The following is a 57,671-nucleotide window of genomic DNA, read 5'->3' as shown; positions in this document are numbered from 1 at the left end:
CCGGCCCAACTTAAGCGCGTTTATGTCGTAAACGTGGAAGAGGGACAGGACGAACGGGCAAAATCCGGCACGGTCGCATTCGACAATATCAAATTCACGATGCCGTCCCTTTCCAGCGATGCCGGCTTGCCGACCGGAAAAGTCGTGATGGCGATCGGCCAGAAGTCCTTTACCGCGAACGGACAGAGCAAAACGATGGAAGTTGCCCCCGTCATGAAGGGAGCAAGTACCTATATTCCTATCAAATACGTGCTGGATACGTTCGGAGGCCGCGCGGTATGGGATGCCGCCAATCAACGAATCACGGTGACGCGTGGTGGAAAAGTCATGGATTTGACGGTAGGAGATACGGACTTTATCCTAAACGGAAAGCGTAAAGGCGCAAATGTTGCTCCATATATTAGTAATGGTCGGACTTTAGTCCCACTTCGTCTCGTATCCGAGCAATTAGGATTAAATGTAAAATGGGAACAAAAAACGAAGACCGTCACTATCGAATCATGATATGGTATGATATGTATAGAAATGAACTAATGACCATGGATCACGGGAGTCAGTCCGGTAGAGTTCTATTTTGCGTGCGATATACAAGTTACTGTGTTCGTTCGGACCGACTCGTAGCTCATTCTATATAGAACTGTAATGGTAAGAAATGGAGTAGAACGTACGTGGATTTTCAAGCCGATGCGATAGACCGCGTCATTAAGAACGCCATTCAGGTGATGGAAAACAGCAAGTATCAGATGTTCGAGATTCTTGAGGCGGCCCGGGACGAGCTGGCCTCATTGAATCAGGAGCTGCAATACGTGATGAAGGAAACGATCGAAACGCTGCAAAAGGTGGATCAGCTGGAGCTGAACTACAAGCGTTCGCGCATCCGGCTGACGGAAGTCAGCCGGGACTTCGTCCGCTACAAAGAGGATGACATCAGGCAGGCGTATGAGAAAGCGACGCAGCTGCAGCTCGATGTTATGATTTATCGCGAGAAGGAAATGTACCTGAAGGCAAGACGCGATGAATTGCAAAAAAGGGTCCGAAATGTTGAAAACTCTGTTGAACGTGCTGAATCCATCGGATCACAAATGGGTGTGGTACTGGAGTACTTGTCAGGCGAACTGGGACAGGTGACTCGGATTATCGAAACGGCGAAAAACCGTCAGTTGATCGGTCTGAAAATCATACTGGCTCAGGAAGAGGAACGCAAACGCATTGCCCGCGAAATCCATGATGGTCCCGCACAGCTGCTGGCCAATCTCGTTCTCCGCACGGAAATTGTGGAAAGAATGCTGATGAAGCAGGAATTTAAGATGGTGCAGGACGAAATATTAGATTTGAAGGGACAAGTGCGCTCCAGCCTGGAAGAAATGCGGAAGGTCATCTTTAACCTCAGGCCGATGGCTCTTGATGATTTGGGGCTGATCCCGACGCTCCGGAAATACGTGCATGATTACGAGGAGAAAACGAAAATCCGTACGATTTTCGAAACGCGGGGTAAAGAGCACCGTCTCTCTTCCGCCATGGAGGCAGCCATTTACCGCTTGGTGCAGGAAGCGCTTAGCAACGCAGCCAAACATGCCTATCCTACTTATGTTTTAGTCGAGATTACATACCAGGCCCAGATGGTGAAAATTGTTGTTCAGGATAACGGACTCGGTTTTAAGGTGGAACTCCTGGAACAGAAATCGAAGGATCATTTTGGGTTGATCGGGATGCGCGAGAGAGTGGAGCTGCTCGAAGGAAGAATGGAACTTGAATCCGCAGAGAACCAGGGTACAAAGATCGTAATCCATATCCCAACGAACGTGGAGAAGGGAAAGGAGTAACAGGATGGAAAACAGGGATTCTGACAAAACAACCATTAAAGTCCTTTTGGCTGACGATCATCAATTGTTTCGCGAGGGTCTGAAGCGCATTTTGAACATGGAGGATGACATTGAAGTCATCGGCGAATGCGGGGACGGCATTCAAGTATTGGAATTTTGCAACGAAGAAAAACCGGACATCGTGCTCATGGACATCAATATGCCGGTCGAAAACGGCGTGGAGGCGACCGAGAAGCTGCGCGAGCTGTTTCCGGACGTGAAGGTCATCATTCTGTCTATTCACGACGACGAAAGTTATGTATTTGAAACGCTCCGCAAAGGCGCTAACGGTTACCTGCTGAAGGACATGGAGGCGGAGTCGCTGATCAATGCAATTCGTTCGGTGCAGGAAGGATACGCTTTTATTCATCCGAAAGTTACCGGTAAATTGATCCAGCAGCTGCGCCGCATGACGTTCCTGAACGAAACGGGAGCCATGGCGGAAAGCGGCGTCAGGGAAGCCGGAGTTAAATTCGTTGCCGGGGAAAATAATCCGTTGACCCGCCGCGAAGCCGAAGTGCTGCGCCTGATGGCTGAGGGCAAGAGCAATAAAATGATCGGGGAATACCTCTTCATTAGCGAAAAAACGGTGAAAAACCATGTCAGCAGCATTTTGCAGAAGATGGAAGTCGACGACCGTACGCAAGCCGTCATCAACTCGATCAAATACGGTTGGGTAACGCTATGACGCCGTGCAGCTTTGGAACTTCTGGTTCCGGCTGCCATTGTTTGTGAAATTTCCCACGGGGTATAGGCGATGGACGTGACCGCCCAAAAGGGTGTGGGCTTCTGATGCGCTTTCATTCACCGACCTGTTGTGGCCAGCATATATTGTTGGTAACAGGGAGGTGAGTCAGCATGTTGACCCCGTTATTGTCCATCCTTCTGGTGTATGCTGCAGCGATTGCAGCGGTTCATGTCTTTCATGCCTGGCACAAACGCCGGGAAGGGCGTGAAGTCCATTATATTCTCGTCACGTCGAATCATGAACGGCAGATCGAATGGTATGTCCGCGCTTTAGGCTTATATGCCTGGGTAACCGGCAAAAGAATCCGGCTTACGGTGCTGGATCTCCATTCGGATGATGCCACGCTTGGCATTTTGAGGCGGCTTCAGGGGTTGGCCGGCATGGAGCTGTCCGTGACGACCGATGAATCAGTCTTAAGCCGTGCTGGCGGTTCCGAAGATTCGGATGTAACGATGATCGATTTGCGAAATCCGCATGAAGCGAGGCAGATTCCGTATGTTTAGGACGAAGCCCGCAAACAGCGGCATAGGGAGTATTCCGATGTGAAGCACACTTCTTAACGGGAAACCGGGGAGGTGTGCTTTTTTGCTTGGTTCAACGATATTGACGGTCATCATCGGCGAAATGTTGCGGATCGGATGGATTTGGACAAGCCCGATTGGAACGCGGCGATACATTTAGGCCGAGAATGTTTCTAAGGAGGGATTCGCGTGCGGGTGGCGGTTTATGCCATTGAGCATGAAGGGAAATGGAGGATAAGACGTTCGCTGGATTTGCGGGTGGATGTCCTGTGGTGGTGGCAGCGGTTTTGCGCGAAGCCAGGTTCCGCCAGGATGGTATTGTTGTCCGCGGCAACCGCGTTCAGTTCGGCCGTCCGGTTGGAGCAGCGTTTTGAGCCGCGGACGGATATGAACGGATGGGATCTGCGGAAGTGGGGGCTTTGGTTTCGCGAGCAGATGGAAGAGGAAGCGGGCGGGAGAATGAATGGGGATGCACCCGTTGATGGGCAAACGCTTTTCGGCGATCCCGGGGAAAGTTTGCATAGCGGCACCGGGGGATGGATGTGGGATTTTCGCCAGGCGATGCCCGAGCAGGTTTGGCGCCTGCTGGAGCGTCCCGCCGGACCGGGACAGGCTGCCGGCGCTTTGGCCGAGCTTGGCGGAATGTCCGATGCACTGGTCGCGCAGGTCAGCGGCAGATCGCTGCTCGCAGCGGAGGTCGACGCGCTGCTGCAGGAGATGGCGCCGGGCCTTGCAGGCGCTTGGCACAGCGCCGCCCAGCTGGCCAGCCTGCAGGGCCGGCTGGCGCTGGACGCGGGCCTTGCGGATGCCGGCCCGCGTCGGGGAGGCGGCCTGCTGCGCATGGGCCGCCCGAGGCTCCCCCGCTGCCGGCGCTGCGGCAGCGAGGCCACGGGCCGCACGGCATGCGCCGCGTGCGGCCGCGCGGACTGCGCCTACTGCGAGGCGTGCCTCGCTCTGGGGCGCAGTCGCGCCTGTTCGCTGCTGCTCCGCTCAGCAGCGAGGGACCCGGCCGTGCGCGCAGCGGCCGGGCCGTCCACCGCCGCGGTGCGCGGGCGGTGGGGATTGAGCGCGGCGCAGGGCGATGCCGCCTGCGCCGCGCTGGGGTTCCTGGCGGAGCCGCCCCGCAGGGGCTCCGCGGCCCCAGGCGGCCGAGCGGAGCGGCCGCCCAGCCGCCATGCCCGCTTCCTCCTATGGGCCGTCACCGGCGCGGGCAAAACGGAGATGATCTTTCCGCTGCTCGGCGCGATCTTGGAGAGGGGCGGCCGCGTGCTGGTGGCCACGCCCCGCCGGGACGTCGTGCTGGAGCTTGCGCCCCGGCTGGCCAAAGCCTTTCCAGACACGCGGATCGTCACCTTGTATGGAGGCAGCGACGAACGTTGGCGGGAAGGCGATCTGACACTGGCGACAACCCATCAGCTGATGCGTTTTTATCAAGCTTTTGACCTGGTCGTCATCGACGAACTTGACGCTTTTCCTTACCACAACGACCCGATGCTGGCTTATGCAGCCGAGCATGCTTGCAAACCGGACGGAAAGTTCATTTATCTGTCCGCGACGCCTCCGCGCCCTTTGCAAAAGGAAGCGGCCCGCGGCCGTCTGCCGCATGCGAAAGTGCCCGTCCGGTTTCATGGGCATCCCCTGCCGGTTCCCAAGCGGATCGCGCTCAAAAGCATAGAGCAATGTTTGCGCCGGCCGATGCTTTTAAAGCGGTTGTCGAGCCATCTGAGTCTGTCGTTGGAGCGGGGGGCGCAGATTTTTTTGTTCGTTTCCCGCATTCGGCATATCGATCCTCTCGTCGCCATCCTGCGTAGGATGTTTGGCGAGGTTTGCATCGAAGGCACTTCATCGGAGGATCCCTTCCGCGCGGAGAAGGTGACGCGGTTTCGCCGGCGGGAAATCCGGCTGTTGGTGACGACGACGATTTTGGAACGCGGGGTGACGGTTCCGCGGAGCGACGTTTTTATCGCGGACGCCGACAGCAGCCTTTTTGACGACGCTTCGCTTGTGCAAATGGCCGGCCGGGCAGGCCGCTCCGCCGAGGACCCGGCAGGCCGGGTCGTGTTTGCCTCGCCGCAGTGGACGATTTCGCAGAAAAGAGCCGTCAACCAAATCAAAAGCATGAATCGCATTGCGCGGAAAAACGGGTATCTGTGAAGGACTGCAACATCAACCATTAGGAGGGGTAAAGCGAGATGAATTCGTTAAGTTCATCCATTTCCCGATTTATTCGCGAGCTTCTGGCTCCGCCGGGAGACGTTTGCCTGACATGCGGCAGCAGGACGAAACTCGTTCGGGAATGGCCGGGGATATGCCGGCGATGCGCCGGGGCGATCCCGTGGATTTTTCGGCCCCGTTGCGCGTATTGCGGGAGAGCCATCGGCTGTCCGGATTGCCTGCGGCCCGATGCCCGGCTGCGGTCTTTTGTCATGAACCGAAGCGCGGTCAGATACAACGAGATGATGCGGGAATGGCTCGCCCAGTATAAATACCGGGGACATGAGAGATACGCGGCGTTAATCGTAAAAATGCTCAGCCATGCTTTTGTGAGGATGCAGCACGAGATCTCTTCCTTGCAGCAGCAACCGAGCCTGTCCCGAAAAGGCCAGCTTTGGCGGCCGGATCTCGTAACGTACGTTCCAGTGAGCGATGAAAGACTGCTCGAGCGCGGATTCAACCAAGCTGAAATTTTGGCAAGGGGGATCGGGAAAATACATCGCATTCCGGTCGCACCGCTGCTTGTTCGGACGGTGAGTACGGGGAAGCAAAGTTTTAAAACCCGACAGGAGCGGATTAAATCCATGGAGAACGCTTTTGAATGGAACCAAGAAATGTCCAGCAAGATAAGAGGCTGTATATCCTCGCCCGCAGCGTTCCGTATTCTATTGATTGATGATATTTATACGACTGGGAGCACAATTAATGCTTGTTCCGAGGTAATGCAACGAACCTTCAAACATGAAACGGGTATATATGCACACATTTATAGTCTTACATGGGCAAGGTCCTGATTAGTGACTTCAATTTGGATCTGCAGGAACTGCATTGTGGCTTTTGATCGATTCAATTTAGTTGAAGCGCTTGTAATTGCAGCTATGAATGGTGGGTTTGAAAGATATGCCATTGGTAAGAGTGGATGGGGTACTCAAGTCATAATAGTTGAAAGCAATAATCCAATTGTTTATAATTGCCCTAAACATGGCATAGATAACTGTCATAATGTAATAATAGATCTACTGTTAATGCTGGTGTGTGGGAATGCGACAATGGGAAATTCTGTGAGTGTAAGGTTTTGTCTGAGAGGATAGGATGTAAAGAAAATAAATACATGCTTACTCTAAAAGGTGAACTGGAACTGCGGATGAGAACCGAACAGACCTTCAGATCAAAGAGTCAGGATTAGATCGCGTATTTCGTCCACTAGGGACTAGGAGTTTCAAGAAGCTGTTAACTGCTTGAGTGATTCTGGAAAACATTCTAACATTGACGTCATAAGTTCGTCTATAATGTTTGGATTTGAAAGGGGGCGTCATCGTGAACCTGGCAAACTGTCCTCGCTGCGGAAGATTGTTTGCAGCTAATTTTAAAGACATGTGCCCGAACTGCATCAAGGAAATCGAGCATGAGTATGAAAAATGCGTCCAATACCTGCGCGAAGAAAAGGGGGCGACGATTCAGGAGCTTTCTGATGCGACCGAGGTTTCTGTCAAACAAATTACCCGCTTTATCCGGGAAGGCCGGATCTCCGTGATGAATGCGCCGAATTTGATGTACCCTTGCGAGGTATGCGGAACGCTGATTCGCGAGGGTCATATGTGCGACTCCTGCCGCACGCGCTTGACGAAGGAACTGACTCAGGCTGCCAAAGAGGGTGCAAACAAGGAACATGGAACTAGACTACAGGGCGAAGGAGCCTATCGGGTTATCGACAAATTTCACAATTAGCAGACCACCGGACTAAAAACATAAAATCTATTAATAAAGTTACAATGACGACCGATAAACTTAGTAAAGATTTATCGGTTATTTACGTTGGTGCGCCGGATACGCGCCGGATGACTCTTTTAAAGACTGATACGCAAGCCGCCCTGAAGGCGTCCCATATATACTTTGAAAGAAGGTGGACGATATGAAAATTAACGATACCGGACGAATTGGTGGAGTTAACCCTTACCAGCGGAATATGGAGGCCCAGAGACAGGAAGCCAAAAAAATGGAGCGTCGCAAGGATGAAGTGTCCATTTCGTCGGAAGCGATTGAAATGCTTGAGGCCCAAGAGCGCAATTCGGATCCGGAGCGGGCCAAGCGCATTCAAGACCTCAAGCAACAGGTTTCTTCGGGCACTTATCATGTGGAGGCAGGTAAAATAGCAGAGAAGCTCATGCCTTATTTCAAAAAGTTTCCTGAGAGCTAGGTGATTTTATTGACAATCGAAGACATCATTGGCATCCTTGAAAATCTTGAAACTGTACATCAAACAATGCTTGAAATTGCCGGGTGCAAAAAGAAAGCTATCATTAAAAACGATTTGGAAAGCTTGATTCAGATGATGAATCAGGAGACGAAAGTGTTAAAGCAGATCGAACTCTTGGAGTCGCAAAGAGTTGAAGCCGTTCATCAATTTTTGCAAGAGAAAGGGATAAAATCCAAGTTAAACCTTAATGTATCGGAACTATCCCGCCTCGTTTTCGACGTCGAGGAAAAAAACAGGCTGCAAAGCATACAAAGCAGGCTCTCGGATACGTTGTCCCTGCTGAAGCAGACGAATGAGCTGAACCAGAAATTAATTGCCCAGGCCCTTGAATTTATAGACTATTCATTGGATGTTCTCGTCGAGAAACCGTATCAGGAAGTTACTTACCAGCATCCGCTAACGGAACGGAACGGCGGGAAGCTTCAATCGGGTTATTTTGATTCGAGAGCCTGAAATTCATGGGTGTGTAGGTTTTAATCATAGTCATTACGAAGGGGGAACCACATGACGTCCACATTTCATTCAATAGAAACGGCCCGAAGAAGCCTCGCAGCCCAAACGACGGCTTTAAATACGACCGGCCATAATATTGCGAATGCGAATACGGAAGGCTACAGCCGACAGACGGTCAAGATGCAAGCCTCCCGTCCGATTGAAGCATACGGAATGAATCGATCCAATGCTCCGGGACAGCTTGGTACAGGGGTGGAAGTCACCTCCATAAATCGTATTCGCGAGCAATTTTTAGACAGCCAGTATCGTAACGAGAACAGCGCGAACGGAGGCTGGAGCATTCGCTCCAACACGCTCGAAAAGTTGCAGGCGATCATTAACGAACCTTCGGAGACGGGCATACGGACCGTTTTAGATAACTTTTGGAAGTCCTGGTCCGATCTAAGCAAAAACCCCGAAGATCCTACCGGGCGTAAAATCGTGGTGCAGACCGCGCAAGCTTTGACCGACGGCCTGAACCATATGAGCCGGCAAATTGACAGCCTTGAGAACGATCTTGCGACCAGCGTCGGCTTGAAAGCCCAGGAAATCAACGGATATTTGTCGTCGATCTCCGACCTGAACAAATCGATCACGCGCATCGAGGGGCTCGGCGATAATGCAAACGACCTGCGGGATCAGCGGGATCTGCTTGTAGACAAACTCTCGAAGATCATTAATATCAATGTGGTTGAAACCGACCAGGGATATAATATTTCAATGGGCGCGAATCAAACGTTGCTGGTCGGGGCCGAACCGGTCGCCGTCAATGTCGATAGCGAGTTTTTGAATGCGGCTTTTGACAGCGGCAGCTTGAACTCCGGGGAAGTCTACGGAATGATTTATTCCGGCAGAAATTATATTACCGACTATCGAAATCAGTTGAATCAACTCGCAAATACGATTGCGAACGGCGAAACGGAAGTGACCATTCCTAAAGGGTCGAACCTTCCGCAAGGCGTAACTTTTTTGGAAGATGTCGAAATTATGCTGAATGGAACGGTCAGCACGCTGCCTGCGGGCCAGCCGTTCCCGGACGGAGCCGCACTGAATCAAGACGCGAAAATGATCGTAAACGGCTTTAACGGGCTGCATCAATTGGGCTACACGATGGACGGAACCGCCAATCCGGGCAAACCGTTTTTTGTTTCGGATTCGTCTGCAGGGACGATCCGGCTCAACCCTGAAATTGCCGCCAATCCTTCCCTGATCGCAACCTCTTTGAGAGTCGATGGTACCGGTACCGGTAAACATGTGATCTCAGGAAACAACTCCTTGACCATTCTTCTGGCCGGAATGAAAGACAGCATTGTAAAATCGACGCAAAGCGGACAGCAAGGAACCATCGGGTCGTTGTTTAATTCGATGGTCGGGCAGCTTGGCGTAGAGGCGCAGGACGTCATGCGCCAAGTGGATAATTCGACGACATTGGTGGAGCAGGTGGATAATTTCCGTCAATCCGTCAGCGGCGTGTCTTTGGACGAGGAGATGTCGAATATGATTATGTTCCAGCACGCATATGGAGCTTCCGCCAGATTCATGACCACTTTTGACCAGCTTTTGGACAAGCTCATTAACTCCACCGGAGTTGTAGGCAGATAGATTAGGGAGGTGTGACATATGATGCGAGTAACTTCTAACATGATGAATTCGCAGCTGATGCTGAATCTGAACCGCAATGCTTATAAAATGAGCCAGACTCAAAATCAGCTTGCGACAGGACGGAAAATTAACAAACCTTCGGATGACCCGGTAGGGATCACCTATTCCCTGCGTTACCGCGCCGAGCTTTCTTCGAACGAACAATATCAAAAAAACGTGGACAGTGCTTTGTCCTGGTTGGATTATAACGATACGGTGCTGAATCAAGCGGGGGATGTCCTTCACAAGATCAGGGAATTAACGGTGCAGGCCGCGAACGGGACCAACCCGCAATCGGCGTTGAACAGCATCAAGGAGGAAATCGGCCAACTGAAAGAACAGTTGGTGGATCTCGGGAACAGCAAATTGAACGGCAAATATATTTTCAATGGCCAGACCTACGATAAGAAGCCTTACGATCTTCCCAAAAATCCGGATGGAACGACGGATATCACGAATGCCGATCAAGTGAAGACGGATGCGGGAAGCGTCGAATATATCGTTGGCGAGTCCATTAAGCTTTCGATCAATGTGACAGGGAATGACGTGTTTGGAACGGATCAGGATCCGGACAACCTGTTTACGATCATTAATAATATTACGAAAGCCCTGGAAAATGCCAATTATTCGGAACTGTCGCAACAGCTGACGAATATCGATACCCGGATGGATAAAATCCTTACGGCAAGGGCTGACGTTGGTGCAAAAACCAATCGGGTGGAGCTCATACAGGGCCGCCTCAGCGATATGGAAGTTAACTTGACCGATCTTCAATCCAAGATGGAAGACGCCGATTATGCCGAAGTGATCATGAACTCCAAAATCCAGGAAAACATTTATAACGCTTCCTTGTCTTCCGGAGCAAAAATTATCCAGCCTTCTCTTGTCGACTTTTTGAGATAAACGAGGTGCAGACATGCAGCCTATGATCCAAATCAGGCAAAGCCCTGCGCTGATCGGGATGGAGTCGGGGTTGGGCGAATATTCGATCCGTCAGCCGAGAGCGGATTTGACGATTGCGACGGAACGAAGCGAGCTCGATATCCAACATGAGAACCCCCGGGTGACGATCGATCAATCCAAGGCATGGGCTGCTTATACGGGCGGTTCCGTTATTGAAATGAACAATCGAATATACTCCGGCGTGCGTGAGATTTTTTTGCGGGGAATCGCGAATCGGGTCGAGCAGGGCAACCGGGTTGCCTCCATTCACCAGCCAGGGTCCATGATAGCGGATGTTTACGGGACGGACACGGAGGCCGGTGTTTTACCGGAGTTTCGGGGGCCTGCCTCCTTTGATAACGTTGATATTGATGTGCAGGTATCGCCGCTGCAAGTTTCCTATAGAGAGGGAAAGCTCGACATACAGGCCCGGGTAAATCCTCCTGAGGTCAGTTATCAGAGGGGCAAGCTTAACATTTATATGAGGCAATACCCCTCGATCGAGATCATCCCGCCTGCGCTTGATGCCATGATTTAGTTACAAGAAACGGATAAAGTCTTTTTACAAAGGCCTAACCCGTTTCTTTTCTTGTTAAGAGCCAAATATGCATTGAAGGAGTGAAATCATTTGAAGATAGAGACAAGTTGGGGACCACTGGAAGTGGATGAAGAGCAAATATATCATTTTCCGAAAGGAATACCGGGGTTTGAGGAGGAAAAACGGTTCGCGCTCATTTCAAACCAGGACGAACCTTTCCAATACCTCCAATCCCTTCAGGAAAAATACCTCTCCTTTCTGATCGCAGACCCGTTCCTGTTTTACCCTGATTATGAGTTCGAATTGCCCGAACCCGATTCCAAAGAATTGAAGATCGAAGATGAAATGCTGATTCGTTGCATGATTACGCTTAGGGATCCGGTAGAGACATCGACGATGAATTTGCTCGCTCCGCTGGTCCTGAACCCGAAACTGCAGCTCGGCAAACAAATCGTTCTCCATGCATCGGCATACAGCACGAAGCAGAAACTGTGGGATTCGTCCGGGAATACGAAAGGGGAGGAAAAAGAGGATGCTGGTACTTTCACGCAAAAAGGGTGAGGCGATCGTCATTCAGGATCAGATTGAAATTACAGTGTTACAGGTGGAAGGCGATACCATAAAAATCGGGATTTCCGCCCCTTCGGATATCGATATTTTCCGGAAGGAAATTTATGCTTCAATCAAAGAAGCGAATCGGGAATCGGCCGTTTCTGCATCGGCGGACGTAAACGCACTTTTGAAGCAAATAAAAGGGATAAAATAAAAAATATTTTGCATCAACTATAAACAGACGCGAAGATTCCGTCGATATAAATAGTACAAGCTGTTCTGCGGGTGCGGCCGACTTGCGGAACAGCCGAAGTATATCCACATGGATGTGGAATGAACGAATTTCAAGGAGGAAATGAACATGATTATCAACCACAATATTGCCGCTCTGAACACGCATCGTCAATTGGGCGCAAACACATCTGCTTCTTCGAAAAACCTGGAAAAACTGTCTTCCGGTCTTCGCATCAACCGTGCTGGCGATGACGCTGCAGGCTTGGCGATTTCCGAAAAAATGCGCGGCCAAATCCGCGGTCTGGACATGGCTCAAAAGAACGCGCAAGACGGAATTTCCTTGATCCAAACAGCTGAAGGCGCTTTGACTGAAACCCACAGCATCCTGCAACGTATGCGCGAGCTCGCAGTTCAATCCGCTTCCGACACGAACACGGACAAAGACCGCGTTGAACTTCAAAAAGAAGTTGACCAATTGTCCCAAGAATTGACTCGCATCGGTAAAGACACCGAGTTCAACACCAAGAAATTGCTCGACGGTACTTTCAGCGGCACGTTCCATATCGGTGCTAACGAAGGACAAAACATCTCTCTGTCCGTAGGCGACCTGCGCGGTTTGAGCCTTGGCGTCGTTGGAGATATCAAGTTTGAGCAGACTAAAGCTATTACTAACGCCGATAATAAAGTAGACATCAAAGACGGTACTTATACCGTTAACGGTACTGATCTGAAAGATGCAGAAGGTAACGTTGTTGCAACTACAGCAGATAGCGGAAAAACATGGAAATCCAAAACTGGCGATGATGAGTTTACTTTCGATGAGGCAGTAACTTCTGGCAAAATCACGATCGCTAATGGTAAGGCTACCGGTACTTCGAAATTCACAAATGGTTCCCTTCAAGCCGGCGAGTATACCGTTACCGATAAAGAAATTAAAGATGCAAACGGTAATGTTTATGCTACATCTACTGATGGAAAAGAGTTCAAAAACGCTGCCGGTGAGGCTGTGCTGACTTTGGACACTGCAGCAACCTCAGCTGGTCTTAAAATTAGCGTAGGCGGAACTGATATTTCTTCCGCAGCTACAGCCAACAAAGCCATCACTACCATCAACAACGCTTTGGAAACCGTATCTTCCGAACGTTCCAAGCTCGGTGCTTACCAAAACCGTCTTGAGCACACGGTTAACAACCTGGGTGCTTCTTCCGAAAACCTGTCTGCAGCCGAATCCCGTATTCGCGACGTAGACATGGCTAAGGAAATGGTTCAGTTCACGAAGAACAACATTCTAACGCAAGCAGCTCAAGCGATGTTGGCTCAAGCGAACCAACAGCCTCAAGGCGTTCTGCAATTGCTTCGTTAAGATTTTTCATTTAAAAGGAGACCTTAGTCTTACTAGGGTCTCTTTTTTTGAAGTTGAAGGAGCTTGATTTTTGTGGAGCATAGCATGGAAGTTATGAGAAAGACCTTGGAGTTAATGGATACATGTATTGATGGCGTTGAATATATCACTTGGAGATTGCATGAGGGAAAGATGGAGGCATGCCTTTATCTTTTGGAGGATATTGTTTGCGGCTTTTACAAGATGAAAGATTCTATGGATTTGCTGAATAACTATTTTTCCAGGCGTTATGATCATTACAAAGAATATGAAGTTGAAAACGAGCTTGATGCCATCATTACGGCTTACAAACTTCATCAAATTAATCAGGCAATCCTCCACGCAGGTCGCCTTCTACCTAGGTTTAAGGTTTGGAAAGGAGAGCTTGAGGGACACTTCCGTTCGTTTATCTTATCCTAAAGGGAATTTTTACGGTTTGGAGGAACATAATGACAAAGCAGAAAGTGATGCTGGTACCGAGCTATATGAATCAATTTTCGTGCATCGGTTCGGCTTGTGAGGATACATGCTGTTCGGGATGGCAGGTTTCCATAGATCAAGAAACGTATAAAAAATACAATAAAGTCCGATCCGATCTCAGACCGATGTTGGATAAACATGTAAAGCGCAATCGCGCAGGCAAATCTGCCGAGAACTATGCCAAAATTATTTTAAATGAAGACCGTTCTTGTCCGATGTTAAATGAGGAAAGGCTTTGTTCGATTCAATTAAAATTGGGGGAGGAACATCTGTCAAACACTTGCAGCACCTATCCTCGTATCGCCAACAGGGTCAACGGCGTTCTTGAGAAGTCTGCGACATTGTCGTGCCCGGAAGCGGCCCGCTTGGCCTTGCTTAATCCGAACGGGATGGAGTTTGATGAAACTTTGGAAGAAACCAATGCCCGAAACATCATTACTGCGGAAATAAAAGCAGCATCAGGACAAAAAGTTTCGGAATTGTCGGCGTATTTTTGGGAGCTTCGTATTTTTACGATTCAGGTTTTGCAAACGAGAACCTATTCCTTGGCGGATCGTTTGATCATATTAGGTTTGTTTTATCAAAAAGTGGAGCAATATATCGAAGCAGAAGATATCAACGATATTCCTCAATTGATCGCATCCTATACCAACATGATTACAAAAGGAGACCTTGAAAACATATTATCAGGGATTCCTGCGTTATCTACCATACAAATGGAACTTCTAAAGCAGTTAGCTGATGTCCGTGCAATCAGGGGAATAGCCAGCCAGAGATATTTAGATTGTTTCAAACAATTTTTAGCCGGAATTCAATACGATAAAGAATCCAAGATTGAGGAAATTTCGGAGCGCTACCAATACGCATATCAAACATTCTATCAGCCGTTTATGGCGCAGCATGAATATATACTGGAGAACTACTTGGTCAACTACGTATTTAATCGCCTCTTCCCGCTCGCTAGAGGTAAAGAGGTATTTGAAGAATATATTATGCTCGTCATCCATTACTCCATGATTAAAATGCATCTGATTGGAATGGCTGGGTTTCATAAGGGAAATTTTGCATTGGAACATGTCATTCAACTCATTCAGTCTTTTTCCAAAACAATAGAACATAACTCCCAATATGTGAAAGATGTTAGAGAGCTGCTCAGAAAAAATGGATTCACGACCATGGCTTATATGTCTATATTAATTAAAAATAATTGAGTTTTGAACGAGGCTGCCGTGGTCCTTCCAGGCAGTTTTTCTTTATTATATTCAATAAAACAAGCAGGTCTTTTTTGATCCGGTGTAAAGACCGGGAAGGAAATGACCGATATATACTACTAAGAACAATATTAAATCGGAGGGTTATTTAATGAGTGATGTCTCACTTTCGGGTAGAACGCCATCCATGAATAACGCATCTCAGACGTATTCCCCTGCCAAAAAAGCGGAGCTGCAGCAACAAGCCGTTTTCGTTACCAGCGAGAAGCAAATGAATACCCTGGAAAGACAAGGGGCCGACGTATCGATCGGGGAAGCGCAGCTTATCAAGGCGATTGATCGGGCTATGAGGGCCCTGGAGGGTCCTTCCACCACGTTTGAAGTGAGCGTACATAAGCAGACCCATTCCATTATGGTCAAGGTTTTAAATAAAGATACCGGCGAGCTCATCCGGGAAATCCCGCCGGAAAAAACGTTGGATTTGGTAGCCAAAATGATGGAATTTGCCGGCATACTCATCGACGAACGCGTTTAGCGTTTAATACAAGGGAGGTTTTATAATGAGAATATCGGGATTGGCATCGGGGATGGATATCGACACTCTCGTGCAGCAAATGATGAAGGCCAAGCGGGTCCCTTTGGACAAGCTCAACCAGCAAAAGCAGGTGTTGGAGTGGAAACGGGACAATTATCGCGCGATCAACAGCCAGTTGGTGGATTTCCGCAACAACAAGCTTTTTAATTATAAAAAAAGCGAATCGATGAATGCCTTCAAATCCGAGGTTACCGGCGATACGGATGCCATTAGCGCAAAAGCAACGACAAACGCCAACAGGGTCACGATGGAGATCAAAAATGTAGAAATGGCAACCCAATTTACCTATCAGGGAACTGAAGCGGTCGCTTCTGGTGCCACTACAAAGACGACTTTGGGGAGCCTTAAGCCTTCCAGCCCGGATAAGTACACCCTGACCGTTAGCCGCGGTGCAAATGATCCGAAGGTTACATTCGAATTCTCGAAAAATGATACCATCGATTCAATTATCCGCAAAATTAACGGGGACGTGAAGGCAAATGTGACGGCAACGTTTGACGAAGTTACAGGGAAGTTTTCGATTACCTCCAATGAGTACGGAAGCGATGCGCTGAAAATTGAGGGCGGCGATTTCATGAGCGCAATGAAGCTCCCTTCAACAGGGACTGGCGGCAAAAAGGCAACTGCTTACATTAACGATAAAAAAATGGTGTTTGATACCAACAAAAATATCATCAATGGCGTAGAAATCACTTTTTTGGCAAACACCACACCAGAAGAAATAACCAAAGTCACCACCAAAACGGACTCCGCCAAAATCATGGACACCATCCAATCGTTTATCAAAGATTACAACAGCGTACTCGAAGCGATGAACAAAAAACTCGACGAGGAACGTTATCGCGACTACCCGCCGCTTTCGGAGGAGCAGAAAAAGGAAATGAAGGAAAATGACGTCAAGCTGTGGACGGAGAAAGCGCAAAGCGGTCTGCTTAAAAACGATGAGATTTTAAGATCGGCCGTAAACAGCATGCGTCAGTCGATCGTGACGGCTTCCGTTGACGGCTCCTCGATGAAGCTGAGCACCATCGGCATCTCGACCGGGGAATGGTATGAAGGAGGCAAACTGAGCATTGCTGACCCTGACAAGCTTCAAAAAGCGATCGAGGAGCATCCGGATGAGGTCATCGAGCTGTTTATCGGGTCAGGAGATCCGAACAAGCCTAAGGGTTATTTTAACGAGCTATACGACAATTTGGAGAACCCTCTCAGGGCGATTTCCGAACGGGCCGGGACGTCGAAATATTCATCCGACATCAATGCCAAGTACAACGAACAAAGCGTCATGGGGAAGGAACTCACCGATTTGAAGAGCCGGATATCCGATTTGACCAGAAGATTGACGGATATGGAAACGCGCTATTATAAGCAATTCAGTGCCATGGAAAATGCCCTGAACAAGATGAATTCGCAATCCGCAAGCTTAGCCAGCTTCGGGATGAATTAAGAAATTTAGGAGGGAATCACCATGATCACATCTCCCTACGAAAAATACAGACAATCCTCTGTTCAAACCTCTAACCCCGCTCAGCTGCTCATCATGCTTTATGACGGTGCCGTCAGGTTTGTCCGGGCGGGTATTGAGGGGATTAACGAGGGCAACCACCAAAAGACGAACGATTTTCTCAAAAAAGCGCAGGCGATCATTGATGAACTCACGGTTACCCTGGACCATTCGTTTGACGTGTCTAAAGGACTGGCATCGATTTACGAGTATATGAAATATTTGTTGATTGAGGCTAACGTGAGAAAGGAAGCAAAATATGCGGAGGAAGCGCTCGGATATTTGCTTGATTTGCGGGAGACCTGGGTCCAGGCATCCAAGTTGGCCTTAACAGAAGGCAAGACACCGAAAGAGGTGTAAAGCCATGGACTACACAATTGAGCAACTGGTTTCCAAGCTGGAAGACATGACCAATGGCATGGTAGCCCGTCTGAATATCGTTTCTTTTGAGGAGTTGGCCGTTTTTGCAGACGATCGTCAGGGGCTGATTGATCAATTAGAAATGGATTTCAAAACAAGCCCTCCAAGTGAATCAGTAAAAACAAGATTGAGAGCTATCGTTCAATCCGATTTTTTGATTAAAAATCAAATGGAAGCACTAAAAAATGAAGCAGCCAATTGGCTCCGGCAGAAAGAAAAAATAAAAGTCCAAAGAAATGCGTATGAATCGGTTTATAATTACTCGGACAGCATTTTAATGGATCAGAAAAAATAAACGGAGTTTATGGTATAAAATTCAAGTAAACCATTTTCCTTTCCAATTGACAACAAACAAGCCTGAGTGGTATATTCAGGAATGTGGACGAAAGTCACACTTTATTTGATGACGAAGGGAATGTTTGTGCATGCAAGGAAAAGTTAAATGGTTTAACGCAGAAAAAGGGTATGGCTTCATCGAAACGGCTGAAGGCGGCGACGTATTCGTACACTTCTCCGCAATTCAAGCTGAAGGTTTCAAAACTTTGGAAGAAGGTCAAGACGTTGAATTCGACATCGTCGAAGGCGCTCGCGGACCTCAAGCTGCTAACGTAATCAAATTATAATCATCCGGCAAGGCCGACCTACATATACGGTTAGATGGTTAAGTAATTGAAAAACGATAGCATCAAACCCTGGAGCAATCCAGGGTTTTTTTGTGTCCTTCGATCGTTTTCCGTCATCGCTCATTGGGTAAAAAGCGCGCCAGCGCCAACAAACGCGAAGTCCGTGGATAAGCGCTTACATCCGCGCCGCCGTACACAGAAATGTCTTTTTACTTAGCGTTAACAAATGTGATATAATGGAATTGCAAAGGAGGAGTGCCATATGAATTTAAGTGTTCGAGGTCAACAGATCGACGTGACTGAAGCTTTGAAGGACTACGTTGACAAGAAGCTCCGCAGACTTGAAAAGTATTTTGATGCACCCCTTGCCTCAGAAGGATATGTAACGCTAAGTGTCGTTCGAGGTTTGCACACCGTGGAAGTGACGATTCCGCTCCCGGGCATGATGCTTCGTGCCGAGGACCGCAGCGACGATATGTACGCATCCATTGATGCCGTTGTGGACAAGTTGGAACGTCAAATCCGCAAACACAAAACCAAATTGAACCGCAAACTCCGTCAGGAGGGCAGCTTGAAGACGTTGTTGGCGGATGAAGCGGCCGTTGCGGGCGCAGCGCCATCCGGGCTTCAGACGGAAGAAGACCATGACGATTTCGAAGTGGTTCGCATCAAGCGTTTCACGTTCAAACCGATGAATGTGGAAGAGGCCATTTTGCAGATGAACATGGTCGGGCATAATTTCTTTGTGTTTTCCAATGTAGATACCCAGGAAGTGAGTGTTGTCTACAAGCGCAACGACGGCAAATACGGTTTGATCGAACAAACGGAATCCGATCCGTATTAAGCAGCTTTTGGCTTCCAAAGGTACATTTTTCAAAATGATGCAAAAATTAAATCCGAATTTATGAAAAAAAGAGCTCAACTCCTGCAACGGATTGGGCTCTTCTTACGTATATAGATCATAGGCCCAAAAACCGCGCATGCATTGTCATCCGCACGGTTGCGGCTTTACTTACAAACTGTTACAATTTATGCAAACGCCATTTTCGGGATTTTATATGTAGAGGCTTGAATATGCATCCTAAGGATTTGGCAAAATCCTGTTTGTTCAACGAATTAACTTCAAACCGTAACAACGGTCTGGGTGAAGTCGATTCTGTTTTGCGGATAATTTCATTCAGACAATCACCTGCATTTCTGTATGAATCGGTTCGTCAGCGGATCCTGTCATCCAGCGCATGTCTGTGAGACGGATTCTCCGGATCGATTTCATTTGTTGATAACCCTGAATTCTTGAAGTTAATTTAACATTTGTTTTGCGTGAAAGGGGTTAACCATGCTAGGACTTGTTAAAAAAATCTTTGGTGACACGAATGACCGCGACGTCAAACGTTTGATGAAAACGGTCGATATCATTAACAAACTAGAACCGGATTTCGTAAAGCTGACCGATGAACAGCTGAAAGCCAAAACGGCGGAATTCCGCGCGCGCATCGAAAAGGGCGAAACGCTCGACGAGCTCCTTCCGGAAGCGTTCGCGACCGTGCGTGAAGCCTCGAAGCGCGTTCTCGGCAAAAGACATTACGATGTCCAGCTGATCGGGGGCATGGCGCTTCACGAAGGCCGTATCGCCGAGATGAAAACCGGTGAAGGTAAAACCCTCGTCGGCACGCTGCCGGTATATCTGAACGCCCTCCTCGGCTTAGGCGTGCACGTCGTTACGGTCAACGACTATCTTGCACAGCGCGACAGCCAGGAAATGGGCCAAATTTACGAATTTTTGGGCATGACCGTCGGGGTGAACCTGAACGGCATGGACCATGCCGATAAGCAAGTCGCTTATGCTTGCGATATTACGTACGGCACGAACAACGAGTTCGGCTTCGACTACTTGCGCGACAACATGGTGCTGTACAAAGAGCAGATGGTGCAGCGTCCGCTGTATTTCTGTACGATCGACGAAGTGGACTCCATTTTGATCGACGAAGCGCGTACGCCGCTGATCATTTCCGGACAAGCTCAGAAATCGACGCAGCTGTACTACGTGGCTGACCGCTTTGTGAAGACTCTCCAGGCGGAAGAGGATTACACAGTCGATATTAAGGTCAAATCCGTTGCGCTCACCGAAAAAGGCGTGGCGAAAGCGGAACGCGCCTTTGGTATCGACAACCTGTACGACCACGCCCACGTGACGCTGAACCACCACATCGTGCAGGCGCTGAAAGCGAACGTCATCATGCGCCGCGACGTGGATTACGTCGTCACCGAAGACGAAGTCGTCATCGTCGACGAATTCACGGGCCGTCTGATGGCCGGCCGCCGCTATAGCGACGGGCTGCACCAGGCGATCGAAGCGAAGGAAGGCATCGAGGTTCAGAACGAAAGCATGACGCTGGCCACGATTACGTTCCAGAACTACTTCCGGATGTACCGCAAGCTGGCGGGTATGACCGGTACGGCGAAAACCGAAGAAGAAGAATTCAAGAAAATTTACGGCCTGGAAGTACTCCAGGTGCCTACGAATAAACCGAACCAGCGGATCGATATGCCTGACGTGGTCTACAAGAGCGTAAACGGCAAATTCAAGGCCGTCGTGGAGGAAATCGTGGAACGCCACAAAAAGAACCAGCCGGTTCTGGTCGGCACGGTGTCCATCGAGAACTCCGAGCTCATTTCGGATATGCTGAAGCGCAAAGGCGTCAAACACCAGGTGCTGAACGCCAAATACCATGCCGAAGAAGCGGAAATCATCGCGGGCGCCGGTCAACCGGGCGCCGTTACGATCGCCACGAACATGGCGGGCCGCGGTACGGACATTTTGCTGGGCGAAGGCGTGGCCGAGTTGGGCGGATTGCACATCATCGGTACGGAGCGGCATGAATCCCGCCGGATCGATAACCAGCTTCGCGGACGCGCAGGACGCCAGGGCGACCCGGGCTCCACGCAGTTCTACCTGTCGCTGGGCGACGAGCTGATGAAACGCTTCGGCGCCGACAACGTGCTGAACATGATGGAGCGTCTCGGCTTCGAAGAAGACCAGCCGATCGAGAGCAAAATGATCACGCGTGCGATCGAATCGGCGCAAAAACGCGTCGAAGGCAACAACTTCGATCTGCGCAAAGTCGTTCTCCAATACGACGACGTCATGAACCAGCAGCGCGAAATCATCTACAAGCAGCGCCGCGAAATTTTGGAATCCGACAACATCAAGGAAATCGTCATGGACATGATCAAGCCGGTCATCGACCGCGTGGTCGAAGCCCACTGCCAAGACGATATTCCGGAGAACTGGGAGCTGCAGGAGGTTGCCGATTACGTCAACAGCAAGCTTCTGGACGAAGGTTCCGTTACCCGCGACGATTTGTGGGGCAAAGAAATTCCAGAGATGGCGGATTTCATCTTCGAGAAAGTCAAAGCCAGATACGACCAACGCGAAGAACGCATCGGCTCCGAACTCGTTCGCGAGTTTGAGAAAGTTATCGTGCTCCGTTCCGTAGACAGCAAGTGGATGGACCATATCGACGCCATGGACCAGCTGCGTCAAGGTATCCACCTTCGCGCTTACGGCGGTACGGATCCGCTTCGCGAGTACCAGTTCGAGGGCTTCGAAATGTTTAATGCCATGACGGCAGCCATCCAGGAAGAAGTGGCCACTTACGTCATGAAGGCCCATATCGAAGCGAACCAGGAGCGCCAGGCGGTGGTGGAAGAAAGCAAAATTACCACCAACAGCGAACCTGCCGAGAAAAAACCGGTGCATGTCGGGGAGCAAATCGGACGCAACGATCCTTGTCCATGCGGCAGCGGCAAAAAATACAAGCACTGCCACGGGCAAGAATAGCCGTATCGGAATAAATTGAACTGGCGGCAAGAGACGATAAACAGATCATAAAGCCTGCATGCGGTTTAACGGCTTGCAGGCTGCAAGGATAACAAGCCGGGCCCTTTGAACGGATCCGGAACCAGACTCCCTTGAATCAAAGGTTAAGGTGCGGGCGACCCTGCAGGTATCCCGAGCCCCTTTGTTTAAGGGAGTTTATGTCGATAGAAGAGGTGAAGAACAATCATGATCGATGCATCTGTCAAACATGATTTGCGGGAAATCGCAACCAAATTAACCAACCTTAGGGGGTCTCTTTGACTTAGATCTCAAACAGGAAATGATCGCCAACTACGAGGAGAAAATGTCCGCGCCCGATTTTTGGGACGATAACGAAAAGGCGCAGGGCATCATCGCCGAAATGAACGCGGTCAAGTCTTCCGTGGACCAATACGAAAAGCTGCAGCAGGAATACGACGACGCGGCCATGATGGCCGAGCTGGCCGAAGAGGAAGGCGACGAATCGCTTGTCGAGGAAATCAGCGAAGCGGTAACGAACCTTAAGAAAAAACTTGAGGAGTTTGAACTGAATCTGCTGCTGAACCAGCCTTACGACAAAATGAATGCCATTCTCGAACTGCACCCGGGAGCGGGCGGCACGGAATCCCAGGACTGGGGCCAAATGCTGCTGCGGATGTATACGAGATGGGCGGAAAAAAGAGGCTACAAGGTCGAAGTGCTCGATTATCTGCCGGGTGACGAAGCGGGCATCAAAAGCGTCACGCTTCTCATCAAAGGCTTTAACGCCTACGGATATTTGAAGGCGGAAAAAGGCGTTCACCGTCTGGTGCGGATTTCGCCATTCGACTCGTCGGGCCGGCGCCATACCTCGTTCGTATCCTGCGACGTCGTGCCGGAAATTACGGATGACGTCGAGATCGATATCCGGACCGAAGATCTGAAGATCGATACGTACCGGGCCAGCGGCGCGGGCGGCCAGCACATCAACACCACCGACTCGGCCGTGCGGATAACCCACATCCCGACGGGGATCGTGGTCACTTGCCAAAACGAACGGTCGCAGATCAAAAACCGGGAGCGCGCGATGACGATGCTCCGTTCGAAGCTGTATGAACGCAAAATCGAAGAACAACAAAAAGAGCTGGATGAAATCCGAGGGGAACAGTCGGATATTGCCTGGGGCAGCCAGATCCGCTCCTACGTATTTCATCCCTATAGCATGGTAAAGGACCACCGCACATCAGTAGAGACCGGCAACGTCGGCGCCGTGATGGACGGGGATCTGGATCTGTTCATCGACGGCTATTTGCGCAGCCAAATTAAAGTGGATACCGAATAAAACCTAAAAAATTCCTACACGCTATATAGATTGAACGAGGGATTCGTTTCCCTGAAGTTCACTGTATCGTTGTAGGAATTTTTTGCGTTCATCGCCGTTACGGGCGGACTCATCCACACCGCGAATATTGATCATTTTAAGCCAAGGAGAGAAAAAAGAAGATGTCGCATGCAGAAGTTTCGGGCCGCAGAAAGGCCCCCATCCTCCCCCCATCCGGACCGCTCCGCCATACGGCGGATATCGCCCTGATCGTCGTGGGTTCGTTTGTGATTGCTTTAGGGTTTAATTTATTTTTCCTGCCTCACGGGATCGCGTCCGGCGGCGTCTCGGGGATTTCCGTGCTGTTTGAGGCATGGTTCGGCCTGGAGCCGGCTTATACGCAATGGGCGCTGAACATTCCGGTGTTTATATTGGGATTTTTGCTGCTGGGGAAAAACTACGCGGTTCGTTCGTTGCTCGGCAGCATCATTTTGCCGCTGTTCGTCTATGTGACGAAGGATTGGCCGCTGCCGACGGATAACCCGATACTCGCCTCGATCTACGGGGGGATCGCCGTAGGCTTGGGCATCGGCATCGTATACCGGGGCAGAGGATCGACCGGAGGGCTGGCGACCGTCGCCCAGATCATCCAGAAGTACAGCGGGCTCAATTTTTCCCTCTGCGTGGTGATGCTGGACGGCAGCGTCATTCTTTTGGCGGCATGCACGTTGTCCCTCGAAAAAGCGCTGTATGCGCTTGTAGGCCTTTACGTATCAGGAAAGGTCATCGATGCGGTAGAGCTGGGCTTCAGCTACTCCAAGGTGGCGTACATTATATCGGACCATACGGACCGCATCAGCGAAGCGATTTTGCATGAACTTGACCGGGGGTTGACGAAGTTGAATGCCCAGGGCGGTTACACCGGGGATGACCGAACCGTGCTTATGGTCGTCATCGGCCAAAGCGAGGCGACAAGGCTCAAAACGTTGGTGCGTTCCGTCGATCCCAAAGCGTTTGTTATTATCAGCAGTGCGCATGAAGTGCTCGGGGAAGGGTTTAAACTGGAGGCATAGCGAGGTTATAGGGCCCGAAAGAGGCATCCGGCTATCATCGATAGCTTGGGTGTCTCTTTTTTGATATGAATGCTTGTCTAGGCGAAATGGAAATAAACCGGTGGGGACATGCGTAAATTCGGTTTGAAGTGTTGTATTTATATAAATACGGTCGTATAATAATACATATTTGTGAGAGGGATGCAAGTCAGACGGATAGAGAGGAGAACAAAGGGATGCCAGGAGAACAAGGGGAAACGGGGAAAATCAGGATAGCGATCGTCGGCTCGACGGGTTATGGCGGGGTGGAATTGATCCGGCTGCTTCAAGCCCATCCGCTGGCGGAAATTACGTCTGTGATTTCATCATCAAGCGCGGGAGCGCCGATATCGGAAGGTTTTCCGCATTTAACGGATATTATCGTGCATAAGCTGGACGGCGTGAATGCCGCGGAAATCGCCGGAAAAGCCGATGTCGTGTTTACGGCAACGCCATCCGGCGTAAGCTCGAAATTGGTGCCGGAGCTGCTGGAAGCGGGGCTGAAGGTCATTGATCTGTCGGGCGACTTTCGGATTAAGGACGGCGGCACGTACGAACAATGGTATAAACATTCGGCTCCGGAGGAGCGGTATTTGGAAAAAGCGGTGTACGGCTTATGCGAGATTTATGGGGAGGAAGTCGCAAACGTCGATTTCGTCTCGAACCCCGGCTGTTATCCAACGGCAACGCTGCTCGGCCTCATCCCGGCCATCCGTTCGGGCTGGATCGACCCGAAAAGCATCATTATCGATGCCAAATCCGGCGTTTCCGGTTCGGGACGGGGCACCAGCCTGACTTCGCATTACGCGGAAATCAACGAAAATTTTAAAGCCTATAAGGTCAACAAACACCAGCACATTCCTGAAATCGAACAGGTGCTGGGCCAAGTTGCCGGCGAGCCGGTAACCGTGACCTTTACGACGCATCTCGTTCCGATGACGCGCGGAATCATGAGCACGATGTATGCACGGATGAACGGTACGTATAGCGATGAGGACTTCGTGAAGCTGTACCGGGAGTATTATGAGGGCCGCCCGTTCGTGCGCGTGCGGGATAAAGGCATTTGGCCGGCGACCAAAGAGGTGTACGGCTCCAATTACTGCGATATCGGTTTTGCGGCGGACGAACGGACGGGACGCGTGACGATCATTTCCGTGATCGACAACGTCGTGAAGGGTGCCGCGGGCCAAGCGATACAGAACCTGAATCTGATGATGGGATGGGAGGAGAATCTCGGACTGGGATACACGCCGGTGTATCCGTAAGGAAAGGGATGAAAGCATATGGGACAATCAAAATTTACCGCGGTACAAGGCGGTTCCATCATAACACCAAAGGGCTTTTCCGCAGGCGGCTTGCACTGCGGGCTCAAAAAATCCGGGCGTCATGACCTCGGCGCCATTTTGTGCGAAGTACCGGCCGTCGCGGCGGCCGTCTATACGACCAACTTGATCCAGGCCGCACCGCTGAAGGTGACGCGCGAAAGCCTGCAGGACGGCAGACTGCAGGCTGTTGTCGTTAACAGCGGCAATGCCAATGCCTGCACCGGCAAACAGGGCGAAGAAGATGCCTATACGATGCGGGCGGAAGCTGCCCGCCATCTTGGCGTAGCGGAGCAGGACGTGGCGGTCGCCTCAACGGGCGTAATCGGCGAACTGCTCAAAATGGACCGCGTCACGGAGGGAATTGCCGGCTTGCCGGATCGGCTGAGCGGCGAAGCATCCGGTGCGGAGGATTTTTCGCAGGCGATTTTAACGACCGACCTCGTAAAGAAGGAAGCATGCGTTTCGGTCGTCGTTAACGGCAAGGACGTGACGATTGCCGGGGCGGCCAAAGGGTCGGGAATGATTCATCCGAACATGGCGACGATGCTGGCGTTTATGACGACGGATGCTGCGATCGAGGCAGGAGCGCTGCAGCAGCTTCTGCGTCAGGCCACAGACGTTACCTTTAACATGATCACGGTGGATGGGGATACCAGCACCAATGACATGCTCATTGCGATGGCGAGCGGGTTGGCCGGCAATGAGGCGCTGCATCCGGCGCACCCGGATTGGGGGGCTTTTGCGGCAGGATTCACTTATATCTGCCAAGTATTGGCCCAAGCGATCGCCCGGGACGGCGAAGGGGCAACGAAGCTGGTCGAGGTGCAGGTGAACGGAGCGGTCAGCGACGCATCAGCGCGCGCTATTGCCAAAACGGTGATTGGATCGAGCCTCGTCAAATCGGCGGTATTCGGCGCCGATGCGAACTGGGGACGGGTAATCGCGGCGGTCGGCCGTGCAGGAGAACCAGTGAATCCGGAAACGGTGGACATTCAAATCGGCCGCATTTCGGTTTTGGAAGGCTCCCGGCCGGTCGCGTTTGACGAAGAGGAAGCCTTGCAATATTTGAAGGGCGATACCGTCCGGATTGTGGTGGATCTGCATCAAGGAGAAGGCCGGGCCACGGCCTGGGGCTGTGATTTGACTTACGATTATGTCCGCATCAATGCGGCTTACCGAACCTAATCAAACGGATACGGAGGGAGGAGAGAGCGGTGGAAACATTGGAGCATCGGGACGCTCGGGCGGCCGATCATGCAGGCCGGCAAAGCTTCGTGATGAAATGCGGCGGCAGTACGCTGGCGGCGCTGCCGGATTCGTTTTTCGAGGATTTGAAGCAGCTGCAGGCGTCCGGCATCCAAACCGTGATCGTTCATGGCGGCGGACCGGCCATTTCGGAAAATCTGGAGAAGCTTGGGATTGAGACGGAATTCGTGAACGGCTTGCGACGGACGACGGAGGCGGTGCTCGACGTCGTGGAGATGGTGCTCGCGGGCAGCATCAACAAGCAGATCGTCCGGCGCATCCAGCAAAGCGGCGGCAGGGCGCTTGGCATCTCGGGCGTCGACGGCGGTTTGATCCAAGCGCAGCCGGTAGCGAATAGCGATGCGGTAGGCTGGGTCGGGGACGTCACGCATGTAAGGTCCGACATTATTCAAGGGATTGCGGCTATGGGCTACATGCCGGTCATCGCGCCTGTCGGCGTGGATCCAAGCGGGCAGCGGTACAACATCAACGCCGACACGGCCGCGGGAGCGGTCGCTTCGCATCTGGGAACGGACCGGATGATCGTCGTGACCGACGTTCCGGGCATCATGAAAGAGATTGAAGGCGTCAAGCAGGTGCTCCCTGTCGTGACGGTTCAACAGATCGAGGATATGATCGCCAGCGGCGACATTTACGGCGGAATGATCCCGAAAGTCAAAGCGGCGGTCAGCTGCATTCAGGGCGACGTCCAGGAAGTCGTCATCGTGAACGGCAGCGAGCCGATGGTGCTGAGCCGGGTGCTGCAAGGGGAAGCCATCGGGACGAGAATCGTAAAATAAAACCCTTCAAATACAGATGTTTGGCTATACCGGAACCGCAACCAACGCGGCGGATGAAAAGTACGGCAAAGAAACGACCATATATCGATTCGGATAGGAGTGATTTGATATGAGTATCCCTGAAGGGCAATCCAGTTCGTTGTTTCCCAATTACGCCAGATATCCGATCAGCTTGGTAAAAGGCCAAGGAAGCTGGTTGTGGGACGACCAAGGCAACAAGTACCTCGATTTTATGAGCGGCATCGCCGTTACCAACCTGGGCCATGCTCCGGAGAAAGTGACGGCGAAGCTGAAAGAGCAGCTGGATCAGCTATGGCATGTGTCGAACCTGTTCCACATTCCGAATCAGGAAAAGGCGGCGGCGCTTCTTACGGCGAACAGCTGTGCCGACGCGGTGTTTTTCTGCAACAGCGGCGCCGAAGCGAATGAAGCGGCGATCAAGCTGGCACGACGTTATCACCAAAAGGTAAAAGGCACGGATCGTTATGAGATCATCACCTTTTTCCAATCCTTCCATGGACGGACGCTGGCGACGCTGACGGCGACGGGGCAGGACAAAGTAAAGGACGGCTTCCTGCCGCTTCCTGCCGGCTTTAAAAGCGTGCCGCTGCATGACCTGGATGCGCTCAAAGCGGCCATTACCGACCATACGGCGGCCATCATGCTGGAGCTGGTGCTTGCCGAAGGCGGCGTGCTTCCGGTGGAAGAGGGATTTGTCCGCGCCATTCAGGAGCTGTGCAAGGAGCATGGCCTGCTGCTGATCATCGACGAAGTGCAGACCGGCATGGGACGTACGGGCAAACTGTTTGCGCATGAGCATTACGGGATTGAACCGGATATTTTTACGCTTGCCAAAGGCATTGCCAGCGGCTTTCCGACCGGCGCGATGCTCGGCAAAGCTTTCCTGCGGGATGCGTTTTCGGCGGGCAGCCACGGCTCGACCTTCGGCGGAACGCCGATTGCGACGGCGGCCGTCATCGCCACGATCGAAACGATGCTGGAGGACCGGCTGCCGCAGCGCGCGGAAGAAATGGGAGCTTATTTGAAAGAGCAGCTGACGGAGAAGCTGGCAGGCATCCCTCACGTCAAAGCCGTCCGCGGCCTCGGTTTGCTGGTTGGCATCGAATGCGCCGAACCTGTGGGCGACCTGGTGCTTGAAGGCCAAAAACGCGGGCTGCTGTTCATTACCGCAGGACCTAACGTTATCCGGCTGCTGCCGAACCTGTACGTGACGAAGGAAGAAATCGATCAGGCGGTAAGCATCATCGCCGGCGTGATCCATGACCATACGGCCGTAAAAAAAGATTAATATTATAAATATTTTTTTATCATGAATGACCTGTTGCGGAGCGAAGCGGCCTGAAAACGCCGGGATCGGCAAAACCGGCCCGACCGCAGCGTCATTAGGCGAGATGATAACCAAAAGCAAAAAGGAGGAACACCCATGACCCAAACAGAGCAGCTGCAGCATGTCAACCTGAAGGGCCGGGATTTGCTTGAGCTGGACGACTACTCCACGGAAGAGATCCAGTACCTGCTCGATCTGGCGATCGAACTGAAGCGCAAGCAAAAAAACGGCGAGGTTTACCAGCCGCTGAAAGGCAAAACGATCGGACTCATTTTCGAAAAATCTTCCACCCGCACGCGGGTTTCCTTTGAAGTCGGGGCGTTCCAGCTTGGAGCGCATGCGCTCTTTTTAAGCAAAAACGACATCCAGCTCGGACGGGGCGAAATCATCAGCGATACCGCGCAGGTGCTTTCCCGTTACCTCGACGGCATCATGATCCGTACCTTCGGGCACAACAATGTGGTGGATCTGGCCAAATACGCTTCCGTGCCGGTCATCAACGGGTTGAGCGACCTGGCGCATCCGTGCCAGGTGCTGGCGGATTACCAAACGATCCTCGAACATAAAGGCAAGCTGAAAGGCCTTAAGCTCGCGTACATCGGCGACGGCAACAACATGGCGCATTCCCTCATGATCGGCGGAGCGAAGCTGGGCGTGCATGTGTCCGTGGCCAGTCCGGAAGGATATGAGCCGGATGCGGAGGTCGTGAAGGCAAGCCGCGAAATCGCGAAGGAAACCGGCGCGCAAATCGTCGTGACGCGCAGCCCGCAGGAAGCGGTCAAAGACGCCGACGTCATCTATACGGACGTATGGGCAAGCATGGGCTTCGAGGAAGAGCAAAAGATCCGCGAAGCCGCTTTTAAGGACTATCAAGTAGACGAAGAGCTGGCGAAAGGCGCAAAAAGCGACTATCTGTTCATGCACTGCCTGCCTGCGCACCGCGGAGAGGAAGTCAGCGAAGGCGTCATCGACGGCAAAAACTCGGTGATTTTCGATCAGGCCGAAAACCGCCTGCACGCGCAGAAAGCATTGATGGCTGCGTTGATGGGGTAGACAACAGCGATCGGAAGAAAGATCCGTACCCGGAGCGGTCTCATAGCACAGTGTATAATTTAAATTTTGGGTTAATCCACGAAGCATAAACGAAAGGAAGTTCATGATGGCAAAAGAAAAAATCGTGCTCGCCTATTCCGGCGGGCTGGACACATCCATTATCCTCAAATGGCTCAAAGAAACTTACGACGCGGAAATTATCGCTTTTACGGCGGATATCGGCCAGAAGGAAGAACTCGACGGCCTCGAAGCCAAGGCGCTTGCGACCGGTGCTTCCAAAGTATACATCGACGATTTGCGCGAGGAGTTCGCGAAGGACTTTATTTATCCGATGTTCCAAGCAGGCGCGCTGTATGAAGGCCAGTATTTGCTCGGCACAAGCATCGCGCGTCCATTGATCGCTAAACGCATGGTGGAGATTGCTCGCGCCGAAGGCGCCACCGCGATTGCGCACGGGGCAACGGGCAAAGGGAACGACCAGGTCCGTTTTGAGCTCGGCGTTGCCGCACTGGCTCCGGACATCGAAGTGATCGCGCCATGGCGCCTCGAGGAGTTCCGCAACGACTTCCCGGGCCGCGCCGAAATGATCGCTTTTGCCGAAAAACACGGCATTCCGGTTACCGCCTCTGCCGCTAAACCTTACTCCATGGACCGCAACCTGCTGCATATCAGCTACGAAAGCGGCGTGCTGGAGGATCCTTGGTTCGATGCCAGCGCACCGGAAAACAAAGACATGTACCTTCTCAGCAACTCCCCTGAGGATGCGCCGGATGAAGCGGAATACCTCGAGCTCGAGTTCGTCCAAGGCAACTGCGTGGCGTTGAACGGCGAGCAGCTGAACCCGCTGCAGGTCATGGAAAAGCTGAACGAGCTTGGCGGCAAACACGGCATCGGCCGCGTCGACATGGTGGAAAACCGCTTCGTCGGCATGAAAAGCCGCGGGGTGTACGAAACGCCGGGCGGAACGATTTTGTTCACCGCTCACCGCAAAATGGAATCCATCACGATGGACCGCGAAGTGATGAACCTGCGCGACAGCCTCATTACGCGTTACAGCACGCTCGTATACAACGGTTTCTGGTTTGCGCCGGAACGCCTTGCTTTGCAGGCGCTGGTAACCGAAAGCCAAAAAAACGTCACCGGAACGGTGCGCGTGAAGCTGTATAAAGGCAATATCATCGCCGCGGGCGTCAAAAGTCCGGTCAGCTTGTACAACCCGGATATCGCAACGATGGAAGCCGATCCGACGCAAGCGTACGATCAAGGGGATGCAACGGGCTTTATCCGCTTGAACGCGCTTCGCCTCAAAGTGGGCACGGGCGTGGAGCAGAACAACAAATAGGACCATGAACCGCGCAAGCGTAAACGGCGATGACGGCCGCTGCTTTTCATTCATGAGAAGGAGCGGCCCTCTGCCGTATCAGAGAGGAGAGAACATTCGTGAGTAAATTGTGGGGAGGGCGCTTTACGAAGCAAACCAACCATTTGGTGGACGAGTATACCGCTTCGATCGGGTTTGACCAAAAGCTGGCCGAAGAAGACATTCAAGGGAGCCTGGCGCATGTGACGATGCTGGGCAAATGCGGGATTTTGCCGCAGGAGGACGTGGAAACGATCAAAGGCGGCCTGAACAAGGTGCTGGAAAAAATCCGCAAGGGCGAAATCGAGTTTTCGGTATCGGACGAAGATATCCATATGAACGTGGAAAAAAATCTGATCGCCGAAATCGGCCCGGTTGGGGGCAAGCTGCATACGGGCCGCAGTCGCAACGACCAAGTGGCCACCGACATGCATCTGTACCTGCGCAAACGCGTGGTGGAGCTGTCCGGCATGCTCTATGAGCTGCAAAAATCACTGATCGGGCAAGCCCGCGACAACCTGGATACGATCGTGCCGGGATATACGCATTTGCAGCGGGCGCAGCCGATCCTGTTCGCCCATCACTTGATGGCATACGTATCGATGTTCCAGCGCGACATTGAGCGCCTGATGGACAGCTACAAGCGCATCAACGTGCTGCCGCTCGGCGCCGGGGCGCTGGCCGGAACGACGTTCCCGATCGACCGCCATTTCGTGGCGGAGCAGCTGCAGTTCGACCGTGTGTACGAAAACAGCCTGGACGCCGTCAGCGACCGCGACTTTATTCTGGAGTTTCTGTCCCACGCTTCCATCATCATGATGCATCTGTCCCGCCTGTCGGAGGAGCTTGTGCTGTGGAGCAGCACCGAGTTTAACTTCATTGAGCTGGACGACGCGTTTTGTACCGGCAGCAGCATCATGCCGCAGAAGAAAAATCCCGACGTGCCGGAGCTCGTTCGCGGCAAAACCGGCCGCGTCTACGGCAACCTGATGGGGCTTCTGACGGTGCTGAAGTCGCTGCCGCTTGCCTACAACAAGGATATGCAGGAAGACAAAGAAGGCATGTTCGACACGGTGGCGACGCTCGAAGGCGCCCTGCAGCTGTTCGCTCCGATGATCGCCACGATGAAGGTCAACAAATCGCGGATGCGCGAAGCGGTCAACAAGGATTTCTCCAACGCGACGGACATCGCCGATTTCCTCGTAGGCAAAGGCCTCCCGTTCCGCCAGGCGCATGAAGTGATCGGGAAAACGGTGCTGTACTGCATCCAGAACGGCAAATACTTGCTCGATCTGACGCTGGAAGAATTCAAGCAGTTTTCTCCGCTGTTCGACGATGCGATTTACGAGGTGCTGCAGCCGGAGACGGTCGTGAACGCCCGCAACGTATACGGCGGCACGGCTACGGAGCAGGTGGCGGATGCCATCAAGCGCAGCGAGGTGCTGCTGCGGATGACGGAGCAGTGGCTGGAAGAACATCAATAAAAGGCGAAAGGCCGATCCCTGATTTGAGGGGTCGGCCTTTTCCTCTGAAGAGGCATCTTCAATTATACAAGCTTTAGGTGTCAATAAAGGCGGATGTTTTCCTGCTGCTACATCTGCTCCAAGTATTCCTTCAGCACCACGGCATGGTTAAACTGCCGGTCTTTTGCGGCGTACAGCAGCGTGACCGTTCCGGATGCCGCCCAGCCGCGAATCTTTTCCAAAGAAGCCTGGGCCGTCTCATCGGATAATTCGGCTTCGTAACGCGCTTTGAATGCTTCGAATCTTTCCGGCCGATGCCCGAACCAGGTGCGCAGGCTTGGGCTTGGCGTAATTTCCCTCATCCAGGCCGCAATTTGCGCTTTTTCCTTCGTTACCCCTCTAGGCCAGATTCGGTCTACCAAAATCCGCTGTCCGTCCGAAGCTTCGGCAGGGTCATAAATCCGTTTGATCTGTATCATGTTCACCATGCTCCCCTTATTGCTTGCGTTAGCGCTGCCCGCGCCTCGGCCTCCGTCGTATGTGTTACTTAATATATATTCCGAAATCGAAATTTAAGCAAACCCTGCGGATTTCACTCCGGACGGAAAAAGGACGATGCCGCTACGATGAAGGGAGAACAGCGGGAAATAGCTTCACGGATCGGTGCAGGGTTATGCTCGGACATCCAGATCGGGAACTCCCCAGCGCACGACCAGTCCCGCGTGGGTCAACCCGCCGCCGAATCCGTATAGAAGGAGCGTGTCGCCGTATTTCAGCTTCTGCTCCCGCACGCCGAGGCCGAGCGACAGCGGGATGGATGCCGCGGATGTATTCCCCATATATTCCACGCTGTAGAGCGTTTTTTCGATGGGAATGCCGGTCTTCTCGCAAATGGACTCGATCATTCGAAGGTTGACGCTGTGAGGCACGAACCAGTCGATATCCGCGGTCGTCATGCCGGCATGCGGCAAAAGCTCCGCGATTCCCGATGAGACCGTTCGCACGGCCCATTTGTACACCTCTCGTCCGTTTTGCACGATGTTTCCTTCGCCTGCAAGCGGTTGGCCATTTAATGTATCGGACATCCCGGCACGGTAGAGGTGGATTCCGCCGCTGCCGTCCGTGCCTTGGAGGGACGCGATGAAGCCGGGACTGGCTTCGTCCGCTTCGACCAGCACCGCGCCGGCGCCGTCCCCGAACAGAATGCATGTCGTCCGATCCGTATAATCCGTCACCTTGGACAGCGTTTCGCCGCCGACGACCAGCACCTTGCGGTGCAGCCCGGCGCTGATAAGCCCGTTTGCCAGATGCAGGCCGTAAGCAAACCCTGCGCAAGTCGCGTTCAAGTCGAAGGCCCCGGTGCTTCGGATGTTAAAATGCTCCTGAATCAAACACGCCACGCTGGGGAACGGGTAGTCCGGCGTCGTGGTGGCGACGATGATCAAATCGACATCCTCCACGGTTTTGCCGTAGGTCCGCATTAAGTCATCGACCGCCCGGATGCACAGGTCCGAAGTAAACTCTTGCTCGGCGCTGATCCGGCGCTCCCTCATGCCGGTCCGCTGCACGATCCATTCGTCGTTTGTCTCCACGAGTTTTTCCAAATCCGCATTCGTTAATCTTTTGTCCGGCACATAGGTGCCGATGGCCGTAATAGCCGCTTTGGATATTGCGTTATTGATCATGGTTTTTCCTCCTTACGGATAATGGACAAGCCGATGAACCGGAAAACGGGTGAAATTAATATCAAGTATTAGGACTTGGTACTAATTATATGCAAAACGAGTTCGGATTCAACCTTTTTATTTCATGGCAAAACAAAAAGACCCTTTTTGAAGGGCCTCTTTTGACAAAGGCAGTCCGATTTGTGACGAGAGCGGCTCGATCAAATGAACGGCGTGGAGAAACCGGTTGAGCATCGCTACGGCTTGAGCGCGGGTAGGATCAGCCCGATAGGCGAATGTAAGCATGGGGTGTTGATTTCATGGACGGTAATCTTTCGGACACACGGAGAACTGCTTTTTAAAAAGTCTGGAAAAGTGATTATAGTTGGAAAACCCGACCTCGAGGGCCGCTTCGCCGGCCGTCTTTTTCATATGCCGGATCAGCAGGGCCGCCTGTTGGATTCGCATCCGGTTGCGGTATTCGAGGATGGACAGTCCGGTCTCCTGCTTGAACAGATGGGATAATCGCGAAGGGGATAGCGAAACCGACCGGGCGAGCTCCTCGACGGTGATGTCTTCGGCCATGTTGCGGGTAAGCCAATGCAGAGCCGTCTGCACGCGCGGATCGAGCGGGGAATGCAGGCTTTCGCAGGATAACAGCAACACTTCCCGAATGGCGTTTTGGCATAAAAATTCCCACATGCCTGCCCGCTCCCTGGAATCATGAAGCAGGTTCCGAAATGCATGGCCGATCCGCACACGGTAATATTCGCTGGAGATGCTTTGATTCCACACCTCAACCTGGGGAAGATAACCGATCTCGGGCAATCCTTGAAAATGGGACCAGAAAAACCGCCATCGTTGTCCCGGCAGCGTTCCGTATTGATGAGGGACGCCGCTCCGCAGAAGCGTCACGTCTCCTTCCGTGCATTCTTTTCGGCCTTCGGGCGTCTGAAAATAACCGCCGCCGCTGACGGTATAGAGAAGCAGCCAGTCGGACATGCCATCGGGGCGTCTCACCATATAAGCGTCGGATTCGTCGTAATATCCACCGAAAATATATCCGGAGTCGGCGGTATGATGATTGAATTTCATATTTTCACTGACCCTCCTCCGTTGATCGCAAAACAAGATCGGACCGATTCCGGCGGCCATTGGCATGACAGCAGAATCGGATGAGTTTTGAGCAGAAAGCTTACTGTTTTCGTTTGTCTTCGCAAGTTACAATGACCATAGTTCATTTCGATATCATTGTAAAGGAGCGAACTTATGGGCCCAAGCGGAAAAGGATTGTCGCCGGAGCAGATGGCGTTTTTTCAAGCAGAAGGGTATCTGATCGTCAAAGGGTTGTTCGAGCCTGGAGAGCTGGACGACATTCGCAGCACGTTCGAGAGAATCGGCGAAACGACGGTGCAGGGGCATTTTGAGCCCGTATTCGACCCGGACAACCCGGATCCTCTCAAAAGGTATCCGCGCGTCATGCATCCGCATCGATTCAATCAAACGGCCATGAAATACATGCTGCACAAACCGGTGATGGATGTGCTGGAGAATCTGTATGGGGAACCCGCGCTGGCGGCGCAAAGCATGTATTACTACAAACCGCCGGGATCAAGGGGGCAGGCGCTTCACCAGGACAATTTCTATTTGAAGGTCGAACCGGGCAACTGCATTGCCGCTTGGACGGCGATTGATGCCGCCGACGAGGAAAACGGCTGTTTGTTGGTTGTTCCTAAAACCAGCGGTTATGAAGTGGTGTGCCCCGAACTGGCTGATGAGAAGGAGTCGTTTACCACCCATTACGTCAAACCGCCCAAAGACAAAAAAGCCGTTCCGGCCGTCATGGACGAAGGCGACGTGCTGTTTTTCAACGGGAATCTGATCCACGGGTCGTACCGCAACAAATCCAAGGACCGATTCCGGCGCGCGTTCATATGCCATTATGCCAATGCATCCGCGGTTCGAATCGGAGCCTTTTACCGCCCGCTGTACGCGGCGGACGGTTCCGAGGTGATGCTGGAGGCAAATCCGGACGGCGGGCCGTGCGGGAACGAGTTCGACGTTTTATACCCGCATTGACGAAGACATTTGCATACGCAGATAAAGCTGAAGGCTGGCACCGGGTATCCCCCGGCGTCAGCTTTTATTTGGTTTAGCCCCGTTTTGTGCGGGGTTATTTTGCGTCTATTCCGTAAAGCGATGTTTGCCGGAACGCCCTTCCGTGAACTGCGCGCGCCTGAATTTGGCGGGGGATACGCCCAGCTTCTGGGTGAAAATCCGGGTGAAATAGTGGACCGACTGGAAGCCGCACTGGGAAGCGATGTCCTTGATGGACAAATCCCCGTTCAAGAGCATCTGCGCGGCCAACTGAACCCTGCGTTCCTGAATGTAATGGACGAAGGTTTGATTCGTATGCTGTTGAAACAATCTCGTCAGATGCCGGGGCGAAATATGGAGATGGCCCGCTACCTTGGGCAACGTCAGTTCCTCGCTCAGGTTGTCGGCAATGAACAGCTTCGCCTGGCGAAAAAGGCTGTTTTCATCCCACGCGTCGTCCGCCTGGTGATGCCAAGCTTCTTCCCGGTAAGATCCATGAAGGGCCGGGACCGACAGGAGCAGGGATGTGGAGGCGTGCTGCAGCAAGGCCGGAAAAACAGGTTTTTGATCGTCGAAAATCGATATGAGCGTCTCCCATAAATGGCCCAAAGGTTCGGCATCCGCGCCGTAAATCACGGGCCGGGCCTGTTCCGCAAGGCGATGGTAGTCTTCGGCGCAACTTGGCCCGGTTCGCTCCTCATCCACTTCAAAAGCGACGTAAACCAAGGTTAACCCATTAAGGCTCCGGATTTGATGCCAGGTTCCCGGCACGGACAAAAAGGAGGTGCCTTTGCCGAGCGGGTATTCCGCGTCGTGTTCGATGTAGGAGCCGCTGCCTTCGATGACGTAACAAGCTTCGAAAAACGAATGGCGATGCAGGGCATTGTCGAAATGCGCAGGCATAAACCCCCAGTAAAGAATCGAAAGGCTTAAACGATCGGCTTCGATGCGGGTCAGCTGGCGGTTGCATATTTGGTTGGCTTTACGAAAGCTGGATTCGATGGACATGAGGAAACTCCCCTATACGGTGTAGTCGGGAAAGGATGCGCATGCGCGTGTCCGTTTTTTGCAAAAGGATGGCCCGTTCATGCAAAGACGCCCGCAAGGTCCTTTTGTACAATGGTACACGAGTTCGTTTTCGTTTGAAATACGGTTGTTCCAGCGATCATCCGGGCTCATAAACAAGTGGCTCGGAATCGCGGTGGGTTCCCGTGTGATGCGGGCTGATTTTTGATTTCGTATAGAGGCCCGGCAGGAAAGGATGGAGCTTATGTTTGAAAAAAGACCGCTGAATAAGGTTCGGCAAGCCGTACTCGAACTTGGCATTCTAGAAGGATACGAAGCCGTGCTGGAGCGGGCTTTTTCCCTGGCTCAAGGCCAAAACGGCAACGTCACTACGATCGTGATTGACGGGACGCACGGCGCAGACTTCCAGTCTCTGCTGAAACGTTTGATCCCTTATGCCGAAAAGCAAGGGTTTCGATTCGCCGCTTCGGATACGTACGGTTATTTGAAATCGGGCGCGGAACTTCGAGAACATTTTCGGCGGAACATAACCGATAACCGCGCTTTCGGATACGTCGCCGAAGGGAATATCGACGAATATTTCCGAGACGGCTCGCAGCGTCGTTTTGAAGAGCATGCAGCGCGATTGGCGGAAACGGCAGCCGAACGGACGGTATTCGTCGTTTTTGGCCCGGGCGCCTTGTGGCTGTGCGGCGGACGCTGCGACGCATCGATGTTTCTCGACGTTTCCCGGGAATACCAGGAGCTTGCTCACAAGCAGGGGTTGTTAAACTTCGGGTTCACGTGGAATGTGGATGCCGTGGAAGCCTATAAAATCGCTTATTTCGTGGAATGGCCGCTGCTGGAGGCTTACCGCAAGGAGCGGCTCGAAGCCTTCGACCTGTATGTCGACATGAACGATCCGAGCCGGCCCGCCCTGCTCGCCACTGGCGATCTGATCGCCGCCATCCGCGATGTCGCGCGGTATCCGCTGCGGGTCAAACCGTTTATGATGCCGGGCGTATGGGGCGGACAATACATGAAACGGATCGCGGATTTGCCGGAGGATATGGTGAACTGCGCCTGGAACTTCGAGCCGATTGCGCCGGAAAACTCGCTGCTTGTCACGCACGGGGGGCGGGTTGCGGAGTTTCCGTTCCTGCTGGTCATGGCGCATGCCCCGATGGAGATCATGGGGGAGCGCAACGTGCGGTTGTTCGGCGATTATTTTCCGGTGCGATTCGACTACTTGGACACGATGGACGGCGACAACCTCTCCTGCCAGGTTCACCCGAAGCAGCGCTTTATCCGGGAACGGTTCAACGAGTTCATGGAGCAGCAGGAATCGTATTACGTCATGGAAAAACAGGGCGATGCCAAAGTTTATCTCGGTTTGACGGAGGGGTGCACGCCCGAGGCTTTCCGCGAAGCGGCGGAACGGTCCCAGATTACCGGCGAGCCGATCGCCTTCACGGATTACGTGCAGGAATGGGAGAGCGAAAAAGGCGGCCTGTACCTCATTCCGACCGGCACGGTCCACTGCTCCGGAAAGGATAACTTCGTCCTGGAAATTTCCGCGACGACCTGGTGGTTCACGTTCAAGATTTACGATTACGTGCGTAAGGATCTGGACGGCAAGCCGCGGCCGATGAACATCGATTACGCTTTCGAGAACATTGATTTCTCCCGCAAAGGGAAATGGGTTCAGGAGAACCTGATCCCAAGCCCAAGGCTGCTGAGGACCCAGGGAAGCAACGAGGAATACGTGCTGGGCGAAAGGGAGGATCTGCTGTTTTACGTCCATCGCATCCATTTGGATGACCGTTGGGAGGAAGCGGCCGAAGGCGAGTTCGTCATGCTGAATTTGGTCGAAGGGGAACACGCAGCCGTCGTTTCGCTTGAAGATGGAGCGGTGTACGCCGAGCTCCGTTATGCGGAGTCTTACATCATTCCGGCTGCGTTTGGCGCGTACGCGATCGTCAATCGGGGCGGCAGTCCGTGCAGGCTGATTAAAGCAGGCGTTTCGAAAAAGTGGAACGTCAGCCTGGTTAACCCGCATGCGTGACGTCGTATTGGCTTTTGACGTAGGAGGAACGTATATCAAGGCGGGCCTGGTTGGCGTCGATGGAAGCCTGCTAGGGTCTCCGCAGGTTTATCCCGCAAGATCGGGAGAGAAGAAGGAGGCGCTGCTGCGGCATCTTACGGATCTCGTCGAAATTCAAGGGAAGCAGGTTCCGCCCGAATGCAGCATCCGCGGCGTCGGGCTGGCCTTTCCGGGCCCTTTCGATTATGAACGGGGGATTTGCCTTACCCGCGGTTTGAACAAGTTCGAGGCTTTGTACGGCGTGAATCTCCGGGAGGAATTAACGGAAAGGATCGCTTCGGTTCCGCTGCTGAAAGGCAGGTGGAGCGGCATCCCGGCGGTTGCCATCGAAAACGACGCGGCTTTGTTCGCGCTGGGCGAATACGCTTTTGGCGCGGGGCGGTCCGGGGAGAAAACGATGTATTTGACGCTGGGTACGGGACTCGGCTCCGCTTTCGTTAACCACGGACGGCTGGTCAAACAAGGCGAAGGGGTCCCGGGGGAAGGCTGGCTGTACCGGCTGCCTTATCGGGACGGGGTGCTGGACGATTACTTCTCGCGCAGAGGGATCGTTCGGCTCGCCGAAGAAATGGGAGTGCCGCGAGTGGCGCACGGGGACGAAGACGTGAAATTGTTGGCCGCCAGGGCGCGTGACGGCGAAATGCAGGTTGTGCAATTGTTCCGCCGATTCGGCGAAAGGCTGTCGGAGGCGCTGCTTCCCTGGATCGGCTCTTTTCAGCCGGATGAGATCATGATCGGCGGGCAAATCGCCAAATCCGCAGACCTGTTCGTCTCCGGTCGGATGGGAGGCGTCCCGGTCCGAATAGCGGCGGACACGTCGATAAGCGCGCTTAGAGGGGCAAGCCGGCTTTTGGCGGACGTGCAGCGCGAATGATTTTTCCATGGAACATAGGTCAATACCGTTTTTATGAAATTTTCATGATGGGAGAGGTACTCATGAATAAACCAAGCCGGAAGTGGCGCATGTTTGTGATCCACCATTCGCATACGGACATCGGTTACACGGAAAGGCAGGAACGGATCGAGCAGTACCATGTGGATTTTATCCGACAGGCCATCCGGATATGCAAAGATATGCGATCGGGAAAACGCGAGGAATGGAAAGGCTTCAAATGGACCTGCGAGACGTTTTGGGCGGTGGAACAGTTTCTGAAGGAGGCGGGCAGCGAGGAGCTGCACGATTTTGCGGAGGCGGTACGGCAGGGCGATATTGAGCTTTCCGGTACCTACCTGAACATGACGGAGCTTGCCGATGAGGATCTGCTGCGGGCCATCCACGCCAAAGCGGTGGAATACGGGCGCTCCATCGGCTGTCCCGTGGACTCGGCGATGACCGCCGACATTAACGGCTACAGCTGGGGGTACGCGCAAAGCCTGCTGGATGCGGGCATTTCGCATCTGTTTTCCTGCATCCACACGCATCACGGCATGTTTGCGCTGGGCCGCAAACAGACCCCGTTCTGGTGGGAAGCGCCGGACGGAAGAAAGCTGCTCGTCTGGAACGGGGAGCATTACATGTTCGGGAACGAGCTGGGCCTTTGTCCGGACGGGGTCGGCAGCTACATGATCCGCGACGAATTCCGGACGCCGGCCATCGTGGACAACCGGGAAGAGATCATGAAAACGCGCATCGAACGGTATTTAAGCAAGCTGGAGGATGAAGGGTATCCGTATGATTTTGTGCCGGTCATGGTGTCGGGACTGGCCACCGACAACGGCTCGCCGAACGGGAACATCGCGCGGGCCATTCGCTCCTGGAATGAGCTGCACGGCGACAAGGTTTCCATAGAGATGTCCACGTTAAGCCATTTTTTCGCCCATCTGAAGCAGCAGGATGCCGAAATTCCGGTCTATCGCGGCGATTGGCCGGACTGGTGGTCGGACGGCGTAAGCTCCACGCCGATGCACACGCAAATGTTCAGGGATGCCCAGCGAACGCTGCGCAAAGTGAAAAGCTTGGACCCCCGGCAGCAGACTGTGAGCCGCGAGGAGCTATCCGGCATCGAGCAGCAGCTTGTCATGTATGCCGAGCATACGTGGGGATTCCATGCTTCGGTGCATGCGCCGTGGCACTGGAACGTGCAGATGCTTGAGGCGCGCAAGCTGGCTTATGCCGCCAACGCCAGCCGGTTGGCCCATCTGGCCTTGGATAAAGTCCAGCAGGCTCAGGGCGGAGCCCTGCTGTATCCCGGACGCCCTTTCCGTTACCGGGTGGCCAATACCGAGCGGCATGCATTAAGGCAGCTGGCGAATTTGGAATGGGACGGCTTCGAAAACGAACGTTTTAAGGACGGGCTGGAAGTGGTGGACGAAAGCACGGGGCAGGCGGTATTGCACCAAACCGGCGTTCAGTGCGCCGCGGTCGAGGTAGACCTGGGGCCGGGGGAACAGAAACAATTCACGGTTCGTCCCGCCAAAACATCGAAGGCGGTCACGACGAGCAACGTGAAGCTGGTCGGCGCCGACACGGTATACGACATCGAGGATATGTACCCGGCAGGCGAAGTGAGGGATGCATGCGTATTTTCGCAGCATGGGGCCGAATCCCCTTACGTAAACATCGGCTGGAACGAAGAAGGGATCGTGTCCTGGGTCATCAAGGAAACCGGAGAGGATTTGATCCGCGCGGACCGGAAACATGGGGCGTTTACGCCTGTTTACGAAGTGACCCCTGCGGAAGGGCCTGCGAATTCGGGAAGCATGTATGCCGTGCGCAGCGCGATGGGCCGTAACCGCAAGGGGCTGAACGTGCAGCGCTTTGTCGGGCGGCTTGCGAAGGCCAAGGCCGTCTCGAACGGCCCGTTGTACGGAGTCGTGGAGCTGCAGTTCGAAACGCGCGGCATGAGTTGTTATTCCGTATTTCTGAAGCTTTATGCTGGATCAAGCCGGGTCGACGTCTCCGTCCGTTTTCATAAAGAAAGCGTATGGGAACCGGAAAACGTATATATTTCGCTGCCGTTCACTTCCGGCTTGCCGGATGCCGAAACGCTGTGGCTGGATAAAGCGGGCGCGCCCGTCCGTCCCGGGATCGACCAGCTGCCGGGAACGCTGCTGGACTACTACTGCATTCAGGAGGGGCTGGCTTTTGCGGGAGAAAACCGAGCTCTCATGATCGCCACGCCGGATACGCCGCTTGTGCAGCTAGGTTCGCTGGACTACGGAAAACGGCTGCTCCACACCCAGCAAACCGAAGAGACGGAACGGCACCTGTACGTATGGGCCATGAGCAACTATTGGGAAACCAACTTCAAAGCAACCCTGGGCGGATTTTACGAATTCCGCTATTTCATCGATTGGAGCAAGGACGTTGGTACAGCGGAAGAGGCGATCGGCCGCTGCCGGGCGATGGGCTCCGGTGCTGCCGTGTGGCGCGTGCGGGCGGACTCATAAAATCGTTGCAACAAAGTATATTGTAAGAGCAGAATCCGGCATTCTGCTCTTTTTTATTTCCGGGGATCCCGTTCGTATCCGAAATCGTCTGTTCGTAACCGTCTTCGCTGTTTTCAAGTGTATATTGCCGCAATCCCGCAAATCATAAAAATGTTTTAAACCCATTTACAACGTAACAATGTTATGTTACATTATGATGCAAGGAGGCGGTGTCATGAACGAAGAGGATCTGATTTCGAAAAAGGAACTGCTGGAGCTGACGGGGATCTCCTACGGGCAACTGTACCGCTGGAAGCGCAAAAACCTGATTCCCGAGGAGTGGTTTGTCCGCAAGTCGGCCTTTACGGGGCAGGAAACCTTCTTTCCCAAGGATAAAATACTGCAGCGGATTGAACGCATAAAAAATATGAAAGACGGATTGTCGCTGGATGAGCTGGCGGATGTATTTTCCCCGAGCTCGAACATCCAGTCGATGTCCTCAGCCCAACTCATGGAACGTAACATTGTTACCAGTATTTCGCTGGCATTATTTGAAGAAGTGGCCGGAAGGCAGGAAACGTTATCTTTTGACGATATCCTGACGGTATATGTGCTGCAGAAGCTGCTGCAAGGCGGAGACATGACGCGGGATGAAGGCAGAATGCTGATTGCGGTCATGCGCGAGCACTACGGGGCGTTTGCATCCAAACCGTGCGAATTGGCCTTGGTCAGGAAAATGGGAGTTCCGCTGCTGTTTTTGGCGGAGTCGGCGGAGCAAATTTATTTTGACAAGGACGCGAAATGGATTTTCCGGCTGCCTTTGGCGGCATCCATCGAGGAATTGAAGCTGAAGCTAAATGAAACGGAGGCGTAAGATATGGAAAGAACAGAAATGAGCATTTCCGGCATCGGCAGGTCTCAAGGCGGCTTGTATTCTCATGTCAGGCTGGACGGCATGGTGAAAATCAACGGGGACACCGACTGCCTTTCCTTCGACAGCAACGGCACGTTGACGTTGGAGGGGGCGCTGCAAAGCGAGGCCGTCACGGTGAACGGCACGGCGACGGTCGAAGGCCGGGTGAACGCAAACCGCATGATGTTGGATGGGCTCGTCACCTTTAAGGATCACGCGGTCTGCCATGAATCGCTTACGGCTAATGGACGCTTGTCCATCGCTGGCGGGCTGATCGGCGAGAAGGTTGAAATTTTCGGCAGCTTGAAAACAAGAGGCGGCGTGCAGTGCGAATGGTTTCACGTTCACGGCGGATTCAACGTCGGCGGTTTGCTGAATGCCGGAATGATCGACGTCAAACTGAGCATGCCCAGCAAGGTCAATGAGATCGGCGGGGATGCGATATCGGTCAAACGGTTCAAAAAGGTCAGCGTCTTCGAGCAGGTCGTTCCGGCATTTTCCGCCCGGCTTCAGGCACAAGTCATCGAAGGCGACGAGATCGACCTGGAATATACGGAGGCGAATATCGTGCGGGGGAATGTCGTGCGCATCGGCAAAGGCTGCAAAATCGGCCGCGTGGAGTATAAGGACCGGCTGATTCGGGAAGACGATGCCACGATTGAAAAGGCACAGCAGATTTAATGCAAGGACATTTAAAAGGAGGAACGGAGACATGAATATAAACGGAAATCCGAACGGCACCCGCGGCGATTTGAAAATGACGGGGAACGGCCAATCCGGCGGAGGGGCTTTCCGCAACGTTAAAATCATGGGCGACGCGATCATCCATGCCGACACGGAATGCGAAATGTTCAAATGCCTGGGCAATTCCGAGATGAAGGGGGCGCTTCGGGCGGGGAGCGTATCCTGCACCGGCACGCTGAAAGTAGCTGGCAGCGCAAGCGGCGGGAGCTTCCGGACGCAAGGGGAGCTGCGGATCGGCGGGGACCTGTCGGCTCAAAGCGTCTCCATTTCCGGCGTCATGTCGGTCGACGGACGGGTGTCGGCGGAAAAAGCGAAAATCACGGGAGAGCTTCGGGCGAACGCGGATTGCCAGATGGAAGAACTGGTTGTCCGGGGAATGGTCGACGTGAACGGCATGCTGAATGCCGAGCAGGCGGATTTCAAGCTGCACGGGCACAGCCGTCTGCGGGAGCTGGTCGGGAGCCGAATTACCGTCAAAAAAGGAAGCGGCATGTCTCTTTTCGGGAAATTGTTCATGGGGCCGGACGGCATGCTTACGGCGGAAACGATCGAAGGAGATACGGTCGAGCTGGAAAATACCAAAGCTGCCGTGGTCCGGGGACGCAGCGTCACCATCGGCGCCGGATGCAGCATCGGCCTTGTGGAATACAAGGATGAATTGAAGCAGGATCCCGAAGCCGTCGTTTCGCAGTCGGCCAAAACCGAATGGTGAGGAGAGGAGCAATAGGCTTTTATGGCGGTTAAAAAGAACAGGCTGGGTTGGATCGTTGCTGGGAGCGTATATTACGGATTATTGGCATTGGCGTTGGATTTTCTATATCAATATCCCACTGGGGCTGATCGCGTTTCTGCTCGTCGTGTTCTTTTACAAGGAATCGCATGAGCACTCGCGGCAAAAAATCGACGTCTGGGGAGCGGCAACGCTTGTGGGCGCCGTCGTCAGCCTCATGTTCGCGCTCGAGCTCGGCGGCAACAAATATGCATGGGATTCCTTCGTCATTTTAGGTTTGTTTGCGGCGTTTGCCGTGCTGTTCATCGCGTTCCTGCTGATTGAGCGCAAGGCGGCGGAACCGATCATCTCGTACGACATGTTCCGGAAAAGGCTGTTTGCGGCAAGCAGCGCGGCCGCATTGTTTTACGGGGCGGCTTTTATTACGGCGGCGGTGTATATTCCGATTTTCGTCCAAGGCGTCATGGGCGAGAGTGCAACTAACTCCGGATTGATACTACTCCCCCTCACGCTGAGCTCGGTTGTCGCTTCGCAAGTCGGTGGCATGCTTTCCGCCAAAATGACGTTCCGCAGAGTCATGGTCTTCTCGGCCGTCGTGTTTTTGCTCGGCATGTATTTGCTTGCCACGATTACGCCGGAAACGTCCCGGACGGTGCTCTCGCTTTATATGATGATTACCGGCTTTGGCATCGGCTTTTCGTTTTCCGTGCTCAGCATGTCGGCTATCCAAGGGATGGATGTGCGGCAGCGGGGGTCGGCCAACTCAACGATTTCTATTCTGCGTTCGCTCGGGATGACGATCGGAATTACCGTCTTCGGCATCATTCAGCGCAACGATTTTAATAATCAACTGGCGGAAAGGCTTGGGGGTTCGGGGGAAAACATGCCGGCAAACGCCGACCCGCAGCAGCTCTTATCGCCTGAGATGAGAGCGCTGATTCCGAGGCCCGTCATGGAAAAAATCAGCGCGGCGCTTTCGCTTTCCGTCGATCACGCGTTTCTGTGGGCGCTCCTTCCGGTGTTTTTCGCCTTGCTTTCGGTGTCGATGATGGGCGCGGGGCGGATGCAGTTCGCCCAAGAGCCTTCCCCCGCGCAATCCCGAACGAAGGCTTAATGGGATTATCGAACAGAGCCGTTGCGCTCCGGCTGCCATATTGCTGTCGACAAGGGTCCATGATTGGGTAATACTTGAATTAAATACGGTCAACATTAGGAGGCTGGTCGCTCATGAAAGTGATTATTACCCAGGAAGAAGCGGTGGAAAAAGGAATTTGGCCTGAAGTCATGAACATGTTCGGCGTGGACGACGAAGACGAGGTATGGCCGTCCGAGGAATTTATTTTGACCGAAGAGCAGGCGCGCAAGCTCAAACTGATTCCTTGACTTGTGCCATAAACGGCTTTCACGGCAAGGAGCGAAGAAGGGGAGAAGGTGAAACGCATCGCGACGATATATACCGTAAATCTTAACGATTGGCGGGAAGGCGCCGGCGCGGATATGCAGCGGCTGCTCGCCTTTTTGCCTGATGAAGCAAGGTCCCGGGCCGCGAGGCACAGATCGGAGCGGGACGCGGAGCGCGTGATCGTTTCCGATGCCTTGAAACGGGTGACGGCTTGTCTCGAAAAGGGGCTACGGCTCCGGAACGTGGAGTTTGCCAGGGATGGTTACGGCAAACCATTCCTGGCAGGCGTTCCCGGCTATTATTTTAACGTGTCCCACGCCAAGGATTGGGTCGTATGCGCCGTGGGCGCCAGGGGACCGATCGGCATCGATGTCGAGCATATCGGCCGGGCGGAAGCGGAAGCAGCCGAGTTGTGCTTTACGCCACGGGAGCTTACTGAATGGAGAAGGCAGCCCGCCGAACGTCGGGATGCCTTCTTTTTCGAGTTGTGGACGCTTAAAGAAAGTTATTCCAAAGCCGTCGGCAAAGGCCTTTCGATCGGCTTGTCCAAGCTGGAGACGATCAGGCATCCTTCCGGGATTCGCATCATGCATCAAGGCGGGATCGATCCGGAGCTGCATCTTCAAGTCGTCCCGTTTGACCCCGACTACAAGTTATCCGTTTGCATGCCGCTGGAGGAGCAAGCGGCCGCTGTCCGGCGCTTTTCTCCCGATGGGCTGCTGGACGCGTTAAAGTCATGTTCTGAAGCCGGGGACTAAGGGGCGGGGGGCTTTTCCAATGATAACCTATGGCATTTCCCATAATTTCGGGATATAGACACTTTTATTACCTCTTATTGGAAGGATCTAACCTGTACTTTAACTATAAACATGATATATTAAAAGTGTATTTTTCAGATATTTCATTTATTTTCAGCAATATCTGAAATACCGCACTTTGAAAACTCAAGCCAAAGGTAAACCTGCCGAAAGGCAGGGGCACAAAGCTAAAGGGGCTTCAGGCGGCAAGATCCTTGATCTTATCGCTATGCCAGCCAGCTGCCGAAAGACGTTTTCGCGATCGAAGGAACTCTACTCTCGGCAAGTAGAGTTTTTTTGTTTTTAATTTTTTTCTATACAGAATCCTATGATCAAGCAAAGGAAAGATGAACATGTCGGTGTTAACAACAGGAAAGTCCAACTTGGATGAATGGAATCGGTATGTGAAGCAATTGGAAGAACGGACGATACTGCGCATTCATTCTGGAAAGGCGTCCATTCCAATGCAAAGGGTTATGTATCGCTGGCCGGAGGAAACGGGGCGTCAAATTCGGCAGGCATGCGAGACCGCGCGTATCGAACCAAGCGTGCTGCTGAGTGCGGCATGGGGCATGCTGCTGATCCGGTATTTGCGCCGGGAGGAGGTTGCGTTCGCCGTCGTCGCGTCCGCCGAGCAAGCCTATCCGCTCATAACGAAAGCGGACGGGGCAACGACGCTGCAAAGTCATGTGCTTCAGGTTGCCGCCGCCATGAAGGAGCATGCGGCCAAGTCGGCGGCTTTCGATGAAATTGCCGGTATTTGCGCCGGCCTGGACGAAGGATCCCCGGTATGCAACACCGCCATTGGGACGGGGAGCGGCATAGGCCCGGACGAGCTGCAGGGCAAATTCGAGCTGGCGGTCTCGCTGGATCGGCACGAAGCGGGCGGCTTCGAGGTTTGGCATGCGGACGGCATGTTCCCCGGCGATTTTATTCGGCGCATGTGCCGGCATTTGCAGCATATCATGGCCGCATGGGCGGCAGGTTCAAACATGACGATCGGCGGCTTGAAGCTGCTGACGGAAGACGAGGAGGCCCAGCTTGCGGGCTGGAACCAAACGGCTGCGCATGCCGAATTAGACCGGACCATCCACGGCTTGTTTGAGGATCAGGCACACAAGGCTCCGGATAACATCGCGGTGGTCTACCAAGGTGAATCGTTGACGTACGGCCAGCTGAACGAAAAAGCGGACAGATTGGCCCGCGAATTGGTACGGAGGGGAGCCGGCCGGGAGCGGATCGTCGGCATCATCGCGACGCCGTCCCTTGAGATGATCGTCGGGACGCTGGCGATCCTGAAAACGGGCGCGGCCTACTTGCCGATCGATCCGGCGTATCCCGCCGACCGCATCACGTATATGCTCGAAGACAGCGGAACGGAGCTGCTTGTCACCGAGCCGAAGGTCAGACTGGACGGAAAAGTCCGCTTCAAAGGCCAGATGGTTTGCGCGGCGGAGTTTTCTGCCGATACTCGCGGCGAATCGGAGGCTGCCGATGTGGAGATGCGGAATGTGCGCGAATCTGCGGAACCGGGCGACATGGCTTACGTGATCTACACTTCCGGTTCGACGGGAAGGCCGAAAGGCGTAATGGTCGAGCACCGATCGCTTGTCAATCTGTGCGCCTGGCACATCAGGGAATTCGGAGTGACCGAAAAGGACCGGGCCACCAAATACGCCGGGTTCGGCTTTGACGCTTCCGTGTGGGAGATGTTTCCGTATCTGGTGTCGGGGGCGGCGATTCACGTCATTCCCGAAGAGATCCGCCTGGATTCGACGCAGCTGCATGCGTACTTTAAGCGGCACGGCATTACGATCAGCTTTTTGCCGACCCAGTTCTGCGAGCATTTCATGACGATGGACCATCCGACGCTGCGCGTTCTTTTGACGGGCGGGGACAAGCTGAAATCGTTCAGCAGGCAGAACTATGACCTGTACAATTGCTACGGCCCGACGGAAAACACCGTGGTCACGACGGCCTATAAGGTCACGGAGTTGACGCCGAACATTCCGATCGGTTATCCGGTCGATAACTCGAGGGTCTACATTCTGGACGCATACGGGCATCCGCAGCCTGTCGGCATTGCCGGCGAATTGTGCATTGCTGGAAGCGGGCTGGCGCGCGGTTATTTGAACCAGCCGGAGCTGACCGGGCAGAAGTTTGTTCCCGGGGGCATAACCGGAGAAAAACGGCTGTACCGGACGGGAGACTTGGCAAGATGGACGGAAGACGGCGCCATCGAATTCCTCGGGCGGATCGACCACCAGGTCAAAATCCGCGGCTTCCGGATCGAAACCGGCGAAATCGAACACCGGCTGCTGCAGCACCCGCAGGTGTCCGAAGCCGTCGTCATCGATCTCGAGGACGCATCCGGCGCCAAATATTTGTGCGCATACGTTGTGGCGGACGGGGAATTGGCCTACGGCGAAATGAAGGCGTTTTTGGCGGAGCAATTGCCGGATTACATGGTTCCTTCCAAGTTGGTAGGGCTTCAAGAGCTTCCGCTAACGGCCAACGGCAAGGTCGACAGACGTGCGCTTCCCGCCCCCGCGGCTTCGCTCGACGAGGGACGTTACGAAGCCCCGGCCGGCGAATGGGAAGAAGAAGTGGCGGCCATATGGAGCGAGGTGCTGGGCTTGGGCCGCGTGGACGCCTGCGAGTCGTTTTTTACGGCGGGCGGGGATTCGCTGAAGGCCGTCCTGCTGCAAGCCAAGCTTGAGCGGCGTTTCGGCGCATCCGTACCGGTCACGCTGCTGTTCGAACGGCCGACGGTTCGGGAGCAAGCGGAATGGATCGAACAAGCGGCTTCGGAATCGTCTTACGGCAACGAGCAAGCGGCTGCAACCGAAACCGCCGGGTCAGGCCCGGACGTCATTGCGAAAGGCCCGGCAAGAACAAGTTATCCGCTTGCTTCGGCGCAAAAAAGGCTTTATTTCATCGAACAGATGGAGCAGGTCGGAACGGCCTATAATGCGCCGTTTGCTTTCCGGATCGAAGGGGAAGTCGATCAGCAGCGGCTGGAACAGGCATTCCGTACGATGATCGCCAGACATGATGCTTTCCGCACGTCCTATCAATGGGAGAACGAAGAAATCGTGCAGCGGCTGCATGACCATGTTCCGTTCGAGCTTGGGCAGAAGGAAACCAGCGAACCAAACCTGAACGCCCTGATCCATTCCCTGATCACGCCGTTCGATCTTGCCAAGGCGCCGCTGCTGCGGGCTTGGCTCATCCGCTGCGGGGATGCGGACCTCCAGGTGCTGTTGGTCGATTTCCATCATATTGCGGTCGACGGCATCTCGGCCAACGTCTTTTTCGATGAGCTGTCCCGATTGTATCGCGGGGAAACGCTCGGGGAGCTGCCGATCGGTTTTGCCGATTTTGCCGTCTGGGAAGCGGGCTCGGCTGAAAGAAGGGCTGGCGGGGGCCATAAAGCTTATTGGGAAAAAACATTGTCCGGCGAGCTTCCGATCCTGCAGCTTCCGACCGACCGGGAACGGCCGGCCAAGCAGAGCTTTGCGGGGGATACGGTAACGATCAGGCTTCCCGAAGAGACGGCCGACCGGCTTAAAAAGTTCGCGCTCGATTCCGGCGTCACGCCGTTTATGGTGCTGTTTGCGGGTTATCACGCGCTGCTGTCCCGCTACACGAACCAGGAGGACATCATTACGGGCGTCCCGGTTGCCGGACGGTTGCGCGAAGAGCTTCACGCCGTGATCGGCATGTTCGTCAATACGCTGCCTGTCCGCTGCTATCCCGAAAAGCGCAAATCCTTCATGCAGCTGCTGCAGGAGGTGAAGACGGCGCTGCTCGGCGCTTTCGAACATCAGGATTACGAGCTGGAGGAACTGGTTCGTTCATTGAACATTCCGCGCGATCCAAGCCGCAACCTGCTGTTCGACACGCTGTTCGTCATGCAGAACACGGGCAAACTCGAGCTTCGGCTGGAAGGTGCGGAAACGTCCCTTTATCCTTATGTCCATCCGATCTCGAAATACGACCTGATGGTCGATTTGACGGAGGAAGAAGCCGGCATTCGGATCGACCTTCAGTACTGCACGGATTTGTTCGAACGGCAAAGCATCGAAGCGTTCGGCGCCCGTTTCCTGCAGCTGTTGGCCGATGCGCTGGTCCATCCGGGCAAAATGCTGTGCGAACTCGAGATTTTGGACGAAAAGGAGCATGAGTTCCTCGTAAAAGGATTAAACGCGACCGATTCGGTTTACCGGGATCAAATGACGATTCACGGCTTGTTCGAGGAACAGGCGCGGCGTACGCCGGAGAAAACTGCGCTTGTCTTCGGCCCGCGCAGCATGTCCTACCGCGAATTGAACGAACGCGCCAACTGGCTTGCCTGGACGCTGCGCGCCAAAGGCGTCGTGCCGGATCAGGTCGTCGGGCTGATGGTCGACCGCTCGTTCGAGATGATCGTCGGATTGCTTGCCATCCTGAAGGCGGGCGGGGCTTACGTGCCGATCGATCCCGAATATCCGCAGGACCGCGTCGTCTACATGCTGGAGAACAGCCATACCCGGCTGCTGCTGACGCAGTCGCATCTGGCCGGACAAGTCTCCTTTGGGGGCGAAACGCTGCTGATCGATCGCGAGGACGCTTACGGCGACCGCACGGAAGATTTGCCGCACGTGAACGGACCGTCCGACCTGCTGTACGTCATCTATACGTCGGGGACCACCGGAAAGCCGAAGGGCGTCATGATCGAGCACCGGAACATCGTCAATCTGCTTCATTTTGAATACGAGGCTACAAACGTCGATTACGGCGGCAATGTGCTGCAATTCACCACGATCAGCTTCGACGTCTGCTCGCAGGAAATCTGGTCGACGCTGCTGGCGGGCGGCACGCTGCATTTGATCACGAACGACCTGCGGATGAGCGTCGGCGACCTGCTGGAACATATCGAAACCAAGGGCATCGAAATCCTGTTTATGCCGGTATCGTTCCTGAAGTTCATTTTGAACGAAAAAGAATACGCGGACCGTTTCCCGTCTTCCGTAAAACATGTCATCACGGCGGGCGAACAGCTCATCGTGCCGGAAAAATTCCGCGCCCACCTGAAAAAGCACGGCGTCTATTTGCATAACCATTACGGACCGTCGGAAACGCATGTCGTCACGACGCATACGATCGACCCGAACGGGGCGATTCCGGAGCTGCCTCCGATCGGCAAGCCGATTGCCAATACGCAGATTTACATCGTGAACGAAAACCTGCAGCCGCAGCCGGTCGGCGTGGCCGGGGAGCTGTACATTGCCGGGCACAACGTAGGACGCGGTTATTACAACAACGAGGACATGACCCGGGAGCGCTACGTGCCAAACCCGTTCATCAAAGGCGAACGCATGTACAAAACGGGTGACTTGGCTAGATGGACCCGGGAAGGCACCATCGAGTTTTTGGGCCGGCTTGACCACCAGGTCAAAATCCGCGGTTTCCGGATCGAGCTCGGCGAAATCGAAAATTGCCTGCTGAACCATCCGGCGGTGTCGGAAACGATCGTCGTGGCCAAAGAGGACGGCAAAGGCGGCCACTATTTATGCGCTTATTTCACGGCGACGGCCGACATGTCCGTCAGCGAGCTGCGGGAGCATATCGGCAAGGCCTTGCCGGATTACATGATTCCTTCTTATTTCACGCAGCTGCCGGAAATGCCGCTGACGCCGAACGGGAAAATCGACCGCAAGGCTCTGCCGGAGCCCGATGCGTCCCAGGGTCGAAGCAGGGATTACGCAGGTCCGAGAACGGAAACGGAGCAGGCCGTGGCCGAGGTGTGGCAGGCGGTGCTTCAAGTGGACAACGTCGGGATCCATGACAATTTCTTCGAGCTTGGCGGCCACTCGTTGAAAGCGACGGTCGTCGTCGCCCGGCTGCAGAAGCAGTTCGAGATCGGCATGAACGATATTTTCGAGCATCAGACGATTGCGGAGCTGGCAAGCAAGATCAAACCGAAAACAAACCATCTCCACTCCAGGCTCGAGCAGGTGAAAGAACTGTACGCCGGCTTAAAAAATATCGACCTTTCAGCCGATAAAACAATGTATAACGAGCGTAACCGAAATTACGAGCAGCTGGATACGGCAGCCGTGAACGGATACGGGAGCGTGCTTCTGACGGGGGCCACGGGGTATCTTGGAGCCCATTTGCTATGGGAGGCGATGACCGAAAAAGATTGGAACGTCATCGCCATCGTTCGGGCAGGGTCGGACGCCGAGGCCGAGGAGCGGCTGAAGCAAAAATGCGCCTATTACTTCGGACCGGATTGGTTCGGGACATATCGGGAACGCATCCATGCTTATGCCGGCGATATTACCCGGGACCGGTTTGGACTCGATGCTCAGGCGTATGAGAAACTCCTGCAGCAAACGGACGCGATTATCCATTCGGCGGCCAACGTCAAACATTACGGAAGTTATGCCGATTTCGAGCTGCAGAACGTGAAGGCGACGGCCAACCTGCTTGCCTTTGCCGCCGAAGGCCGGCCGAAACATATGCACCACATCTCCACGCTCGGCGTTGCGACAGGCGTCGTCGAGGGGGCACGGCATGTGTGCTTTACGGAATACGACCTGGAAAAAGGGCAGCGGTTCGAAAATTATTACGCCAAGACGAAGTATGAGGCGGAACGCCTCGTATTGGCCGCACGGGAGCGCGGGATCGTCACGAACATCTACCGTCTCGGCAACATCGTGTTCCACTCCGAAACGGGAAGGTTCCAGCAAAACATCGCGGACAACGCGTTTTATACGACGATGAAATCGTTTTTCGAGCTAGGCATCGCGCCGGGAGAGCACAGCGACTTCGACTTTACCTATGTCGATCAGGCAAGCAAGGCGATTTTGCTGCTGGCCGATTCCCGGGCGCTTCGGAACGAATCGTTCCATATCGCCAATCCGCACGAAGCGAATATCGGCGCCGTTTTGCAAGAGAATCCGTTCGGCCAAACGATCGGCCTGCTATCATTCGACAAATTTGTCGATTATCTTGGGAAGCAATACGACGATGAAAAATCGAAGCGCGTCATCGAACAAATCATGCTGCATTACGGCTGGATGGAAGAAACGGTGTCTACGACATTTTTTACGATCTTCTCCGGCAAGACGACGCAGATATTGTCGAAATTTGGCTTTTCGTGGAGTTCGCTGGACCGCGAAATGATCCATATGATGTTTAATCATTGCAGAAAAGAAGGATTTATTTAATTCGACATAATTCTACATAATTCGGTAAATTCTTCTTTACAAATCTATGATTTTTGCTTATGCTAAAACCAATATATTCTATTCGGGATATTCGCTATCCTGATAAAAAATGGGGGAAAAAGCATGTACACAATTAATTATGATGCTGGATTGAACCGTCTTACCGTCAAAGTGAGCGAAATCAACAAGGACAACGTCAACCAGTACATCGAAGATTTCAAAAAGGCGCTTGAAGGAGTCAAGCCAGGATTTACGGGCCTGACGGATTTGAGCGAAGGCAAGCTGTTTACGATGGACGTCGCCGAAAAACTGAGCCCGCTGGGCGATCTTTCGGTCCAAAAGGGACTGTCCAAATGGGCTTACTACACCGGTTCGGCCGTATCCAAACTTCAAATGAAACGGATGTTTGGCGAAGTGGTCGATTCCTTTGAAAAGCTGGAAGACGCGGAAGCGTTTTTGAAAAACTAATCCATACAACATGCACCCGATGTCCGCGGACATCGGGTGCAACCGGATAGGTGGGTGAAATGCACCATGAAAGTCGAAAATCCCGACATGCAAAAGCAATATAGAAAAATAGGGCTGGCGGGCGCAGGATATTTTGCGGGAGCTGTTGTCATCATCAATCTGATTTGTCTCTTATGCGGTTTGCCCGGTTGGGCGGGATTGATCGCGAGCCTTGTTTTGACGGTACCGGTCGGTTATTGGATCGCGGTATGGCTGCTGCGTACGGCAGGGGCCGGGAACGTTCGGGGCCAGGCCGTAACCGGCGGCCGAATCTCCGGCGAGCCTGTAGGCGCATCGGAAGATCATATACATAAGATCGGGCTTCAGTACAAGGAATTATCGGAAGAGTTCAATACCCAAATCTCGCAGATGGCGGGTACCATCGAAGAAGTCAAAGCCAGCGCCGAAATGGGCTTTTACGTATCGGACATGATCAAGGAAGCGACGCTGGGCGTATCCCAAGATGCAAGCCAGCAGACCGACATGATCCGGATCAGTTCCAATACGGTGGGAGACGTGGTCAACGCGATCCGGCACATCGCCGGCAGCGCCGACGAAGTGGCTGCGGCGGCAGGCGAATCGTCCGAAAAATCCGCGGAAGGACAGGAAGCAATTTTGGCAGCCATGAAGCAGATGGACGAAGCCGATACGACGGTTCGTTCCCTGGTCGAGATGATGAACCGGCTGGACGAGAGCTCGCGCGAAGTCGTATCGTTTGTCGCCATGATCCGGGAAATCGCCGAACAGACGCACCTGCTTTCGCTGAATGCGGCCATTGAGGCAGCGCGTTTCGGGGATGAGGGCAGAGGGTTCTCCGTCATTGCCAGTGAGATCCGAAACCTGGCAGAGCAGTCCTCCAATTCCGCCAAGCAAGTGACGAAGGTCGTATCGGCGATCCTGAAGGAAACGGCGCAGGCGGTCGATTCTACCAAGCTGGTGGCAGAACAAGTAGGAAACGGGCTAAAAGTCGTGAACCAAGCCGGAGACTCGTTCGAATTCATCAAGCTTTCGGTCGGCGAGGTCGCCGGTCAAATTCAGGAAGTGTCCTCGGCCGTCGAAGAGATCGCGGCAGGCGCGGAGCAGCTGGTCGTGACCATGGAAAAAACGGAGCAAATCGCCGTGAAAACGATGTCGGAAATGAACAACGTAACGCAAGCCGTCGAAGAGCACCACTCCATCATGGAGCAAATTTCAGCTGCAACCGAAACGCTGAACCAATATTCGAAAGGGCTGGACCTGGCCATTCGGAAATACCGCGAACAGATCGGCGATCACGAAATATCTTCAAAACCCGTGAGTTAGAGAGCAATCGGATGGACGGAGAGCTTTAGCAGCATCCGCCTGTTCGTCCATATAAGATGAGAAGGCGGCCTCTTCGCTTTTGGCGAAGGGCCGCCTTTTGTATTGCAGGCTCCCCGTTTGCTAGAAATTCGGGCCGCTGATTCCGTCTTCGACGATCTGCTCTTTGGAGCCTTGGGAATCGCTGCCGGCCTCGGCGCTTCCGTTATTTACGGCGATCAGCCTGCTTTGCGGTCGGTACGTATCCCGGGAAATGCGTTTTTTCTCGACGGTCTCGCCGTTCACCTTCTTGATCTGATAGGTTTCCACGACGTAGCCGGGCTTGCCCTCCTGCAGCACCTCTTGCGCGCCTGCCGGAATGTCTTTGTTCTGCACGAATTTTTCCTTCACGGGAAGCGTCTGGACGGTTCGGGTCTCCAGCTCGTATTCGGTGTTTTTCGGAAACGTGCCGAAAAATTTGACGGTCAAATTGTTGCCTTCCACGTAAGCGCGGATCAGCAGCGATTTGCCTGTCGTGTTTTTGAACCGGAAGTTGATGGAGCCCTCGGCAAACGTGGCGTCGAGCCCCTTGGGCAAATAGCTGACCGGCAAGGAGTGGTTGCGTCTTTCCACGATTTCCAGCCCGGTCCGCAACGCCGCATTGTACACGGTACTGGACACCTGGCAGATGCCGCCGCCGATTCCCGGGACGAGCTTCCCGTTCAGAATGACCGGGGCTTCGCGGAAGCCGTACGTTTTCTCGGCCTTTGCGATGACCTGCCCGT

At 53.4% G+C, this 57,671-nt stretch carries 51 protein-coding genes and 1 riboswitch (2 of these 52 cut by a window edge); of the genes, 45 read left to right on the top strand and 6 right to left on the bottom strand.

What is annotated here, in order from left to right; translation table 11 throughout:
* The 5 genes from AC27KL_RS21735 to AC27KL_RS21715 all read left to right on the top strand — a co-directional run.
* Positions 1-504 carry the final stretch of a stalk domain-containing protein gene (locus AC27KL_RS21735; protein ID WP_487171029.1) on the top strand. It extends 2,208 nt beyond the left edge of the window, so the window shows 504 of its 2,712 coding nt (coding positions 2,209-2,712); the start codon falls outside the window, past its left edge; it ends in the stop codon at positions 502-504.
* A 164-nt stretch (positions 505-668) separates the two neighbouring features.
* Entirely contained in the window at positions 669-1,823 is a 1,155-nt protein-coding gene (locus AC27KL_RS21730; RefSeq protein ID WP_160044079.1) for a sensor histidine kinase, read from the top strand.
* Between the two features lie 4 nt (positions 1,824-1,827).
* A complete protein-coding gene (locus tag AC27KL_RS21725; RefSeq protein WP_036715364.1) occupies positions 1,828-2,550 on the top strand; it encodes a response regulator transcription factor in 723 nt (240 codons plus the stop codon).
* A 170-nt stretch (positions 2,551-2,720) separates the two neighbouring features.
* On the top strand, positions 2,721-3,113 hold the full coding sequence (locus AC27KL_RS21720) for a hypothetical protein (protein ID WP_339322556.1): 393 nt from the start codon (positions 2,721-2,723) through the stop codon (positions 3,111-3,113).
* A gap of 330 nt (positions 3,114-3,443) precedes the next feature.
* Positions 3,444-5,285 carry a helicase-related protein gene (locus AC27KL_RS21715; protein WP_487171082.1) on the top strand — a complete coding sequence of 614 codons (1,842 nt, stop codon included), beginning with the start codon at positions 3,444-3,446 and terminating at the stop codon, positions 5,283-5,285.
* Between the two features lie 359 nt (positions 5,286-5,644).
* On the opposite strand, the gene AC27KL_RS21710 is transcribed toward AC27KL_RS21715, so the two are convergent.
* Entirely contained in the window at positions 5,645-5,956 is a 312-nt protein-coding gene (locus tag AC27KL_RS21710; RefSeq protein WP_487171028.1) for a hypothetical protein, read from the bottom strand.
* Positions 5,957-6,662: 706 nt separating this feature from the next.
* Between AC27KL_RS21710 and AC27KL_RS21705 the strand changes: the two genes are divergently transcribed.
* The 27 genes from AC27KL_RS21705 to argH all read left to right on the top strand — a co-directional run bounded on the left by AC27KL_RS21705 (position 6,663) and on the right by argH (position 33,080).
* Positions 6,663-7,073, top strand: a complete 411-nt coding sequence (locus AC27KL_RS21705; protein ID WP_036710415.1) for a TIGR03826 family flagellar region protein — start codon at positions 6,663-6,665, stop codon at positions 7,071-7,073.
* Positions 7,074-7,257: 184 nt separating this feature from the next.
* Positions 7,258-7,542: a flagellar biosynthesis anti-sigma factor FlgM gene (gene flgM, locus AC27KL_RS21700; protein ID WP_036710417.1), complete on the top strand. Its 285-nt coding sequence runs from the start codon at positions 7,258-7,260 to the stop codon at positions 7,540-7,542.
* A complete protein-coding gene (locus AC27KL_RS21695) occupies positions 7,543-8,055 on the top strand; it encodes a flagellar protein FlgN (protein ID WP_339322552.1) in 513 nt (170 codons plus the stop codon). It abuts the gene before it with no gap.
* Between the two features lie 51 nt (positions 8,056-8,106).
* Positions 8,107-9,696: a flagellar hook-associated protein FlgK gene (gene flgK / locus AC27KL_RS21690; RefSeq protein WP_487171027.1), complete on the top strand. Its 1,590-nt coding sequence runs from the start codon at positions 8,107-8,109 to the stop codon at positions 9,694-9,696.
* A gap of 21 nt (positions 9,697-9,717) precedes the next feature.
* Entirely contained in the window at positions 9,718-10,638 is a 921-nt protein-coding gene (gene flgL, locus AC27KL_RS21685) for a flagellar hook-associated protein FlgL (protein WP_339325246.1), read from the top strand.
* A 13-nt stretch (positions 10,639-10,651) separates the two neighbouring features.
* Complete coding sequence (locus AC27KL_RS21680) at positions 10,652-11,215, top strand: DUF6470 family protein (protein WP_339322550.1); 564 nt, start codon at positions 10,652-10,654, stop codon at positions 11,213-11,215.
* 90 nt (positions 11,216-11,305) lie between these two features.
* The gene (fliW, locus tag AC27KL_RS21675) at positions 11,306-11,776 is read left to right on the top strand and encodes a flagellar assembly protein FliW (RefSeq protein ID WP_487171026.1); all 471 of its coding nucleotides are present in this window, start codon (positions 11,306-11,308) and stop codon (positions 11,774-11,776) included.
* Positions 11,748-11,981, top strand: coding sequence for a carbon storage regulator CsrA (csrA, locus tag AC27KL_RS21670; protein ID WP_036710422.1), 234 nt, complete (start codon positions 11,748-11,750; stop codon positions 11,979-11,981). Before fliW ends, csrA begins: the two co-directional genes overlap by 29 nt.
* Before the next feature lie 147 nt (positions 11,982-12,128).
* Positions 12,129-13,364, top strand: a complete 1,236-nt coding sequence (locus tag AC27KL_RS21665; protein ID WP_487171025.1) for a flagellin N-terminal helical domain-containing protein — start codon at positions 12,129-12,131, stop codon at positions 13,362-13,364.
* A 72-nt stretch (positions 13,365-13,436) separates the two neighbouring features.
* Positions 13,437-13,802, top strand: coding sequence for a DUF8042 domain-containing protein (locus AC27KL_RS21660; protein WP_339322548.1), 366 nt, complete (start codon positions 13,437-13,439; stop codon positions 13,800-13,802).
* Between the two features lie 29 nt (positions 13,803-13,831).
* Entirely contained in the window at positions 13,832-15,073 is a 1,242-nt protein-coding gene (fliB, locus tag AC27KL_RS21655; protein ID WP_487171024.1) for a flagellin lysine-N-methylase, read from the top strand.
* Positions 15,074-15,260: 187 nt separating this feature from the next.
* Entirely contained in the window at positions 15,261-15,608 is a 348-nt protein-coding gene (locus AC27KL_RS21650) for a flagellar protein FlaG (protein ID WP_339322546.1), read from the top strand.
* A gap of 25 nt (positions 15,609-15,633) precedes the next feature.
* Positions 15,634-17,115, top strand: coding sequence for a flagellar filament capping protein FliD (gene fliD / locus AC27KL_RS21645; protein WP_339322545.1), 1,482 nt, complete (start codon positions 15,634-15,636; stop codon positions 17,113-17,115).
* A gap of 21 nt (positions 17,116-17,136) precedes the next feature.
* A complete protein-coding gene (gene fliS / locus AC27KL_RS21640) occupies positions 17,137-17,532 on the top strand; it encodes a flagellar export chaperone FliS (RefSeq protein ID WP_339322544.1) in 396 nt (131 codons plus the stop codon).
* Positions 17,533-17,536: 4 nt separating this feature from the next.
* Positions 17,537-17,887 (top strand): flagellar protein FliT, encoded by a 351-nt coding sequence (gene fliT, locus AC27KL_RS21635; RefSeq protein WP_339322543.1) that lies wholly within the window; start codon positions 17,537-17,539, stop codon positions 17,885-17,887.
* Between the two features lie 130 nt (positions 17,888-18,017).
* A complete protein-coding gene (locus AC27KL_RS21630; RefSeq protein ID WP_036710441.1) occupies positions 18,018-18,215 on the top strand; it encodes a cold shock domain-containing protein in 198 nt (65 codons plus the stop codon).
* 262 nt (positions 18,216-18,477) lie between these two features.
* Positions 18,478-19,059: a ribosome hibernation-promoting factor, HPF/YfiA family gene (hpf, locus tag AC27KL_RS21625; protein ID WP_036710445.1), complete on the top strand. Its 582-nt coding sequence runs from the start codon at positions 18,478-18,480 to the stop codon at positions 19,057-19,059.
* A 492-nt stretch (positions 19,060-19,551) separates the two neighbouring features.
* Positions 19,552-22,056, top strand: a complete 2,505-nt coding sequence (secA, locus tag AC27KL_RS21620; RefSeq protein WP_339322542.1) for a preprotein translocase subunit SecA — start codon at positions 19,552-19,554, stop codon at positions 22,054-22,056.
* A gap of 225 nt (positions 22,057-22,281) precedes the next feature.
* Positions 22,282-23,395, top strand: a protein-coding gene (prfB, locus tag AC27KL_RS21615) for a peptide chain release factor 2 (RefSeq protein ID WP_339322541.1) whose coding sequence is annotated in 2 segments (ribosomal slippage) — positions 22,282-22,353 and positions 22,355-23,395 — 1,113 coding nt in all. Because the reading frame shifts where the segments join, the coding sequence is not laid out codon by codon here.
* Between the two features lie 161 nt (positions 23,396-23,556).
* A complete protein-coding gene (locus tag AC27KL_RS21610; RefSeq protein WP_339322540.1) occupies positions 23,557-24,447 on the top strand; it encodes a YitT family protein in 891 nt (296 codons plus the stop codon).
* A gap of 215 nt (positions 24,448-24,662) precedes the next feature.
* On the top strand, positions 24,663-25,730 hold the full coding sequence (gene argC, locus AC27KL_RS21605) for an N-acetyl-gamma-glutamyl-phosphate reductase (protein ID WP_212949866.1): 1,068 nt from the start codon (positions 24,663-24,665) through the stop codon (positions 25,728-25,730).
* Between the two features lie 18 nt (positions 25,731-25,748).
* On the top strand, positions 25,749-26,975 hold the full coding sequence (argJ, locus tag AC27KL_RS21600) for a bifunctional glutamate N-acetyltransferase/amino-acid acetyltransferase ArgJ (protein WP_487171023.1): 1,227 nt from the start codon (positions 25,749-25,751) through the stop codon (positions 26,973-26,975).
* 92 nt (positions 26,976-27,067) lie between these two features.
* The gene (gene argB / locus AC27KL_RS21595; protein ID WP_487171081.1) at positions 27,068-27,835 is read left to right on the top strand and encodes an acetylglutamate kinase; all 768 of its coding nucleotides are present in this window, start codon (positions 27,068-27,070) and stop codon (positions 27,833-27,835) included.
* A 109-nt stretch (positions 27,836-27,944) separates the two neighbouring features.
* Positions 27,945-29,144, top strand: a complete 1,200-nt coding sequence (gene argD / locus AC27KL_RS21590; protein ID WP_487171022.1) for an acetylornithine transaminase — start codon at positions 27,945-27,947, stop codon at positions 29,142-29,144.
* A gap of 135 nt (positions 29,145-29,279) precedes the next feature.
* Positions 29,280-30,236: an ornithine carbamoyltransferase gene (argF, locus tag AC27KL_RS21585; RefSeq protein ID WP_487171021.1), complete on the top strand. Its 957-nt coding sequence runs from the start codon at positions 29,280-29,282 to the stop codon at positions 30,234-30,236.
* Positions 30,237-30,342: 106 nt separating this feature from the next.
* Positions 30,343-31,578, top strand: coding sequence for an argininosuccinate synthase (locus tag AC27KL_RS21580; RefSeq protein ID WP_036710464.1), 1,236 nt, complete (start codon positions 30,343-30,345; stop codon positions 31,576-31,578).
* Positions 31,579-31,676: 98 nt separating this feature from the next.
* The gene (gene argH / locus AC27KL_RS21575; RefSeq protein WP_212949873.1) at positions 31,677-33,080 is read left to right on the top strand and encodes an argininosuccinate lyase; all 1,404 of its coding nucleotides are present in this window, start codon (positions 31,677-31,679) and stop codon (positions 33,078-33,080) included.
* A 107-nt stretch (positions 33,081-33,187) separates the two neighbouring features.
* On the opposite strand, the gene AC27KL_RS21570 is transcribed toward argH, so the two are convergent.
* The 3 genes from AC27KL_RS21570 to AC27KL_RS21560 all read right to left on the bottom strand — a co-directional run bounded on the left by AC27KL_RS21570 (position 33,188) and on the right by AC27KL_RS21560 (position 35,818).
* Entirely contained in the window at positions 33,188-33,538 is a 351-nt protein-coding gene (locus tag AC27KL_RS21570) for a DUF488 domain-containing protein (RefSeq protein WP_339322536.1), read from the bottom strand.
* Positions 33,539-33,730: 192 nt separating this feature from the next.
* Positions 33,731-34,729 carry a beta-ketoacyl-ACP synthase 3 gene (locus tag AC27KL_RS21565; protein ID WP_487171080.1) on the bottom strand — a complete coding sequence of 333 codons (999 nt, stop codon included), beginning with the start codon at positions 34,727-34,729 and terminating at the stop codon, positions 33,731-33,733.
* Between the two features lie 312 nt (positions 34,730-35,041).
* Positions 35,042-35,818, bottom strand: a complete 777-nt coding sequence (locus AC27KL_RS21560) for a helix-turn-helix domain-containing protein (RefSeq protein WP_487171020.1) — start codon at positions 35,816-35,818, stop codon at positions 35,042-35,044.
* A gap of 174 nt (positions 35,819-35,992) precedes the next feature.
* On the opposite strand from AC27KL_RS21560, the gene AC27KL_RS21555 reads away from it, so the two are divergent.
* Positions 35,993-36,802 (top strand): phytanoyl-CoA dioxygenase family protein, encoded by an 810-nt coding sequence (locus tag AC27KL_RS21555; protein WP_487171019.1) that lies wholly within the window; start codon positions 35,993-35,995, stop codon positions 36,800-36,802.
* Between the two features lie 105 nt (positions 36,803-36,907).
* On the opposite strand, the gene AC27KL_RS21550 is transcribed toward AC27KL_RS21555, so the two are convergent.
* Positions 36,908-37,828, bottom strand: coding sequence for a helix-turn-helix domain-containing protein (locus AC27KL_RS21550; RefSeq protein WP_487171018.1), 921 nt, complete (start codon positions 37,826-37,828; stop codon positions 36,908-36,910).
* Between the two features lie 262 nt (positions 37,829-38,090).
* On the opposite strand from AC27KL_RS21550, the gene AC27KL_RS21545 reads away from it, so the two are divergent.
* The 12 genes from AC27KL_RS21545 to AC27KL_RS21490 all read left to right on the top strand — a co-directional run bounded on the left by AC27KL_RS21545 (position 38,091) and on the right by AC27KL_RS21490 (position 56,910).
* Complete coding sequence (locus AC27KL_RS21545; protein WP_487171017.1) at positions 38,091-39,890, top strand: class I mannose-6-phosphate isomerase; 1,800 nt, start codon at positions 38,091-38,093, stop codon at positions 39,888-39,890.
* On the top strand, positions 39,883-40,803 hold the full coding sequence (locus tag AC27KL_RS21540; protein ID WP_487171016.1) for an ROK family protein: 921 nt from the start codon (positions 39,883-39,885) through the stop codon (positions 40,801-40,803). Before AC27KL_RS21545 ends, AC27KL_RS21540 begins: the two co-directional genes overlap by 8 nt.
* A 62-nt stretch (positions 40,804-40,865) precedes the next feature.
* A complete protein-coding gene (locus AC27KL_RS21535) occupies positions 40,866-43,319 on the top strand; it encodes a glycoside hydrolase family 38 N-terminal domain-containing protein (protein WP_487171015.1) in 2,454 nt (817 codons plus the stop codon).
* 214 nt (positions 43,320-43,533) lie between these two features.
* The gene (locus AC27KL_RS21530; protein WP_339322530.1) at positions 43,534-44,172 is read left to right on the top strand and encodes a YhbD family protein; all 639 of its coding nucleotides are present in this window, start codon (positions 43,534-43,536) and stop codon (positions 44,170-44,172) included.
* A gap of 3 nt (positions 44,173-44,175) precedes the next feature.
* A complete protein-coding gene (locus AC27KL_RS21525) occupies positions 44,176-44,892 on the top strand; it encodes a bactofilin (protein ID WP_487171014.1) in 717 nt (238 codons plus the stop codon).
* Positions 44,893-44,923: 31 nt separating this feature from the next.
* Positions 44,924-45,667, top strand: a complete 744-nt coding sequence (locus AC27KL_RS21520; RefSeq protein WP_487171013.1) for a hypothetical protein — start codon at positions 44,924-44,926, stop codon at positions 45,665-45,667.
* Positions 45,668-45,722: 55 nt separating this feature from the next.
* The gene (locus AC27KL_RS21515) at positions 45,723-46,799 is read left to right on the top strand and encodes an MFS transporter (protein WP_487171012.1); all 1,077 of its coding nucleotides are present in this window, start codon (positions 45,723-45,725) and stop codon (positions 46,797-46,799) included.
* Positions 46,800-46,912: 113 nt separating this feature from the next.
* Positions 46,913-47,068 (top strand): hypothetical protein, encoded by a 156-nt coding sequence (locus AC27KL_RS21510; RefSeq protein ID WP_487171011.1) that lies wholly within the window; start codon positions 46,913-46,915, stop codon positions 47,066-47,068.
* Positions 47,069-47,116: 48 nt separating this feature from the next.
* The gene (locus tag AC27KL_RS21505; protein WP_487171010.1) at positions 47,117-47,845 is read left to right on the top strand and encodes a 4'-phosphopantetheinyl transferase family protein; all 729 of its coding nucleotides are present in this window, start codon (positions 47,117-47,119) and stop codon (positions 47,843-47,845) included.
* 186 nt (positions 47,846-48,031) lie between these two features.
* Positions 48,032-48,132: riboswitch (cyclic di-GMP riboswitch) on the top strand.
* 216 nt (positions 48,133-48,348) lie between these two features.
* Positions 48,349-55,101: an amino acid adenylation domain-containing protein gene (locus AC27KL_RS21500; RefSeq protein ID WP_487171009.1), complete on the top strand. Its 6,753-nt coding sequence runs from the start codon at positions 48,349-48,351 to the stop codon at positions 55,099-55,101.
* Positions 55,102-55,224: 123 nt separating this feature from the next.
* Positions 55,225-55,569 carry a hypothetical protein gene (locus AC27KL_RS21495; RefSeq protein WP_339322524.1) on the top strand — a complete coding sequence of 115 codons (345 nt, stop codon included), beginning with the start codon at positions 55,225-55,227 and terminating at the stop codon, positions 55,567-55,569.
* Positions 55,570-55,635: 66 nt separating this feature from the next.
* A complete protein-coding gene (locus AC27KL_RS21490; protein WP_487171008.1) occupies positions 55,636-56,910 on the top strand; it encodes a methyl-accepting chemotaxis protein in 1,275 nt (424 codons plus the stop codon).
* 120 nt (positions 56,911-57,030) lie between these two features.
* Here the strand turns inward: AC27KL_RS21490 and AC27KL_RS21485 are convergent, their stop codons facing one another.
* A protein-coding gene (locus AC27KL_RS21485; protein ID WP_487171007.1) for a VanW family protein crosses the window boundary here: on the bottom strand, positions 57,031-57,671 show its final stretch. Its footprint extends 796 nt past the window's final position; 641 of the gene's 1,437 nt are visible here — the last part of the coding sequence; the start codon falls outside the window, past its right edge — the gene reads right to left on this strand; its stop codon occupies positions 57,031-57,033.

Source organism: Paenibacillus sp. YAE3, assembly GCF_057546105.1.
This window is presented reverse-complemented; position numbering and strand designations above follow the sequence as displayed.

Bases quoted from the DNA above. Each gene is read 5' to 3' on its own strand.
- argB (WP_487171081.1), top strand. From the start codon at position 27,068: ATGAAATGCGGCGGCAGTACGCTGGCGGCGCTGCCGGATTCGTTTTTC.
- fliS (WP_339322544.1), top strand. From the start codon at position 17,137: ATGATCACATCTCCCTACGAAAAATACAGACAATCCTCTGTTCAAACC.
- fliB (WP_487171024.1), top strand. From the start codon at position 13,832: ATGACAAAGCAGAAAGTGATGCTGGTACCGAGCTATATGAATCAATTT.
- csrA (WP_036710422.1), top strand. From the start codon at position 11,748: ATGCTGGTACTTTCACGCAAAAAGGGTGAGGCGATCGTCATTCAGGAT.
- AC27KL_RS21650 (WP_339322546.1), top strand. From the start codon at position 15,261: ATGAATAACGCATCTCAGACGTATTCCCCTGCCAAAAAAGCGGAGCTG.
- AC27KL_RS21665 (WP_487171025.1), top strand. From the start codon at position 12,129: ATGATTATCAACCACAATATTGCCGCTCTGAACACGCATCGTCAATTG.
- AC27KL_RS21525 (WP_487171014.1), top strand. From the start codon at position 44,176: ATGGAAAGAACAGAAATGAGCATTTCCGGCATCGGCAGGTCTCAAGGC.
- flgM (WP_036710417.1), top strand. From the start codon at position 7,258: ATGAAAATTAACGATACCGGACGAATTGGTGGAGTTAACCCTTACCAG.
- AC27KL_RS21490 (WP_487171008.1), top strand. From the start codon at position 55,636: ATGAAAGTCGAAAATCCCGACATGCAAAAGCAATATAGAAAAATAGGG.
- fliD (WP_339322545.1), top strand. From the start codon at position 15,634: ATGAGAATATCGGGATTGGCATCGGGGATGGATATCGACACTCTCGTG.
- AC27KL_RS21530 (WP_339322530.1), top strand. From the start codon at position 43,534: ATGAACGAAGAGGATCTGATTTCGAAAAAGGAACTGCTGGAGCTGACG.
- AC27KL_RS21500 (WP_487171009.1), top strand. From the start codon at position 48,349: ATGCAAAGGGTTATGTATCGCTGGCCGGAGGAAACGGGGCGTCAAATT.
- AC27KL_RS21555 (WP_487171019.1), top strand. From the start codon at position 35,993: ATGGGCCCAAGCGGAAAAGGATTGTCGCCGGAGCAGATGGCGTTTTTT.
- AC27KL_RS21680 (WP_339322550.1), top strand. From the start codon at position 10,652: ATGCAGCCTATGATCCAAATCAGGCAAAGCCCTGCGCTGATCGGGATG.
- AC27KL_RS21550 (WP_487171018.1), bottom strand. From the start codon at position 37,828: ATGTCCATCGAATCCAGCTTTCGTAAAGCCAACCAAATATGCAACCGC.
- hpf (WP_036710445.1), top strand. From the start codon at position 18,478: ATGAATTTAAGTGTTCGAGGTCAACAGATCGACGTGACTGAAGCTTTG.
- AC27KL_RS21540 (WP_487171016.1), top strand. From the start codon at position 39,883: ATGCGTGACGTCGTATTGGCTTTTGACGTAGGAGGAACGTATATCAAG.
- AC27KL_RS21610 (WP_339322540.1), top strand. From the start codon at position 23,557: ATGTCGCATGCAGAAGTTTCGGGCCGCAGAAAGGCCCCCATCCTCCCC.
- AC27KL_RS21535 (WP_487171015.1), top strand. From the start codon at position 40,866: ATGAATAAACCAAGCCGGAAGTGGCGCATGTTTGTGATCCACCATTCG.
- AC27KL_RS21495 (WP_339322524.1), top strand. From the start codon at position 55,225: ATGTACACAATTAATTATGATGCTGGATTGAACCGTCTTACCGTCAAA.
- AC27KL_RS21560 (WP_487171020.1), bottom strand. From the start codon at position 35,818: ATGAAATTCAATCATCATACCGCCGACTCCGGATATATTTTCGGTGGA.
- AC27KL_RS21725 (WP_036715364.1), top strand. From the start codon at position 1,828: ATGGAAAACAGGGATTCTGACAAAACAACCATTAAAGTCCTTTTGGCT.
- AC27KL_RS21510 (WP_487171011.1), top strand. From the start codon at position 46,913: ATGAAAGTGATTATTACCCAGGAAGAAGCGGTGGAAAAAGGAATTTGG.
- secA (WP_339322542.1), top strand. From the start codon at position 19,552: ATGCTAGGACTTGTTAAAAAAATCTTTGGTGACACGAATGACCGCGAC.
- argJ (WP_487171023.1), top strand. From the start codon at position 25,749: ATGGGACAATCAAAATTTACCGCGGTACAAGGCGGTTCCATCATAACA.
- AC27KL_RS21570 (WP_339322536.1), bottom strand. From the start codon at position 33,538: ATGATACAGATCAAACGGATTTATGACCCTGCCGAAGCTTCGGACGGA.
- argD (WP_487171022.1), top strand. From the start codon at position 27,945: ATGAGTATCCCTGAAGGGCAATCCAGTTCGTTGTTTCCCAATTACGCC.
- argC (WP_212949866.1), top strand. From the start codon at position 24,663: ATGCCAGGAGAACAAGGGGAAACGGGGAAAATCAGGATAGCGATCGTC.
- fliT (WP_339322543.1), top strand. From the start codon at position 17,537: ATGGACTACACAATTGAGCAACTGGTTTCCAAGCTGGAAGACATGACC.
- AC27KL_RS21715 (WP_487171082.1), top strand. From the start codon at position 3,444: ATGGTATTGTTGTCCGCGGCAACCGCGTTCAGTTCGGCCGTCCGGTTG.
- AC27KL_RS21630 (WP_036710441.1), top strand. From the start codon at position 18,018: ATGCAAGGAAAAGTTAAATGGTTTAACGCAGAAAAAGGGTATGGCTTC.
- AC27KL_RS21720 (WP_339322556.1), top strand. From the start codon at position 2,721: ATGTTGACCCCGTTATTGTCCATCCTTCTGGTGTATGCTGCAGCGATT.
- AC27KL_RS21580 (WP_036710464.1), top strand. From the start codon at position 30,343: ATGGCAAAAGAAAAAATCGTGCTCGCCTATTCCGGCGGGCTGGACACA.
- argF (WP_487171021.1), top strand. From the start codon at position 29,280: ATGACCCAAACAGAGCAGCTGCAGCATGTCAACCTGAAGGGCCGGGAT.
- flgL (WP_339325246.1), top strand. From the start codon at position 9,718: ATGCGAGTAACTTCTAACATGATGAATTCGCAGCTGATGCTGAATCTG.
- AC27KL_RS21545 (WP_487171017.1), top strand. From the start codon at position 38,091: ATGTTTGAAAAAAGACCGCTGAATAAGGTTCGGCAAGCCGTACTCGAA.
- AC27KL_RS21520 (WP_487171013.1), top strand. From the start codon at position 44,924: ATGAATATAAACGGAAATCCGAACGGCACCCGCGGCGATTTGAAAATG.
- flgK (WP_487171027.1), top strand. From the start codon at position 8,107: ATGACGTCCACATTTCATTCAATAGAAACGGCCCGAAGAAGCCTCGCA.